Origin of the sequence: Klebsiella sp. EMBS2024, assembly GCF_036233805.1 — a bacterium.
GTDB lineage: Bacteria > Pseudomonadota > Gammaproteobacteria > Enterobacterales > Enterobacteriaceae > Klebsiella > Klebsiella pneumoniae.
On the sequence record NZ_JAZARW010000001.1, the window covers coordinates 2,047,770 to 2,089,172 of the forward strand.

Annotated in this window: 36 protein-coding genes; 19 read left to right on the plus strand and 17 right to left on the minus strand. The window is 59.6% G+C overall.

Annotated elements, in window-relative coordinates; genetic code table 11:
• The 3 genes from VZP09_RS09305 to VZP09_RS09315 all read left to right on the plus strand — a co-directional run.
• Window positions 1-747 (plus strand): ABC transporter ATP-binding protein (locus tag VZP09_RS09305; protein WP_328795071.1); only part of this gene is annotated, 747 nt, incomplete at its 5' end.
• Window positions 747-1,733 carry a putative FMN-dependent luciferase-like monooxygenase gene (locus tag VZP09_RS09310; protein WP_004176005.1) on the plus strand — a complete coding sequence of 329 codons (987 nt, stop codon included), beginning with the start codon at window positions 747-749 and terminating at the stop codon, window positions 1,731-1,733. The genes VZP09_RS09305 and VZP09_RS09310, both read left to right, overlap by 1 nt.
• Before the next feature lie 9 nt (window positions 1,734-1,742).
• Entirely contained in the window at window positions 1,743-2,834 is a 1,092-nt protein-coding gene (locus VZP09_RS09315; protein WP_015874843.1) for an alkylhydroperoxidase domain protein, read from the plus strand.
• A gap of 6 nt (window positions 2,835-2,840) precedes the next feature.
• Here VZP09_RS09315 and araJ read toward each other — a convergent pair whose 3' ends face one another.
• Entirely contained in the window at window positions 2,841-3,995 is a 1,155-nt protein-coding gene (araJ, locus tag VZP09_RS09320; protein ID WP_002906449.1) for an MFS transporter AraJ, read from the minus strand.
• 264 nt (window positions 3,996-4,259) lie between these two features.
• On the opposite strand from araJ, the gene VZP09_RS09325 reads away from it, so the two are divergent.
• The 4 genes from VZP09_RS09325 to VZP09_RS09340 all read left to right on the plus strand — a co-directional run bounded on the left by VZP09_RS09325 (window position 4,260) and on the right by VZP09_RS09340 (window position 6,273).
• A complete protein-coding gene (locus VZP09_RS09325; RefSeq protein ID WP_004176000.1) occupies window positions 4,260-4,700 on the plus strand; it encodes a VOC family protein in 441 nt (146 codons plus the stop codon).
• A 67-nt stretch (window positions 4,701-4,767) separates the two neighbouring features.
• On the plus strand, window positions 4,768-5,586 hold the full coding sequence (gene ppk2, locus VZP09_RS09330; RefSeq protein ID WP_004180084.1) for a polyphosphate kinase 2: 819 nt from the start codon (window positions 4,768-4,770) through the stop codon (window positions 5,584-5,586).
• A gap of 178 nt (window positions 5,587-5,764) precedes the next feature.
• Window positions 5,765-5,950 carry a hypothetical protein gene (locus VZP09_RS09335; RefSeq protein ID WP_004175994.1) on the plus strand — a complete coding sequence of 62 codons (186 nt, stop codon included), beginning with the start codon at window positions 5,765-5,767 and terminating at the stop codon, window positions 5,948-5,950.
• The gene (locus VZP09_RS09340) at window positions 5,947-6,273 is read left to right on the plus strand and encodes a CcdB family protein (RefSeq protein ID WP_015958479.1); all 327 of its coding nucleotides are present in this window, start codon (window positions 5,947-5,949) and stop codon (window positions 6,271-6,273) included. Before VZP09_RS09335 ends, VZP09_RS09340 begins: the two co-directional genes overlap by 4 nt.
• A gap of 52 nt (window positions 6,274-6,325) precedes the next feature.
• Here VZP09_RS09340 and fdnI read toward each other — a convergent pair whose 3' ends face one another.
• The 3 genes from fdnI to fdnG are packed head-to-tail and all read right to left on the minus strand — an operon-like array spanning window position 6,326 to window position 10,918.
• A complete protein-coding gene (gene fdnI, locus VZP09_RS09345; protein WP_032411560.1) occupies window positions 6,326-6,982 on the minus strand; it encodes a formate dehydrogenase-N subunit gamma in 657 nt (218 codons plus the stop codon).
• Window positions 6,975-7,859, minus strand: a complete 885-nt coding sequence (gene fdxH, locus VZP09_RS09350; protein ID WP_004143747.1) for a formate dehydrogenase subunit beta — start codon at window positions 7,857-7,859, stop codon at window positions 6,975-6,977. Before fdxH ends, fdnI begins: the two co-directional genes overlap by 8 nt.
• Window positions 7,860-7,870: 11 nt before the next feature.
• On the minus strand, window positions 7,871-10,918 hold the full coding sequence (gene fdnG, locus VZP09_RS09355) for a formate dehydrogenase-N subunit alpha (protein ID WP_014907530.1): 3,048 nt from the start codon (window positions 10,916-10,918) through the stop codon (window positions 7,871-7,873).
• A gap of 225 nt (window positions 10,919-11,143) precedes the next feature.
• On the opposite strand from fdnG, the gene yddG reads away from it, so the two are divergent.
• Window positions 11,144-12,022 (plus strand): aromatic amino acid DMT transporter YddG, encoded by an 879-nt coding sequence (gene yddG / locus VZP09_RS09360; RefSeq protein ID WP_117027193.1) that lies wholly within the window; start codon window positions 11,144-11,146, stop codon window positions 12,020-12,022.
• Here the strand turns inward: yddG and VZP09_RS09365 are convergent.
• The 7 genes from VZP09_RS09365 to VZP09_RS09395 form a co-directional block, all read right to left on the minus strand.
• Window positions 12,019-12,792: a 1,6-dihydroxycyclohexa-2,4-diene-1-carboxylate dehydrogenase gene (locus VZP09_RS09365; RefSeq protein ID WP_328795075.1), complete on the minus strand. Its 774-nt coding sequence runs from the start codon at window positions 12,790-12,792 to the stop codon at window positions 12,019-12,021. The genes yddG and VZP09_RS09365 overlap by 4 nt on opposite strands.
• A gap of 9 nt (window positions 12,793-12,801) precedes the next feature.
• Window positions 12,802-13,818 carry a benzoate 1,2-dioxygenase electron transfer component BenC gene (benC, locus tag VZP09_RS09370; RefSeq protein ID WP_004148513.1) on the minus strand — a complete coding sequence of 339 codons (1,017 nt, stop codon included), beginning with the start codon at window positions 13,816-13,818 and terminating at the stop codon, window positions 12,802-12,804.
• A 9-nt stretch (window positions 13,819-13,827) separates the two neighbouring features.
• Window positions 13,828-14,313, minus strand: coding sequence for a benzoate 1,2-dioxygenase small subunit (gene benB / locus VZP09_RS09375; RefSeq protein ID WP_004200052.1), 486 nt, complete (start codon window positions 14,311-14,313; stop codon window positions 13,828-13,830).
• A complete protein-coding gene (locus VZP09_RS09380) occupies window positions 14,313-15,695 on the minus strand; it encodes a Rieske 2Fe-2S domain-containing protein (protein ID WP_040188598.1) in 1,383 nt (460 codons plus the stop codon). Before VZP09_RS09380 ends, benB begins: the two co-directional genes overlap by 1 nt.
• 109 nt (window positions 15,696-15,804) lie before the next feature.
• The gene (catA, locus tag VZP09_RS09385) at window positions 15,805-16,731 is read right to left on the minus strand and encodes a catechol 1,2-dioxygenase (RefSeq protein WP_004175986.1); all 927 of its coding nucleotides are present in this window, start codon (window positions 16,729-16,731) and stop codon (window positions 15,805-15,807) included.
• A gap of 66 nt (window positions 16,732-16,797) precedes the next feature.
• Entirely contained in the window at window positions 16,798-17,088 is a 291-nt protein-coding gene (gene catC, locus VZP09_RS09390) for a muconolactone Delta-isomerase (RefSeq protein WP_004180100.1), read from the minus strand.
• A 19-nt stretch (window positions 17,089-17,107) separates the two neighbouring features.
• Window positions 17,108-18,271 (minus strand): muconate cycloisomerase family protein, encoded by a 1,164-nt coding sequence (locus VZP09_RS09395; protein WP_328795480.1) that lies wholly within the window; start codon window positions 18,269-18,271, stop codon window positions 17,108-17,110.
• A gap of 115 nt (window positions 18,272-18,386) precedes the next feature.
• Between VZP09_RS09395 and VZP09_RS09400 the strand changes: the two genes are divergently transcribed.
• Window positions 18,387-19,277 carry an IclR family transcriptional regulator domain-containing protein gene (locus VZP09_RS09400; protein ID WP_009485870.1) on the plus strand — a complete coding sequence of 297 codons (891 nt, stop codon included), beginning with the start codon at window positions 18,387-18,389 and terminating at the stop codon, window positions 19,275-19,277.
• Here the strand turns inward: VZP09_RS09400 and kmrA are convergent.
• Complete coding sequence (gene kmrA, locus VZP09_RS09405) at window positions 19,272-20,771, minus strand: efflux MFS transporter KmrA (protein WP_004184186.1); 1,500 nt, start codon at window positions 20,769-20,771, stop codon at window positions 19,272-19,274. The two genes, VZP09_RS09400 and kmrA, sit on opposite strands and share 6 nt — an antisense overlap.
• A gap of 123 nt (window positions 20,772-20,894) precedes the next feature.
• On the opposite strand from kmrA, the gene VZP09_RS09410 reads away from it, so the two are divergent.
• The 6 genes from VZP09_RS09410 (at window position 20,895) to narI (ending at window position 29,795) form a co-directional block, all read left to right on the plus strand.
• Window positions 20,895-21,470 (plus strand): TetR family transcriptional regulator, encoded by a 576-nt coding sequence (locus VZP09_RS09410; protein ID WP_094316002.1) that lies wholly within the window; start codon window positions 20,895-20,897, stop codon window positions 21,468-21,470.
• A 174-nt stretch (window positions 21,471-21,644) separates the two neighbouring features.
• The gene (locus VZP09_RS09415; protein ID WP_094316003.1) at window positions 21,645-23,027 is read left to right on the plus strand and encodes a NarK family nitrate/nitrite MFS transporter; all 1,383 of its coding nucleotides are present in this window, start codon (window positions 21,645-21,647) and stop codon (window positions 23,025-23,027) included.
• A 114-nt stretch (window positions 23,028-23,141) separates the two neighbouring features.
• Window positions 23,142-26,882, plus strand: a complete 3,741-nt coding sequence (locus VZP09_RS09420) for a nitrate reductase subunit alpha (protein ID WP_328795076.1) — start codon at window positions 23,142-23,144, stop codon at window positions 26,880-26,882.
• Window positions 26,879-28,423 carry a nitrate reductase subunit beta gene (gene narH, locus VZP09_RS09425; RefSeq protein ID WP_009484268.1) on the plus strand — a complete coding sequence of 515 codons (1,545 nt, stop codon included), beginning with the start codon at window positions 26,879-26,881 and terminating at the stop codon, window positions 28,421-28,423. The genes VZP09_RS09420 and narH overlap by 4 nt, the downstream gene beginning before the upstream one ends.
• The gene (gene narW / locus VZP09_RS09430; RefSeq protein WP_032415016.1) at window positions 28,423-29,118 is read left to right on the plus strand and encodes a nitrate reductase molybdenum cofactor assembly chaperone; all 696 of its coding nucleotides are present in this window, start codon (window positions 28,423-28,425) and stop codon (window positions 29,116-29,118) included. Before narH ends, narW begins: the two co-directional genes overlap by 1 nt.
• Window positions 29,115-29,795 carry a respiratory nitrate reductase subunit gamma gene (narI, locus tag VZP09_RS09435; protein WP_004175972.1) on the plus strand — a complete coding sequence of 227 codons (681 nt, stop codon included), beginning with the start codon at window positions 29,115-29,117 and terminating at the stop codon, window positions 29,793-29,795. Before narW ends, narI begins: the two co-directional genes overlap by 4 nt.
• Before the next feature lie 428 nt (window positions 29,796-30,223).
• Here narI and nhoA read toward each other — a convergent pair whose 3' ends face one another.
• The 4 genes from nhoA to VZP09_RS09455 all read right to left on the minus strand — a co-directional run bounded on the left by nhoA (window position 30,224) and on the right by VZP09_RS09455 (window position 34,528).
• Window positions 30,224-31,069 (minus strand): N-hydroxyarylamine O-acetyltransferase, encoded by an 846-nt coding sequence (gene nhoA, locus VZP09_RS09440; protein WP_020804706.1) that lies wholly within the window; start codon window positions 31,067-31,069, stop codon window positions 30,224-30,226.
• 76 nt (window positions 31,070-31,145) lie between these two features.
• Entirely contained in the window at window positions 31,146-32,801 is a 1,656-nt protein-coding gene (locus VZP09_RS09445; protein WP_328795078.1) for an ABC transporter permease, read from the minus strand.
• A gap of 57 nt (window positions 32,802-32,858) precedes the next feature.
• Complete coding sequence (locus VZP09_RS09450; protein ID WP_004189830.1) at window positions 32,859-33,827, minus strand: ABC transporter substrate-binding protein; 969 nt, start codon at window positions 33,825-33,827, stop codon at window positions 32,859-32,861.
• The gene (locus VZP09_RS09455; RefSeq protein WP_004189827.1) at window positions 33,824-34,528 is read right to left on the minus strand and encodes an ABC transporter ATP-binding protein; all 705 of its coding nucleotides are present in this window, start codon (window positions 34,526-34,528) and stop codon (window positions 33,824-33,826) included. The genes VZP09_RS09450 and VZP09_RS09455 overlap by 4 nt, the downstream gene beginning before the upstream one ends.
• Window positions 34,529-34,739: 211 nt before the next feature.
• Between VZP09_RS09455 and VZP09_RS09460 the strand changes: the two genes are divergently transcribed.
• The gene (locus tag VZP09_RS09460) at window positions 34,740-35,321 is read left to right on the plus strand and encodes a flavin reductase family protein (RefSeq protein ID WP_004151228.1); all 582 of its coding nucleotides are present in this window, start codon (window positions 34,740-34,742) and stop codon (window positions 35,319-35,321) included.
• A 54-nt stretch (window positions 35,322-35,375) separates the two neighbouring features.
• On the opposite strand, the gene VZP09_RS09465 is transcribed toward VZP09_RS09460, so the two are convergent.
• Window positions 35,376-36,200 carry a helix-turn-helix domain-containing protein gene (locus tag VZP09_RS09465; RefSeq protein ID WP_004180112.1) on the minus strand — a complete coding sequence of 275 codons (825 nt, stop codon included), beginning with the start codon at window positions 36,198-36,200 and terminating at the stop codon, window positions 35,376-35,378.
• Window positions 36,201-36,404: 204 nt separating this feature from the next.
• On the opposite strand from VZP09_RS09465, the gene VZP09_RS09470 reads away from it, so the two are divergent.
• From VZP09_RS09470 to VZP09_RS09480, 3 genes are read left to right on the plus strand one after another with little or no spacing between them, the layout of a single operon-like run.
• Window positions 36,405-37,973, plus strand: a complete 1,569-nt coding sequence (locus tag VZP09_RS09470) for an alpha-L-rhamnosidase-related protein (protein ID WP_016831510.1) — start codon at window positions 36,405-36,407, stop codon at window positions 37,971-37,973.
• A 23-nt stretch (window positions 37,974-37,996) separates the two neighbouring features.
• On the plus strand, window positions 37,997-39,379 hold the full coding sequence (locus tag VZP09_RS09475) for an MFS transporter (RefSeq protein WP_004151222.1): 1,383 nt from the start codon (window positions 37,997-37,999) through the stop codon (window positions 39,377-39,379).
• 43 nt (window positions 39,380-39,422) lie between these two features.
• Window positions 39,423-41,039 (plus strand): carbohydrate porin, encoded by a 1,617-nt coding sequence (locus tag VZP09_RS09480; RefSeq protein ID WP_328795079.1) that lies wholly within the window; start codon window positions 39,423-39,425, stop codon window positions 41,037-41,039.
• Window positions 41,040-41,403 lie beyond the last annotated feature (364 nt).

Sequence of the window (41,403 nt, forward strand, 5' to 3'; positions counted from 1 at the left end):
CAGGCGCTGCAGGCGCTCGACAGCGTCAGCTTTGAGGTCAGACGCGGCAGCACCCATGCGCTGGTGGGCGAATCCGGCTCCGGGAAAACCACCCTGGCGCGGATCCTGCTGGGCTTTGAGCGCGCCGACGCCGGACAGGTCACCATCGACGGTATCGACGCCGGGCATCTCAGCCGCGAGGCACAGCGTCAGCTGCGGCGCAAGATCCAGTTTGTCTACCAGAACCCCTTCGCTTCGCTCGACCCGCGCCAGACGCTGTTTGCGATTATCGAAGAGCCGTTAAAAAACTTTGAGCGCCTCAGCGCGGCGACGCGTCGCCAGCGTGTGGAGAGCGTTGCCGCCCGGGTGGCCCTGGCCCCCGAGCTGCTGTCGCGTACGCCGCGGGAGCTTTCCGGCGGCCAGCGCCAGCGGGTGGCGATTGCCCGGGCGCTGATCCTCGAGCCGGCGATACTGGTCCTTGACGAAGCGACTTCGGCGCTCGACGTCACCGTTCAGGCGCAGATCCTCGCCCTGCTGCAGCAGCTACAGCAGCAGCTGGGACTGAGCTACCTGTTCATTACCCACGATCTGGCGACGGTCAGGCGGATCGCCGACAGCGTCACGGTGCTGCGCGCCGGCCAGGTGGTGGAGCATGGCGACGTAAACCGCCTGTTCGCCGCCCCGCAGCAGGCCTACACCCGCGAACTGATCGCCGCCATTCCCCAGGTTTCCTCCCGCTTAGCACAGGCCCACACGGAGAACGCATAATGCCAAAACGCCTCGGTTTTTTTACCCGTCTGCTCGATCAGGGCTCCGCGCAAACGCGCTACCGGCTGGCGGCCGAACAGATCCGCCACGCGGAGCGTTTGGGCTTCGACAGCGCATGGATTGCCCAGCACCATTTTCATGAACAGGAAGGCGGCCTGCCTTCGCCGCTGGTGTTTCTCGCCCACGTCGCGGCGCAGACCGACCGGATCCGCCTCGGTACGGCGATTATCACCTTGCCGATGGAAAATCCGCTGCGCGTCGCCGAAGACGCGGCGGTACTGGATTTACTCACCGACGGACGTCTGGAGGTGGGTTTTGGCTCCGGCGGCACGCCAACCTCGTTTCTGCCCTTCGGCCTGACCAGCGAGCAGCGCGGGGCGGCGTTTGCCGACCATCTGCACCTGATCCATAGCGCCTGGCGCGGCGACACGCTGAGCCACCCGGACAACCGTCTCTATCCGCCGGCGCCGCAGTTGGCGGAGCGTATCTGGATCGCCACCTTCTCTGCGGAGGGCGCCATCCGCGCCGGTCAGGCGGGACACGGGCTGATGCTGTCCCGCACCCAGCCACGGCCACCCGGCGAGCCACGTCTGCCGCTGGACGCCATTCAGAACCCGATCATTGACGCCTACCTGGCGGCGCTGCCGGACGGCGTTGCGCCGCGGATCCTCGCCTCGCGCACCGCCTTCGTCGCCGACAGTCACGCCCACGCCCTGCAGGTCGCCGAGCCCGGTCTGCGCAAGCAGGCAACTCAGCACCGGGCGGCGGGTCATACGATAGAAGGTGACAGTGTCACCGACTATCTGCAACAGCTTGATGCCCACGTTGGCGATCCTGAGCATGTTATTGCCTCCCTGGCGCAGGACAGCGTGCTGGCCCGCGCCACCGATATTTCGTTTCAGGTGCACTCGGTCGAGCCTTCGCACCGGGATACGCTGCGTTCCATTGAGCTGATCGCTCAGCATATTGCCCCCCACATCAGATAAGGAGTCCCCATGACGCTGAGTCAGGATATTCTGGCCGAACTGGCGGAGATCGCCCCCGGTTCCCCGCTCGATCAGGCGCGCGCCGTCCGCGATGCCGCCACCCGTCACGCCCAGGGAAGTTATGAAGTGCTGTTCCGCCAGCAGGACGCTGACTTTCCTCTTGATGAACGCTTCGCGGTGGCCGCGAAGGTGGCAAAACTGCACCAGGCGGACGCGCTTGCGGCGCACTATGCCGGTTTCGGCCTCGCCGATCCGACCACCGATCGTCTGGTCCCGGCGCTGGCCTTTGCCCGCCTGCTCACCTTCACCCCCGTTGAAGCCACTCCCGGCGCGCTGCACACCTTAACCAGCGCGGGCTGGAGCCTGCGGGGCATCGTCACCCTGGCGCAGCTGGTAGCCTTTGTCAGCTTCCAGAGCCGACTGCTGCTGGGCCTGCGGGCGCTCAACCATAAGCCCATCGTCAGCGCAGATACGCCGCTGGTCGCCGGATACTGGCATACCACCCCGTACGCGCAGAGCGGCAAAGCGGCCCCGGTTCGCTTCACCCGCGACGAGCTGCACTGGGAACCCTGGCTGGCCGATAAACCGCTGGCGGAATTCAACGCTGAAGAACAGGCGATTCTGGCCAAATATGGCCATAGCGACTCCCCCTACTTTCGCCTGCTGGCGCGCAACCAGCCGGTGCTGGAGCAGCGGACCCTGACCGATAGGGGCATTTTCTATACCGCGGGAGGATTGCCGCGCGCCGAACGCGAGCTGGCCGCCACGGTCGCCAGTAAAATCAACGGCTGTATTTACTGCGCCTCGGTGCATGCCCGCAAAGCGGCGCAGCTGGCGAAGGACGAGACCGCCGTCGACACGCTGCTGGCGGTGACGCCGGGAGAGGATCTACGCGACGGGCAATCGCCGCGCTGGCAGGCGGAAATCGACGCCGCCGCCGCGCTATCGGTGACGCCACCCGCGTTAAACGCCGATCATCTGGCGGCGCTTGATGAGCAGGGCTTAGATACTCTGGCCCAGCTGGATCTGCTGCAGTCCGCGGCCTTTTTCGCCTGGGCCAACCGCCTGATGCTTACCCTGGGCGAACCCTGGCGTGAGTAGGCGTCGTTAGTAAGCTTGTCGCCGCTGATGGCAGCCATAGATGAGCAAGGCGCTCATCGCCAGAAACGACAGCGCGGCGGCGGGGAGCGCCACGCTGTTCCAGCCAAAGCCCTGGGCGATCATCATTCCGCCGCAGAAGGCGCCGATGGCGCTGCCGAGGTTAAAGGCGATCTGTCCCCCGGCCGCCCCCAGCATCTCGCCGCCTTTGGCGTTCTGCAGCAGCAGGATCTGCAGCGGCGCCGACAGAGCAAACAGCCCGGCGCAGCAGAGAAATGCCAGCGCCAGCGAAGCGACTTTCTGTTCACCGAAGGCAAAGATCAGCAGCAGCGTCACGGCTATGACCCCGTCGGTCATGGCCGCAATGCGCAGCGGGCTGTAGCGCCCGGAAATTTTGCCGCTGAACAGATTGCCGACCACCATTCCCAGCCCCGCCAGCATCATAATCAGCATCATCTTGCTTTCAGCAAAGCCGGATACATTGAGCATAAAGGGCTTGATATAGCTGAACCAGGCAAACACGCCGGCGTTACCGAACATGGTGGCGGCGAAAATCAGCCACGGCGCCGGGGAGGCAAGAAAACGGAACTGCTCGCGCAGCCGCGTGCTGGCCCGGTCATAAAGCGTGGGCACCCAGCAGAAGATCGCCAGAAATACCGCCACGTTAAATACCGCGATAAGCGCAAAGGTATAGCGCCAGCTGAAGTGATGCCCAAGCCAGGTGCCACCCGGGACGCCCACCAGGTTAGCGATCGTCATGCCGCCAATCATCCCCGCCACCGCGGCGGTCACCTTCCCCGGCGGCGCGATTTTCGACAGGATAATCGCGCCGACGCCAAAAAACGCCCCGTGGGGAAACCCGGAAACCAGCCGGCCAAGCGCCAGCATGGCGTAGCTACTGGAGAAGGTAAACAGGGTATTGCCGAGAATACACAGGCCAGCCAGGAACAGCATCACCGATTTCAGGGAAAACCGGCTGGAGAGCAGCGCCATGATCGGCGCGCCGATCACCACGCCGAAGGCATACCAGGCAATCATATTGCCGGCGGCGGGAATGGATATTCCGACATCGTGCGCCATATCCGGCAGCACGCCCATAATGCCAAACTCCGCCATGCCAAGTCCAAAGGTGCCCAGCGCCAGTGAAAAAATCGTTTTTTTCATACATCTTATAGGGATATTGAGAGCCGGCCGGCATTATTTACTATCCCGCCCCGACACACCAGCTAAAAACGCCCGACGGCAGTTTCCTCCATACAACAGCCTGATTCGTTCATGTTCCCCAGCCGCGTGGCATACCGGCGGCGTGGTTTCGTAGAAACAATCCCCTATCAAAATCAGTGAGCTCAAAGAGATAAACACCTCATTGATCTCAAGTTAACTTGAGGTTGTAAAGTCAAATCATCGTTCACCTTGGGAGAATTATCCATGCATAGTGTTGATGTCGGTTTTACTCATGTCGCCTTTACCGTCCGCTGTCTGGCCAGCAGCATCGATTTTTATACCCGCTATACCGCGATGACCGTCATTCATCAGCGCGAGCCCGACCTCCCCTCGGCGCGGAAAGTGGCATGGCTCAGCGACCGCACCCGGCCTTTCGCCCTGGTGCTGGTGCAAAGTGACGATCCGGCCGATACGCCGCTGGGACCGTTCGGCCATCTCGGCGTCGCCTGCGCCACCCAGGCCGAGATCGATGAGAAAGTGGCCCTCGCACGGCGGGAAGGTGTTTTACGCCGGGAGCCGGAGCAGCTGGGCGATCCGGTGGGCTATTTCGCTTTCTTTGCCGACCCGGACGGTAACACCCTGGAGCTGTCGTGGGGGCAGCGGGTGGGACTGGAAGTCATCCTGGCGGGAAAACCCGGCGAATAATTTTCCACCGCCTCGCCGGGGGAGGATTACACTTCAAAGGGATACCTCGGCAACACGGAGCATGGCGATGGGCAACAAGAAAAGCGGTAATCCGGTCGACACGGCGGCAAAAATCGCGCCGCTCGACAACAAAGCGTACGAGAAAGCGCTGCGCAAACTCCACGTTGAGCTGGTGAAACTGCAGCGCTGGGTGGTACACAAAGGACTGAAAGTGTGCATTGTCTTTGAAGGCCGGGACGGCGCCGGGAAAGGCGGCACCATTAAGGCCATCACCGAGCGCGTCAGCCCGCGTATCTTCCGAGTCGTCGCCTTACCCTCGCCCACCGAGCGCGAAAAAAGCCAGCTTTACTTTCAGCGCTATATCAAGCATCTCCCGGCGGCCGGCGAAATCGTGATTTTCGATCGCAGCTGGTATAACCGCGCCGGCGTCGAACGGGTGATGGGCTTTTGTACGCCGGAGGAGGTGCAGAAGTTCCTCGACGGCGCGCCGATGGTGGAGCGCGGCATGGTCGAATCGGGCATTATTCTGCTCAAGTACTGGCTGGAGGTCTCTCCGCAGGAGCAGGAGCGCCGTCTGCGGGATCGCATCGACGACGGGCGTAAAATCTGGAAGCTCTCGCCGATGGACATTAAGTCTTTCAACCGCTGGGATGAATATACCGCTGCCCGCGACGCCATGTTCGCCGCCACCGATACCGCCTGGGCGCCGTGGTTCGTCGCCCGCTCAGAGGATAAAAAGCGCGTGCGTCTGAATATCATCACCCATCTGCTGTCGCAGATCCCCTATGAAGCTTTACCGGTGGAGCCTGTGACGCTGCCGAAGCGCAAAATTGGCAAAATGAAACAGACTAATTTTCCTTTCCGCTTCATTCCAGAGAAGTTTTGATTATTTCCCGTCGCNCTGGTTAATGCCAGCGCCAGGTTTATTACTATAACCATGAATATTTCAGGCTGTTACTTCCCTCTGGAAGCTGTCTCGCAAAATAAATATTAAACTTACTGCTGGTATTTATTTTTTAGTGGGTAAAGTAAATAATCACAGAACCAACCGCAAGGAGCCTATGATCAAAAGTAATACGCTACGTAAAAGACCCACTGACGTACCCGTCCAGAAGGCGTCAGAACAGCCAGGTAAGGATTTACGAGAAGCAGATAAACAGCGACAGCACAAGGAATTCATTGCCGCAATGAATGAATTTATTGCAAAAGGAGGCACTCTTACTGATGATGAATTTTTCAGGGTGCTATGATGCTTGAACAATTCAATGTTTATCGAAATTGTTCTGCTCAGACAAATAAAACCCTGCCATATTATATGATCGTGCAGAATGATTATTATACAGACCTGGCCACGAGAGTCATTATTCCTTTAATGCGACCACAACAGTTACCACGCTGGCATCAGCATGTCGTACCAAGGATAAATATAGAATTTGACAGCTTTTTACTTTGTACGCCAATGAGCAGTAACTTAAATAATAAACGGATCCCGCCACAGGATTTCGTCTGCAATCTGAGTCATGCGCGCCAGGGCGTTATCGATTCAATCGATACTCTTATCACGAACTGCTGACTGCCGGGAATCCGCTCCGACATCCTCGGAGCGGGTTTCNNNCCGTAAAGGCTTACTTCATTCCCTCACGGCTCTCTTTTTGCGCTTCCAGGCGTTCGACATCGCGATACCAGCGCGGGTGGTGTTTCTTCGCCCAGCGGCGGCTCACCTTGCCTTCAATCATTCCCTTAATCGACCCCTTTACCCAGAACGCCATATACATATGGATAAGGATGGCGTGGATCAGAATGATGGCCGATGTTGCGTGAATCAGCAGGCTATAGCGAATCACCTGCATCGGGAAATACGGCGCGAAATAGGGCCGCCAGATAATCACCCCGGTCACCAGCAGCACGAAAATCATACTCATGATGGTCCAGAACATCATCTTCTGCCCGGCGTTATACTTACCGACGCGCGCCACCTTATGCTCGTTGCCTTTCAGCACCTCGACGATGCCTTTCAGCCACGGAATATCCTGTTTATCAGGGATGTTGTGGTGGACAAAGCGCACGAACATAAACATCAGCGCGACAAAAATCAGCACCCCAAAGAACGGGTGCAGAATACGCCCCATCTGCGGCGTGCCGAAGGTTTCCGTTAGCCACTGTAGCGTCGGAAAGAAGAACGATATTCCCGACAGCGCCACGAGGAAGAAACAGATAACCACCGTCCAGTGACAGGCGCGATCGATAAACGTTGTGCGCACAATCATCTTCGATTTACTCATCATGCTTCTCCTCGTCGTCGTCAACTTCCTTGTTCGGCCCGATACCGATGTAGTGGTAAATCAGCCCGGCGAAGGTGGCGATAAAGCCCGCCGCCGCCAGCGGTTTCAGCGCCCCCTTCCACAGACTGATACTGGTATCGATCTGCGGTTCCTTCGGCAGCTTGTGATACAGCTCCGGCTGGTCGGCATGATGCAGGACGTACATCACGTGGGTGCCGCCGACGCCCGGCGGGTTGTAAATCCCGGCGTTGGCATAACCGCGTTTTTTAAGCTTAGCCACCCGCTCCTCGGCCACCTCCAGCATCTCTTTCTTCGTACCGAAGTGGATCGCGCCGGTAGGACAGGTTTTCACGCAGGCCGGCTCCTGGCCGACGCTGACCCGATCCACGCACAGGGTGCATTTATAGACCCGGTTATCCTCTTTATTGAGGCGCGGGACGTTAAACGGACACCCCGCAATGCAGTAGCCGCAGCCGATGCAGTTTTCCTGCTGGAAATCGACGATGCCGTTGGCGTACTGAATAATCGCCCCGGCGGATGGGCAGGCTTTCAGGCAGCCCGGCTCTGCGCAGTGCATACAGCCATCCTTGCGGATAAGCCACTCCAGTTTGCCGTTCTGTTCGGTCTCGCTAAAACGCATTACCGTCCAGGATTTGGCGCTGAGATCCGCCGGGTTGTCGTACACCCCGACGCAGTGCCCCACGTCATCGCGGATGTCATTCCACTCGGAACAGGCAACCTGGCAGGCTTTACAGCCCACGCAGGAGGAGACATCGATAAGCTTGGCGACTTCCGCTTTATAGTCCCGCGCGCGCGGCGCGGGGGTGATCGGGTTGGTCGCGGAGCGTTTAATAATGTCTTGGGTTTCCATCGCCATTGAATCGCTCCTTACGCTTTCTCGATGTTGACCAGGAACGCCTTGTATTCCGGCGTTTGCGAGTTGGAATCGCCAACGTTAGGCGTCAGGGTGTTGGCGATGTAGCCTTTGCGGGCCACGCCTTCAAAACCCCAGTGCAGCGGGATCCCGACGGTCTCCACCTGCTGGCCGTTGACGTTCAGCGTGCGCAGTCGGCGAGTCACCACGGCAACCGCGCGAATGAAGCCGCGCTTGCTGCTGACTTTCACCCAATCGCCGTTAGCGATACCTTTGCTTTTCGCCAGCCCTTCGCTGATTTCGACAAACTGTTCCGGCTGCGCGATGGAATTGAGCAACGCATGCTTGGTCCAGGTGTGGAAATGCTCGGTCAGACGATAGGTGGTCCCGACATACGGGAATTTATCCTTCTTACCTAAGCGAATGGCGTCCTCTTCATACAACCGCACCACCGGGCTGGAGACCACCTTCGGGTGCAGCGGGTTAGTGCCAAGCGGGGTTTCCATCGGCTCGTAGTGCTCCGGGAACGGCCCTTCCGCCAGTTTATCGAGCGCAAACAGGCGACCCAGCCCCTCCTGCTGCATGATAAACGGCCCGGTTTTGCTCCCTGGCGGCGCGGTATTGAAGTCCGGAATATCATTCCCGACCCACTTGCTGCCGTTCCACTGGATCAGCATCCGCTTCGCATCCCAGGGCTTGCCGTTGATATCGGCCGAAGCGCGGTTGTACAGCACCCGACGATTGAGCGGCCACGCCCAGGCCCATCCCAGCGTATTGCCCAGGCCCGAAGGATCGGCGTTATCACGATTCGCCATCTGGTTACCCTGCTCGGTCCAGCTGCCGGTATAGATCCAGCAAGACGACGCGGTGCTGCCGTCATCGCGCAGCAGCGCGAAGCTATTGAGCAGTTGGCCTTTTTTCGCCAGCAAAGTGCCATTTTGATCGTAGAGATCCGCCAGCGCGTAGCCGTTGTTCTCTTTTGCCACCTCTTCCGATTCCGGATGGTCCGGCTGCTTGTAGCGCCAGCTCATCTTCAGCAGGGGTTCCGCGCCCTTCCCGCCTTCGGTGCGGTACAGTTCGCGCAGGCGATGGTAAATCCCGGCAAGGATTTCGCCATCATTGCGCGCTTCACCTGGGGCATCCTGACCTTTCCAGTGCCACTGCAGCCAGCGGCCGGAGTTGGCGATCGAACCGTCCTCTTCGGCAAAGCAGGTCGACGGCAGACGGAAGACTTCGGTCTGAATCGCCGACGGGTCGACATCATTAGACTCGCCGTGGTTCTGCCAGAAGGTCGAGGTTTCGGTCACCAGCGGGTCGATAACCACCATATATTTCAGCTTGCTGAGGCTGCGAACCACTTTGTTTTTGTCCGGGAAGGAGGCAACCGGGTTAAAGCCCTGGCAGATATAGCCGGTGACGTTGCCGTTATCCATCATATTGAAGTATTTGATAACGTCGTAAGCCTGGTCCCACTTCGGTAACCACTCAAAGCCCCAGTCGTTCTCTTTTTGCGCCGCCTCGCCGTAGAAGGATTTCATCAGGCTAACGAAGAATTTCGGGTAGTTGCTCCAGTAGTTCACCTGCTCGGGCAGGGTCGCCTTCGGCGTGTTGGCGCTGAGGTAGCTTTGCAGATCGGTCTGTTTGTCCGATGGCAGCGTCAAATAGCCCGGCAGACTGGTCGACAGCAGGCCCAAATCGGTCAGCCCCTGAATATTTGAGTGGCCGCGCAGGGCGTTGACGCCGCCGCCGGCCATCCCCATATTGCCGAGCAGCAGCTGGATCATTGCCATGGTGCGGATGTTCTGCGCGCCGACGGTGTGCTGCGTCCAGCCCAGGGCATACAGGAAGGTGGTGGTGCGGTCCGCGGCGCTGGTTGAGGCCAGCACGTCGCACACTTTAAGGAAGTCCGCTTTCGGCGTACCGCAGATATTCTCCACCACTTCCGGCGTGTAGCGGGAAACGTGCTGCTTCAGCAGATTCCACACGCAGCGCGGGTGGGTGAGCGTTTCATCGCGTTTGGCGTAGCCGTTTTCATCGAACTGGTAGTTCCAGGACGATTTATCGTACTGGCGTTTTTCCGCATCGTAGCCGCTGAACAGCCCCTCTTCGAAGGCAAAATCATCCCGCACCAGCAGGCTGGCATTGGTGTAATGCTTAACGTACTCGGCATTGATCTTATTGTTTTCGATCAGGTACAGCAGCACGCCCGACAGGAAGGTAATGTCGGTACCGGAACGAATCGGCGCATAGATATCGGCCACCGACGCGGTACGCGTAAAGCGCGGGTCGACGACGATCAGCGTGGCGTCGTTATTGTTTTTCGCCTCCATCGCCCAGCGGAAACCCACCGGATGGGCTTCGGCGGCGTTACCGCCCATCACCACCACGACGTTGGCGTTTTTGATATCCACCCAGTGGTTGGTCATCGCACCGCGACCAAATGTTGGAGCAAGACTTGCTACCGTTGGTCCGTGTCAGACGCGCGCCTGGTTGTCTACCGCCAGCATACCCAGCGATCGCACAAATTTTTGCGTTAGCATGCCGGTCTCATTGCTTGCCGCCGAGGCGCACAGCATGCCGGTGGAAAGCCAGCGGTTAACCGTCACGCCCTGTTCGTTCTTTTCAATAAAGTTGGCGTCGCGGTCGGCTTTCATCAGTCGGGCGATGCGGTTAAAGGCTTCATCCCAGGAGATGCGCTGCCATTTATCCGAGCCCGGGGCGCGGTATTGCGGATAACGCAGACGGTTTTCGCTGTGGACATAGTCCAGCAGGCCTGCCCCTTTCGGGCACAGCGCGCCGCGGCTCACCGGATGGTCCGGGTCCCCTTCGATATGGTAGATCGCTTCTTTGGCGTTTTTCGCACCGTCGCCGAGGCTATACATTAATAGCCCGCAGCCCACGGAGCAGTAAGTGCAGGTGTTGCGGATCTCTTTCGCACGCAGCAATTTGAAATTGCGTGCCTGAGCCAGCGCCATTTTAGGGGCAAAGCCCAGGGCGGCGGCGGTAGTTCCGGCCATACCGCCTGCGCAGATCTTAAAGAACTTTCTGCGGCTGACGTCCATTGCATTCCTCCATGCAGGATGTTGATTCATCGCGCGGAGGAAACTAACAGCAAAATCCCGGGAAAATTTGCGTCAAATCAAGGAGGAAAACCTTCGCCCCCTTAATCGCCAGCCCTGGCCATTTTCGCTAATCCCTAAGGGTTAGCAACGGCGGAAAATTTCGCCCCTCACCGATAAAAAGATGATATATATGCCGGCTGCATTTGCGTAACCATCAGGAAAAGCATGGAGAAAAAGAGAGCCACGACGATCGGCTTCGCCGCCATTATCTTATGGAGCACGATGGTCGGATTGATTCGCGGCGTCAGCGAAGGACTGGGAGCGGTCGGCGGCGCGGCGATGATTTACAGCCTTAGCGGCCTGCTGCTGATCTTTACCGTCGGCTTTCCCAACCTGCGCCAGATCCCGCGTCGCTATCTGCTGGCCGGCAGCGTGCTGTTTGTCAGCTATGAAATCTGCCTCGCGCTGTCGCTGGGCTATGCCGCCAGCCGCCAGCAGGCCATTGAGGTGGGGATGGTCAATTACCTGTGGCCCAGCCTGACGATTTTATTCGCCATTCTCTTTAATGGCCAGAAAAGCAGCTGGCTGGTGATCCCCGGCCTGATTCTCGCCCTGCTGGGCGTTGGCTGGGTGTTGGGCGGTGAGCATGGGCTACAGCCCGATGAGATTATCAGTAACGTCATTTCCAGCCCGCTTAGCTATCTGCTGGCCTTTGTCGGGGCGTTCATCTGGGCCGCCTACTGCACGGTGACGGCCAAATATGCCCGCGGTAAAAACGCCATTACGCTGTTCGTCCTGTTAACCGCCCTGACGCTATGGCTGAAATTTCTCGCCAGCGACCAGCCGCCGATGCTGTTTAGCTGGCCGGTGGTCATTAAGCTGATGACGGTCTCCGTGGCGCTGGGGCTGGCCTACGCGGCGTGGAACGTTGGCATCCTGCACGGCAACGTCAGCCTGCTGGCGGCGGCCTCCTACTTCACGCCGGTGCTCTCCTCTGCGCTGGCGGCGATCCTGCTGAGTGCGACCCTGTCGTGGTCCTTCTGGCAGGGGGCCGGGATGGTATGTCTCGGCTCCCTGCTCTGCTGGTACACCACCCGCCGTTAGCCGAGATNGCCTCCGGCTACCGGCAGCGTCACGCCGGTGATNTAGCTGGCCTCATCGCTGGCGAGAAACAGGATCGCATTCGCCTGTTCCGCCAGCGTGCCGTACCGGTGCAGCAGACTGCTCGCCACCGTCTGATCGACGACCTGCTGATACCACGCCTTTTCCTGCTCGCTCGGCTGCTCTTCGTTACGCGGCGTCAGGCGCGGCGGCGCCTCGGTCCCGCCCGGGGCCACGGCGTTAATCCGAATACCGCTGCCGCTGTACTCCATGGCAATCGAGCGGGTCAGCGCGTTAACGCCGCCTTTCGCCGCCGAGTACGGCACCCGATTCACTCCCGCCGTCGCCACCGACGAAATGTTGACGATGCTGCCTTTGCCCTGCTTCAGCATCCATGGCAGCGCCGCGCGGCAGCCCCACAGCGTGGGGAACAGCGAGCGGCGGATCTCTTTCTCAATCTGCTCCGGCTGATATTCGGCAAAGGGGCGCGCCCAGATGGTGCCCCCAACGTTGTTGATCAGCACGTCGATACGGCCAAAATGAGCGACCCCGGCGGCAAACGCCTGCTCGGTACTTTCCCACGCTTCCAGATCCGCCTCCAGCGCCAGCACCAGACAGCCGGATTGCGCCAGCGTCGCCGCCAGCTCATGGACGTATGACGAGCGATCGATGAGCAGCAGGGCCGCGCCTTCTGCAGCCGCCTGCTCCGCCGTCTGGCGACCAATGCCCTGCGCCGCGCCGGTGATGACGACGACTTTATCGGTAAAACGCATTTTGCCTCCTTATGCCGCCGCGCTCTGGCTGGCGATAAATTTCTCATACCAAAACCCCGCCGGGGTGATCCCGCGGTCGCGCAACGCCGTGGCAACCGCGTTAACCATCGGCGGCGGGCCGCAGAGATAGATGTCCACGTCGCCGTTGTTCAGCATCGCGTCGTCGAGATGGTCGGTGACAAAGCCGCGCTGCGGGCAAGTGCTGTTTTCATCGGCCACCACCGGTAGCCAACGATACCCCGTCAGCTGTTGAGTAAAGGTATCCAGCGCGTCGGTTTTCACCAGATCGCAGTCACGAGTAACACCGTACAGCAGCATCACCGGACGCTGGCTGCCCTGTGTCTGCAGGGTATGGAGCATGGAGAGCAGCGGCGCCAGGCCGGTACCGCCCGCTAGCATCAGCAGCGGACGTTCGCCGTGGCGCAGATAGAAGCTGCCCATCGGGCCGCTGAGGGTAAGACGATCGCCGGGCCGCGCCCGCTGGGTTAACCACTGGCTCATCATCCCGCCAGGCACGTTACGGATCAGAAAACGCCCTTCGAGGGAACCCGGTTGCGAGCTAAATGAGTAGGCGCGGACATGAGGCGTACCCGGCACCTGAATGTTGACGTACTGCCCCGGCAGGAAGGCCAGCGGCTCATCGAGGGCGACCACCAGTTCGATGGCGGTATCGGACAGTAAATTCACCTGCCGCACCTGCGCCCCGAGCGTCGCCAGGGCCGTTTTGCACTGGGCAGCGGCCACCGGCACATCGATCACGCAGTCGCTGGTCGGGACCATCTGACAGGTCAGCACCTGACGGGCCTGCGCTTCGTCGTCGCTTAACGCCTCGTCGAGATAATCTTCGCCCAGGTCGTACTCACCGCTGGCGCAGTGGCATTTGCAGGTACCGCAAACGCCGTCCGAGCAATCCATCGGCAGATTCACCTTCTGGCGATAGGCGGCATCCAGGACTTTCTCTCCGGCATTGCACTGAATAAAACGGGTTACGCCGTCCTCAAAATTAAGAGCAATATTGAAGGTCATAAGCGCCTCTTAAATGTGGTAAACGTCAATCACCTGACGGATATAGTCGTTATTCAGGCGCACAGTTTTACGGACGATCTGCGGCCTGCCGTCCTGCTCAATTAGCGTGCAGCAGGTAGAGCCAAAATAGGCATCCGTGTGCTGATAGCGATGGCTCCAGGTGACCCAGCTGTAACGCACCTCCAGACCCTCGTCGCTTTCGCCCATCAGCTCAACGTTGCTGATGATATGGGTGGTCCGCGGCTCTGGCGTGCTGGCCCCGGAGCGCTCGGTTTTAATGCGGTAGACGCGATCCTCCAGCCCTTCGCGGTTGGGGTAGTAGATAAGCGAAATCTCTTTTTGCGGGTCGCGGGTCAGCTGGTCATCGTCGCCCCACGCCGGCATCCAGTAGACCACCTGCGGGCTGTAGCAGCTGAGCCATTCGTCCCACTGACGATCGTCCAGCAGACGGGCTTCGTAGTAGAGAAACTGGCGAACCTGTTCGAGGTTAAGCATCAGGCCACCTCCACGCGCTGGGTAATGGACTGGTCGTAACGCTGTTGTTCCTGTTCAATGGCCGCCAGCATCAGCGTCTGCCAGTGGTGGTGATGGGCGATGTACAGCGCTTCGTCCTCCGATTTCACCCCGCTTAACCGCGGCGAAAAGCCGGCATGTTGCGCATGCTCATCCGCGCCATCGACCCAGCGCAGCGCGCCGCGGCTGAGGTCGCTCCATGGCAGATTTTCGCCGAGATAGCCGCGCTGACAGGCGCTGAACTCTTCGAGGTCGTCCGGCGTCCCCATCCCACTGACGTTAAAGAAATCCTCGTACTGGCGGATTCGCAGCGCTCTGGCCTGGTCGGATTCCCCTTTCGGCGCAAAGCACCAGATGGTGACTTCGGTTTTATCCACCGCAATGGGGCGGATTACGCGGATTTGCGTCGAGAACTGATCCATCAGGTAGACATTGGGGTACAGGCACAGGTTGCGGGTTTCGTTGACCATCTGGTCGGCACGGCGTTCGCCAAATTCCGCCTGCAGCCGTTCGCGGTGGGCATAGACCGGGCGCACTTCCGGGTTGAGCGCCCGGGTCCACAACAGCATATGGCCGTTATCAAATCCATAGCCGCCGCCGAGGCTTTTTGACCAACCGTTGGCATCCACCGCGTGCGTCCCTTCCGCTTCATAGTTGCGGCGTGACATGGTTGAGGCGTAGTTCCAGTGGACCACGCTGACGTGATAGCCATCGGCGCCGTTTTCCGCGCCCAGTTTCCAGTTGCCCTCATATACATAGCTCGACGAACCCTTAAGTACCTCGAGCCCCTCCGGCGCCTGGTCGACGATCAGGTCGATAATCTTGCAGGTTTCCCCGAGATAGGCCTCCAGCGGCTGCACGTCGGCATTGAGGCTACCGAATAAGAAACCGCGATAGGACTGAAAACGCGGCAACTTTTGCAGGTCGTGGGAGCCGTCTTGTTTAAAGCTCGGCGGATAGCCGCCAGTGCTCTCATCTTTGGCTTTTAATAATTTGCCGTTATTGCTGAAGGTCCAGCCGTGAAACGGACAGGTAAACGAATTTTTATTCCCGGTTTTGCGTCGACATAACATGGCGCCGCGGTGGGCGCAGCTGTTAATTAGCGCGTGCAGCTCATTCTTTTTATCGCGGGTAATAATAACCGGCTGCCGTCCCAGCGTCAGGGTATAATAATCACCCGGCTGGGGAATTTGACTTTCATGAGCGAGAAATACCCAGTTACCTTCGAAAATATGCTTCATTTCAAATTCAAACAGCTGCGGGTCGGTAAATATAGAGCGATGGCAGCGGTAAATATGATTTTCACGGTCGACAACTAAGGCATTATTGATTTTGTCTTTGAGCGTCGAGAGCGTTTTTTGCATGAGTCGGTCCCTCCTGCAGGATTCAGGATGAAAGAAACAGGGTGAATTCTTCGTTTTCGAGTGCAATATCTGGCCCGGGCAGTAGCGTGCCCGGGGCCGATAATGCCGCTTACTCTTTGGCGCGCACGCGGATCCCGCGCTGCTCTTCGTCGGCGCTCAGCGCTTTACACAGGGTGAAATCAAAACAAACCTCGGTGTGCTCTCCCTCAAGATTGCGCTGCGCGATGATCTCGCGGTCGGTCACTTTTACCGGATCGGCAATCAGGCCGTCGCGGGTGGCAAAGGCAAAATCGTCCCACAGGTATTTATCGCCATTGAGGTTAATCTGGCTGGTCAGATGTTTATGACCCGGCGCGGAGACGAAAAAGTGAATGTGCGCCGGACGGTTGCCGTGGCGACCCAGTCTGTCCAGCAGTTTCTGGGTTGGGCCATCCGGCGGGCAGCCGTAGCCGGAGGGCATGATGCTGCGCACGCTGTAGCGGCCATCGGCGCCGGTGCGGATCCGCCGGCGCAGGTTGTACTCACTCTGGCCTGGGTCGAAGAAGGAATAATTTCCGAGGGTGTTGGCGTGCCAGATATCAACAATAGCGTTGGCCACTGGCCGACCTTCGGTGTCTTTGACTTCACCGTGCAGCCACATCACTTCTCCGGCGTCGGCGCCGTCATCCATGCGGGCGTGACCCTCGGCCAGCGGCGCATTAGCCACGTACAGCGGCCCTTCGATGGTGCGCGGGGTGCCGGTTTCCCGATGCGCTGCCGCGTCGATGGCGTCCTGGCGCAGATCGAGGAAATGCTCCAGTCCCAGACCCGCCGCCAGCAGCGCCGCCTCCTGACGCCCGCCCAGCTCGTGCAAATAGTTTACCGCGTGCCAGAACTCTTCTTCCGTAACGTTATAGTCGTCGATGAGCGTGCAGATATTTTCCAGCAGACGATGAATAATCGCCTTAAAACGTTCATCGCCGCCGGCAACATCTAATCCGGCACTGTCGCGTAATAATTTCTGAATAGCTGGTTGTTGTACGAATACATTACTCATACTGGTTCTCTCTTATATTTTGCAGGGTATACGCCGGTAATACCGGCGTGAGGTCAGATATTATTATTAGCGATCGTCATCGCGAATTGATGACGGATGACGACAGAGGGCTTCCACTTTTATCGCCATAAAGGGATATAGCGGCAATCCCATTAATATTTGATGCAATTCTTCGGCATCTTGAACATCGAAAATACTGACGTTGGCATAAAGGCCGGCAACGCGCCAGATATGTCGCCATTTGCCTTCCCGCTGTAATTGTTGCGAATAGGCTTTTTCGCGTTTTTTTATTTCCTCCGCCTCGTTGGCGGGAAAGCCAGGCGGAATATTGACGGTCATCTCCACTTTAAATAACATTTTTTTCTCCTGTTCCCCGCTACGGCTGGCGGGTATAAAAATGCAGTTTGTCTTCATCCAGCTCGACGCCAAGGCCCGGCGTTTGCGGCAGGGCCACCTGACCGTCGGCAAAGGTGAGCGGCACGCTGACAATATCGTCTTTCANCAACAGCGGGCCGAACATCTCGGTACCCCACTGCAGCGGCAGCGTCGACCAGGCGTGCAGAGAAGCCACGGTCCCTACGGTGCCTTCCAGCATGGTGCCGCCGTACAGGCCAATCCCTGCCGCCTGCGCGACGCGGGCCAGCGCCAGCACGCTGTTCGGCCCTCCGGCTTTGGCGATTTTCAGCGCGTAAGCGCCGGTAAAGCCCTGCTGCGCCAGCTGATAACCATCGTAAGCGGTCGCGACCGCTTCATCCGCGAGGATCGCGGTTTCAATTTGCTGGCTTAGCCGCACCAGGGCGGCATTATCATGGGCGCTGACCGGCTGTTCGATAAGATCGACGCCCATCGCCGCCAGTTCGCGGCAGCCTTTCGCGCCGGTGGCAGCGTCCCAGGCCTGATTGACGTCGACACGGATGCTGGCGCGGTCGCCTAACGCTTCAACGATGGCGCGGGTATGACGCAGGTCGGTGGCGAGTTCACGCGCGCCGATCTTCAGTTTGAACGCCCGGTGGCGGCCTTCGGCCAACAGTTTTTCTCCTTCAGCGATATCTTTCGCGGTATCGCCGCTGGCTAAGGTCCACAGCACCGGCAACGCCGTTTGCAGCGCGCCGCCGAGCAGGGCTGATACCGGCAGACCTAAGGCTTTGCCCTGGGCGTCGAGCAGCGCAGTTTCGATGGCGGACTTCGCAAAGGTGTTGCCTTTAATGGCGCCGTTCATACGGGCGGTCAGCGCATTCAGGTTATCGGCCGACTGCCCTTTCAACAGCGGCGTCAGATAATGGGTGATCGCCGACGAGATGGCCTCGGGGCTCTCAACGCCATAGCTCAAGCCGCCGATGGTGGTGGCTTCGCCGATGCCGCAGATGCCGTCGGAACGGGTAAGGCGCACAATCACCAGCGACTGGCAGCCCATGGTGGTCATCGACAATTTATGCGGCCGGATGGTCGGGACATCCACAATCCAGCTCTCGATTTGCTCTACGGTGGCAGTCATTTTCTGTTCCTGATGAGATATATAACTTTTTGTACCCACATCCATAACGGGGGTCTGTGCCATTGACAATAGGGTTCAGCCTGGCGGATGGTCAACGGCGATAATCGAAATGTTGTGCGATTATCGACGCGTTTGTTAAAAGACGGTTATTAATGTGATCATGGTGGTAAAACCGGCACAATTCAGCGCGCCCCATTTTGCGCAAGGTATAGTGATCTGCCGTGAGCTTTACGCTGCAACGGAGAAGGATGCGATGAGCGACAATATCCCCAATACGCTGAGCGCCAGGCAGGCCGAGCACGACCCTAACTTTATGCTGTCTCTGGCCCGCGGGCTTGAGGTCCTTAACGCCTTCACCCCCCAGCGCCAGCGGCTGACCATTTCCCAGCTCAGCCAGAAAACGCAAATCTCGCGCGCGGCGGTACGCCGCTGTTTGTATACCCTCGCCGCGCTGGGCATGGTGCACAGTCCGGATGGCCGTAGCTATGAACTGCTCCCCCGGGTGCTGGCCGTCGGCCACGCCTATCTGGCAGGCACGCCGCTGGCCAAGGTGGCGCAGACGGCGCTGGATAATCTTGGCAAAGCGCTCGGCGAATCCTGTTCGGCGGCCACGCTCGACGGGGATAACGTGCTCTATATTGCCCGCGCGGCGGTCAATAATTTACTGAGCATCGATCTGGGGCGCGGCAGCCGCCTGCCGGCGTGGGCCACGTCGATGGGGCGGGTGTTGCTGAGCGCGCTGCCGGAGGAACAGCTGGAAGTGACGTTGTCACGAGTTACGCTTATTCGCTACACTCCGCATACCCTGTGCGATTTGTCCGGTTTACGTGCAGAGATCGCCCGGGTGCGCATGCAGGGCTATGCCCTCGCCGACCGGCAGATCGAGGTAGGCTTGTGCTCGCTGGCGGTACCCGTGCTGTCGCGTCACGGTCAGGTGGTGGCCGCCCTGAATGTCGGGGTACCTGCCGCGACGGTCAGCGCCGCGGCGTTAAAAGAGAAGGCTCTCGCCCCGCTACGGCGCGCGGCGATGGATCTGTCGCTGCAGCTATAGCGCCGACTGCGGTTTCGCCACGGTGGCGAGGCTGCGCCAGATCCCGGCGGCCAGCAGCAGAAGCAATACACCCGCCGTCGCCAGCACCAGGCTATGAGCCTGAATAAAAGCCGTCTTCGCCGCCGCCATCAGCGCCTGCGCCACCCCGGCGGGCAGCGCCTGGGACAGACTCACCGCCTCGCCAATCGATGACGCCGCCTGCTGCGCCATGGTGCCACTCAGGCCAGACGGCAGCGCAATAGAGGCGCTGTAGCTGCGGGTCAGGATCAGGCCGAACAGCGCTATGCCGAGACCGGCGCCCAGCTCATAGGCCATGGTTTCAATCGCCCCCGCGGCCGCCGCTTTCTCCTTCGGCGCTGCCGCCATAATCGCGGAACTGGAGGCCAGCAGCGCGCTGGCCACGCTAAAGCCCAGCAGCGTCATCAGCCCCCANGCCAGCCACTGCTGGGTACTGAAATCGGTCAACGCCAGGCCGAGAAAGCTGAAGGCGCTGAGCAGCATCCCGCCGGTCGCCACCTCGCGCAGCCCAAGCCGCGACACCAGCAGGCCGGCAATCGGGCCGCTGAAGCCGCTGGCCACCATTACCGGCAGCATAAATATCCCCGCCTCGAACGGCGTTTTCTGGTGCACAAACTGCAGCTCCTGGGCCATCAGCAGCTCAAAACCGACCAGGGTAATCAGGGCCGTCATCGCCATCATCACCCCGCTTAAGATTATGCGATGGGTGAACAGGCGCATATCCACCATCGGGCGGGCCGCCGACAGCTGCTTGCGGATAAACCAGGTTAACATCGCCGCCCCGCCGAGCGCCACCAGCGCGGTGAGCCACAGCGCCAGCTGGCCCTTCAGCGCCGATTTCGCGCTAAACACCAGCATCAGGATCGCGGCAATCAAAACGAGCGCCTGCAGTAGATTGAGCGGCTGTTCGCGGCGCGCGGGCTGGCGCGGCACCACTTTCGCGTTAATCGCGATAACCACCAGCACGATCGGCACATTGATCAGGAACACCGACCCCCAGTAGAAATGCTCCAGCAGGATACCGCCCACCAGCGGGCCGAAGGCCGCGCCGCCGGAGCCGACCGCTGCCCACAGCCCCAGCGCCATATTGCGCTGGCTGGCCTCGGCAAAGGTGCTGCGGATCCCGGCCAGCGTCGCCGGGACGATCATCGCCGCTCCCACCGCCAGCAAAGCGCGTGAGGCAATCAGCGTCATGGCCGTCGGCGACAGCGCGGCGCACAGCGAGGCGATGCCAAAAATGGCGCTGCCGAGCAGCAGCAGGCGCTTAAAGCCGATCTTATCGCCAAGGGCGCCCATCGGCAGCACCATCCCGGCCATCACTAATGAGTAGATATCAATAATCCACAACAGCTCATTGCCGCTGCTACCCAGCGCCACGCTGAGGGTCGGCGCGGCCACATGCAACACCGTAGCGTCAATCGCCACCGGAATATAAACCAGCAAAATCGCCATCAGCGTCATCCATTGCCGTGACATAGCTTGTACCTCAATCAATATTGAATATTGGACACACGTCCAGGATGGCGATCCTGCCGGATTGTTGAACACATGTCCAACTTTTTGTTACACTCGGCCAAAGCCAGATGACAGCGGGGTTCTATGCACTATTTACAACGTGATGCGCGACGGGAAGGGATTATGCAGGCCGCCATGCGCCTGGCGCTGCGCGGCGGCGTTGCCGCCATGACCGTGCGGCAGATCGCCCGCGAAGCCCAGGTGGCCGCCGGGCAGCTGCACCACCACTTCACCTCCATCGGCGAGCTGAAAGCGCAGGTTTTCATCCGCCTGATCCGCGAGATGCTCGACATGCCGCTGGTGGCTGAGGACGCCAGCTGGCGCGAGCGCTTGTTCTCGATGATCGGCAGCGAGGATGGCCGACTGGAACCCTATATCCGCCTGTGGCGCGAAGGCCAGGTGCTGGCCGACAGCGATCCGGACATCAAAGCGGCCTACCTGCTGACCATGAATATGTGGCATGCCGAGACCGTCGCCATCATCGAGCAGGGCCTCGCCAGCGGCGAATTTCGGTCGGCTGAGCCTGCGGCGGATATCGCCTGGCGCTTTATCGCCCTGGTGTGCGGCCTCGACGGGATTTATGCGCTGGACGCGCAGGCCCTGGATGAGGCGGCGTTTAGCCGCTATGTAAATAAGATGATTACGCTGGAGTTGTTTTAGGCATATTTACATTTAGTAACAATTAATTCCGCTACGCTTACCACGTGCTCTCTGTCAGCACGTTTTTTTTATCTACGCTTCATAGATAACGCAAATTAAGCGTTATTCACTATCCCCTTGTATTCAGCTGTTGACCTTATTTATTTACTCCTTTCCGGGCAAGTAGAGGGCAATATGTCGGTGCAGAATGATAAAGATAATCATTACCTTTTGAACAACTGGCGGCCTGAAAACAAGGCGTTCTGGGAAAATAAAGGCCAAGCCATTGCGCGAAGAAATCTATGGATATCAGTGGCCTGCCTGCTGCTTGCTTTCTGCGTATGGATGTTATTCAGCGCCGTAGCGGTGAATCTCAATAAGGTCGGTTTTCATTTCACCACCGACCAGCTTTTTTTATTAACCGCCCTGCCTTCACTTTCCGGCGCGATATTACGGGTCCCCTACTCCTTTATGGTACCCCTTTTTGGCGGGCGCTACTGGACCGTATTAAGTACCGTTATCCTGATCGTGCCTTGTATTTGGTTAGGGGTGGCAATCCAGAATATTACTACTCCGTTCTGGGTATTTATTATTATTGCGCTGCTGTGCGGTTTTGCCGGAGCGAATTTTGCTTCCAGCATGGGAAATATCAGTTTCTTTTTCCCCAAAGCGAAACAGGGCAGCGCGCTGGGAGTCAACGGCGGCCTTGGCAATCTGGGCGTAAGCGTGATGCAGATGGTCGCCCCGGCGGTCATCTTCCTGCCGCTCTTCACCTTTCTCGGCGTCCATGGCGTCACCCAGCCCGATGGTTCGACAATCTCCCTGAGTAATGCGGCGCTCGTCTGGGTACCGCTGCTGCTGCTCGCCACCGTCGCGGCATGGTTCGGCATGAACGATATCGCCGGTTCAAAGGCCTCGATTCGCGATCAGCTTCCCGTGCTCAAGCGACCGCATATGTGGCTGTTAAGCCTGCTCTATCTGGCGACGTTTGGCTCGTTCATCGGCTTTTCCGCCGGCTTTGCCATGCTGGCGAAAACCCAGTTTCCCGCGGTCGATATCCTCAAGCTCGCCTTCTTTGGACCGTTCATCGGCGCGCTGGCGCGCTCGTTCGGCGGGATCATCTCCGACCGTCTCGGCGGCGTGCGGGTGACGCTGGTTAACTTCGTCCTGATGGCGCTGTTTACCGGCCTGCTGTTTCTGACACTGCCAGGCAGCGGCTCCGGCAGCTTTCTCGCTTTCTACGTGGTGTTTATGGGGCTCTTTTTAACCGCCGGTCTGGGAAGCGGCTCCACCTTCCAGATGATCGCCGTCATCTTCCGCCAGCTCACCATCGACAGCGTAAAACAGCGCGGCGGCAGCGATGAAGAAGCGCAGCACGAGGCGGTGACCGATACCGCTGCCGCGCTGGGCTTTATCTCGGCGATCGGCGCCATCGGCGGCTTCTTTATTCCGAAAGCCTTCGGCACCTCGCTGGCGATGACCGGCTCACCGGTTGGCGCGATGAAAGTCTTTTTTGTCTTCTATGTGGTTTGCGTGCTGGTGACCTGGCTGGTCTACGGCCGCCGTAAACCCGCTTAACCATAACGATTTATCTGCCGGATAGCGGCTTACGCCTTATCCGGCCTTACGAGTTCGTTCGCTCATCCGGCCGGGTGGCACGATGCCGGACATTATCGGAGCAGGAGAAATGTCATGAGTAAACTTCTGGATCGCTTTCGCTACTTTAAGCAGAAGGGCGAGACCTTTGCCAACGGCCACGGCCAGGTCTACAACAACAACCGTGACTGGGAAGATAGCTACCGTCAACGCTGGCAGTTCGACAAAATTGTCCGCTCCACGCACGGTGTGAACTGCACCGGCTCCTGCAGCTGGAAAATTTACGTCAAAAACGGCCTCGTTACCTGGGAAACCCAGCAGACCGATTATCCGCGCACCCGGCCGGATCTGCCAAATCACGAACCGCGCGGCTGCCCGCGCGGCGCCAGCTACTCCTGGTATCTCTACAGCGCCAACCGCCTGAAGTACCCGCTGGCGCGTAAACGACTGATTGAGCTGTGGCGCGAAGCCCTGGCGCAGCATCCCGACCCGGTGCTGGCATGGGATAGCATCATGCAGGATCCGGCAAAAACCCGCAGCTATAAAGCGGCGCGCGGCAAAGGCGGTTTTGTCCGCTCCAGCTGGAAAGAGCTGAACCAGCTCATCGCCGCCGCCAACGTCTGGACCATCAAACACTATGGCCCGGACCGCGTCGCCGGCTTCTCGCCGATCCCGGCGATGTCGATGGTCTCCTACGCCGCGGGCACTCGCTATTTATCGTTGATTGGCGGCACCTGCCTGAGCTTTTATGACTGGTACTGCGATCTGCCCCCCGCCTCGCCGATGACCTGGGGCGAACAGACCGACGTGCCGGAATCCGCCGACTGGTACAACTCCAGCTACATTATTGCCTGGGGCTCCAACGTGCCGCAGACCCGAACCCCGGACGCCCACTTCTTTACCGAAGTGCGCTACAAGGGCACCAAAACTATCGCCATCACGCCGGACTATTCGGAAGTCGCTAAGCTCTGCGACCAGTGGCTGGCGCCGAAGCAAGGCACCGACAGCGCGCTGGCGATGGCCATGGGCCATGTGATCCTCAAAGCCTTCCACCTCGATAACCCGAGCGATTACTTTCTCAACTACTGCCGGACCTACACCGACATGCCGATGCTGGTGATACTCGAGCCGCGCGACGACGGCAGCTATACGCCGGGCCGTATGCTGCGTGCTTCCGACCTGCTTGACGGTCTCGGAGAAAGTAATAACCCGGAATGGAAAACCGTGGCTTATAACAGCGACGGCGAACTGGTGGCGCCGAACGGCTCCATCGGCTTTCGCTGGGGCGAAAAAGGCAAATGGAATCTCGAACAACGGGCAGACGGCAAAGATGTCGAGCTTAAGCTGTCGCTGCTGGATATTCGCGACAGCGTGGTGTCGGTGGGCTTCCCCTACTTTGGCGGCAACGAAAACCCGCATTTTCGCAGCGTAGCGCAGTCACCGGTGACCCTTCACCCGCTACCGGCTAAACAGCTGACGCTGGCCAGTGGCGAAAGCGGCCTGGTGGTCAGCGTCTATNACCTGATTCTGGCCAACTACGGTCTGGATCGCGGGCTTGACGATGTCAATGCGGCGAAGGATTTCGCCGAGGTCAAAGCCTATACCCCGGCATGGGCGGAGCAGATCACCGGCGTACCGCGTCAACATATCGAACAAATCGCCCGCGAGTTTGCCGATACGGCGCATAAGACCCACGGCCGCTCAATGATTATCCTCGGCGCCGGGGTGAACCACTGGTACCACATGGATATGAACTACCGCGGGATGATTAATCTGCTGGTATTTTGCGGCTGCGTCGGCCAGAGCGGCGGCGGCTGGTCGCACTATGTCGGTCAGGAGAAACTGCGCCCGCAGACCGGCTGGCTGCCGCTGGCGTTCGCCCTGGACTGGAGTCGTCCGCCGCGGCAGATGAACAGTACCTCTTATTTCTACAACCACGCCAGCCAGTGGCGCTACGAAAAACTGACCGCGCAGGAGCTGCTGTCGCCGCTGGCCGACGCCAGCAAATTTAGCGGCAGCCTTATCGACTTCAACGTCCGTGCGGAACGGATGGGCTGGTTACCCTCTGCGCCCCAGCTCAACGTCAACCCGCTGACCATTAAGCAGCAGGCCGAGGCCGCCGGGCTCTCCCCCGCGGAGTTCACCGTCCAGTCGTTAAAATCAGGCGATATTCGCTTTGCCGCCGAGCAGCCGGATAGCGGCAAAAACCATCCGCGCAACCTGTTTATCTGGCGCTCAAACCTGCTGGGATCGTCCGGTAAGGGGCATGAGTACATGTTGAAATACCTGCTCGGGACCGACAGCGGTATTCAGGGTGATGAACTGGGCGCCAGCGATGAGGTAAAACCTGAGGAAGTCGAGTGGCAGACCGCGGCGATTGAGGGCAAACTCGACCTGCTGGTGACGCTGGATTTCCGCATGTCCAGTACCTGTCTCTTCTCCGATATTGTCCTGCCGACCGCCACCTGGTATGAAAAAGACGATATGAACACCTCGGACATGCACCCGTTTATCCACCCGCTCTCCGCCGCCGTCGACCCGGCCTGGGAGGCGAAAAGCGACTGGGAGATCTACAAGGATATCGCTAAATCCTTCTCGCAGGTCTGCGTCGGCCATCTTGGCAAAGAGACCGATGTGGTGCTGGTCCCGCTGCAGCATGATTCCCCCGGCGAACTGTCGCAGCCGTTCGAGGTGCTTGACTGGCGCAAGGGCGAATGCGATCTGATCCCCGGGAAAACCGCACCGTCGATTGCCCTGGTGGAACGCGACTATCCTGCCACCTGGGAACGCTTCACCTCTCTCGGCCCGCTGCTCGATAAGCTTGGCAACGGCGGGAAAGGCATTTCGTGGAATACGCAAAGCGAAGTCGATTTCCTCGGCAAGCTTAACTACGTCAAGCCCGACGGTCCGGCCAAAGGCCGGCCGCGGATCGACAGCGCCATTGACGCCTCCGAAGTTATTCTTAGCCTCGCCCCGGAAACCAACGGCCAGGTGGCGGTGAAAGCCTGGCAGGCGCTGGGAGAGTTTACCGGCCGCGATCATACCCATCTGGCGCTCAATAAAGAGGATGAGAAGATCCGCTTTCGCGATATTCAGGCGCAGCCGCGCAAAATTATCTCCAGCCCGACGTGGTCCGGACTGGAAAGCGAGCACGTCTCCTACAATGCCGGTTATACCAACGTGCATGAGCTGATCCCATGGCGCACCCTCTCCGGCCGCCAGCAGTTGTATCAGGACCATCCGTGGATGCGCGCCTTCGGCGAAAGCCTGGTAGCCTATCGCCCGCCCATTGATACCCGCAGCGTCAGCCAGATGAAGGCCGTGCCGCCAAACGGCTTTCCGGAAAAAGCGCTGAATTTCCTGACGCCGCACCAGAAGTGGGGGATCCACTCCACCTATAGCGAAAACCTGCTGATGCTGACGCTGTCGCGCGGCGGGCCGATCGTCTGGCTTAGCGAAACCGACGCGAAAGAGCTGGGCATTGAAGATAACGACTGGATTGAAGCGTTCAACGCCAACGGGGCTCTCACCGCGCGGGCGGTGGTGAGCCAGCGGGTGCCGCCGGGGATGACCATGATGTACCACGCTCAGGAACGGATTATGAATATCCCGGGTTCGGAAGTGACCGGTCGTCGCGGCGGCATTCATAACTCGGTAACCCGCGTCTGTCCGAAGCCAACGCACATGATTGGCGGCTACGCCCAGCTGGCCTATGGCTTTAACTATTACGGCACCGTCGGATCGAACCGCGACGAGTTCATCATGATCCGCAAAATGAAGAATATTGCCTGGCTGGATGACGAAGGTCGCGATCAGGTACAGGAGGCGAAAAAATGAAAATCCGTTCTCAGGTTGGAATGGTGCTGAATCTGGACAAATGCATCGGCTGTCACACCTGCTCGGTCACCTGTAAAAACGTCTGGAGCAGCCGCGAAGGCATGGAGTACGCGTGGTTCAATAACGTGGAGACCAAACCGGGCATTGGCTACCCCAAAAACTGGGAGGACCAGGATCAGTGGCAAGGCGGCTGGATCCGCGGCATTAGCGGTAAGCTGACGCCCCGCCTCGGCAATCGGGTCAGCGTGTTATCGAAGATTTTCGCCAACCCGGTGCTGCCGGCGATCGACGATTACTACGAACCCTTTACCTACGACTACCAGCACCTGCACAACGCGCCGGAGGGCAAATATCTGCCGACCGCCCGCCCGCGCTCGCTGATCAGCGGCGAGCGTATGGATAAGATTAGCTGGGGCCCGAACTGGGAGGAGCTGCTCGGCGGCGAATTCGAGAAACGCGCCCGCGACCGTAACTTCGAAGCCATGCAAAAAGAGATGTACGGCCAGTTCGAAAATACCTTCATGATGTATCTTCCGCGCCTGTGCGAGCACTGCCTCAACCCGAGCTGCGTGGCCACCTGCCCGAGCGGCGCCATCTACAAGCGTGAGGAAGATGGCATCGTACTGATCGATCAGGACAAATGCCGCGGCTGGCGGATGTGCATCAGCGGCTGTCCGTACAAAAAAATCTACTTTAACTGGAAGAGCGGTAAGTCGGAAAAATGCATCTTCTGCTATCCGCGCATTGAGTCCGGGCAGCCAACGGTCTGCTCAGAAACCTGCGTCGGGCGCATCCGCTATCTTGGCGTACTGCTGTATGACGCCGACCGCATTGAAGAGGCGGCCAGTACCGAACATGAAACCGACCTCTATGAGCGCCAGTGCGAGGTGTTCCTTAATCCAAACGATCCGGCGGTCATCGAGGAAGCGCTAAAGCAAGGCATCCCGCACAACGTCATTGAGGCGGCGCAGAAATCGCCGGTCTATAAGCTGGCGATGGACTGGAAGCTGGCTCTGCCGCTGCATCCGGAGTATCGCACCCTGCCGATGGTCTGGTACGTGCCGCCCCTGTCGCCGATCCAGTCGGTTGCCGACGCCGGCGGCTTACCGAGCAACGGCAACATCCTGCCGGCGGTTGAGAGTCTGCGCATCCCGGTGCAATACCTGGCGAATCTGCTGAGCGCCGGCGATACCGGACCGGTCTTGCGCGCGCTGAAACGGATGATGGCGATGCGCCACTACAAGCGCTCGCAAACCGTCGAGGGCGTCACCGATACCCGGGCCATTGAAGAGGTGGGCCTCAGCGTTGAGCAGGTCGAAGAGATGTATCGCTATCTGGCGATCGCCAACTACGAAGACCGCTTCGTGATCCCCACCAGCCATCGCGAACTGGCGGAGGATGCCTTTCCGGAACGTAACGGCTGCGGCTTTACCTTCGGCGATGGCTGCCACGGATCAGATACGAAATTCAACCTGTTTAACAGCCGGCGGATCGACGCCATCGACGTCAGCGGCGTGCGTAAGCATGGGGAGGGCGAGTGATGCGGATCCTGAAAGTGATCGGTCTGCTGCTGGAGTACCCCGACGAGTTACTGTGGGAGAACCGCGACGACGCCCTGGCGCTGGTCAGGGCCGATGTCCCTTCCCTGACGCCGTTTGTCATTGAGCTGTTGACGGCTCCGCTGTTGGATCGCCAGGCCGAATGGTGCGAGGTGTTCGAGCGCGGGCGCGCCACCTCGCTGCTGCTGTTTGAACATGTGCATGCCGAATCCCGCGACCGCGGCCAGGCGATGGTCGACCTGATGAATCAGTATCAGCAGGCGGGTCTGCAGATCGATTGTCGCGAGCTGCCCGACCATCTGCCGCTGTATCTGGAGTATCTCAGTATTCTACCTCCCGCGGAGGCTCGGGAGGGGCTGCAGAATATCGCGCCGATTCTGGCGCTGATCGGCGGCCGTCTTAAGCAGCGAGCCTGCCCGTACTACCAGCTGTTTGACGCCTTGCTGGCGCTGGCTAAAAGCCCGCTCACCAGTGACAGTGTCACAAAACAGGTGGCGGGAGAAAAGCGCGACGATACCCGTCAGGCGCTGGACGCCGTGTGGGAAGAAGAGCAGGTGAAGTTTATCGAAGATAATGCGACCGCTTGCGATAGCTCGTCGATGCAAGCTTATCAACGACGCTTTAGTCAGGATGTGGCGCCGCAGTACGTTGACATCCGCGCCGGAGGCCCGAAATGATCCAGTATCTGAACGTCTTCTTTTACGATATCTACCCTTACCTGTGCGGCACCGTCTTTCTGGTGGGCAGCTGGCTGCGCTACGATTACGGACAGTATACCTGGCGCGCCTCATCCAGCCAGATGCTGGATAAGCGCGGGATGGTGCTATGGTCGAACTTATTTCATATCGGCATTCTCGGCATCTTCTTTGGCCATCTCTTTGGCATGCTGACCCCACACTGGGTCTACTCGTGGTTCCTGCCGATGTCCCAGAAGCAGCTGATGGCCATGATCCTTGGCGGCATCTGCGGCGTGCTGACCCTGGTAGGCGGTATCGGCCTGCTGATGCGCCGCCTGACCAACCCGCGAATTCGCGCCACCTCCACGACCGCGGATATTTTGATCCTGTGCATTCTGCTGATTCAGTGCGCGCTGGGGCTGACAACCATCCCCTTCTCCGCCCAGCATCCGGACGGCAGCGAAATGCTCAAGCTGGTGGACTGGGCGCAGGCGGTGGTCACCTTCCACGGCGGCGCCTCGGCGCATCTGGACGGTGTCGCATGGATTTACCGCGTCCACCTGGTGCTCGGAATGACCATCTTTCTGATCTTCCCCTTCACCCGCCTGGTTCACGTCTGGAGCGCGCCGGTGGAGTATTTCACCCGGCGTTACCAGGTGGTACGCTCCCGGCGCTGAGCGCTGGCGACGTTTACCATTCATCCTTACCGGTAGCCCGGACGAGGCCTTCGCGCCAAGTTCGGGTATTTATCGTACCTGACTCCAGGCTTTATGCCGGATGGCGGCTNCGCCTTACCCGGCCTACAGGGTCCTCTCACAGGCTCATACCTCGCAGGCCCGCGCANGCGCAGCGCCGCCGGGCNAGATATCAGGCACGNTACCNGTNATNTNGCCGGGNGGCGGCTACGCCTTNCCCGGCCTACAGGNTCCNCTCACAGGCTCANACCNCGCAGGCCCGCGCAAGCGNAGCGNNNGCCGGGNNAGATNTCAGGCACGGTACCTGTATCGCCGGGTGGCGGCTNCGCCTTGCCCGGCCTACAGGGTCCTCTCACAGGCTTATACCTCGCAGGCCCGCGCAGGCGCAGCGCCGCCGGGCATGGGGAGATTTACTTCCCGGCTTCCGGATGGGTAGCGAACGCCGCCATCACCGCCGCCAGCGCCGCTTCGCTGAAGCCATGTTTAGGATCGTCCACCACCAGGCCGAAGCGGGTCTGCAGCCCTTCATACAGCGCGGAGACATCGGCAAAATCGATCTTCTCCACCACATGGTTATTCTCCCAGTGGGTAAAGTGGAAGTTGGTGAGGGTCATTTTGCCGCCGTCCGGCAGATGACGACACATCAGCAGATGGTGACGGAAGTGGGACTGCGGCCAGTGCGCCGACCAGAAGTTGCCCATCACATAATCAGATGCATACTGGCGGCCTAAATCGAAATGGTACATCGACTGCCAGTGTTCGTGATGGTTGAACTGCAGCGTCCACTCATCCCCTTCATGCACCAGACGATAGCTGCCGTGCGGCGTTTGCTGTGGGATATCGGCCAGCAGTTTGATCGGCGCGGTCAGCGTCTGGCCGCCGAAGCCGACGTCGGCGATCCAGCGCTCCCCCGCCACCTCCACCAGCAACAGACGGTGAGTACGCGGCGGCATCTGCGGCGGGTTGGCCAGCACCACGCGGCCCAGCAGGCTGCGGACGTTAAAGCCTATCTCGCGCAGCGCGCGCTCCAGCAGGCCATTCTGTTCAAAACAATACCCCCCGCGGCGGGCGGCGATCAGCTTCTCTTCCAGCGCCCCATCGTCAAGGTGGATTTCACGCGGCAGCAGGACGTCGAGGTTTTCAAAGGGGATGGCGCTGTTATGCTGCAGATGCAGTTCCCGCAGGGTATCAATGGAAACATCAGGCTCACCCGTCCAGCTCAGACGGGAAAAATAGGCGCGTAAAAAGGGACTCATCAGGGCCTCCAGCTGTAGGTGTCCGACATTTATAGCCTATTTTTCCGCGCCGACCGTCTTTTTTGTGCGCTTAGCGTTAACCGCGCGTGCGGCGCTGCATCAGCGCCAGCGCCGTCAGCATCAGGACCAGACCGGTCAACAACGTCAGGCTGGCCATCGCCATGCCCTGACCGACGGAACCCTGTTCGAACTGGCGCCAGATAAACACCGCCACGGTTTGCGTACCGGCCGGAGAGAGCAGCAGCGAGGTCACCAGCTCCCGGGAGGCCACCGCGAACACCATCAGCATCGCCGCCAGCAGCGCCGGAAAGACCAGCGGCAGGACAATCAACCGCAGCGCCTGCAGTGGCGACGCCCCGTGCACCCTGGCGGCGGGCTCAAGGTTCGGGCCCAGCTGGCGCAGCGCGCTGCCGACATAGCGCACCGGCCAGGGCAACAGCAGGCAGCAATAGGAGAGCAGCAGCNTCCACAGCGTGTTATAGGGCGAGCGCGGCCAGAAGGGCTGATTCCACAGCAGGATCAAACCGACCCCCACCACCACGCCCGGCAGCGCCGCCGGCATCAGCGACAGCGCGTCCACCATCCCGCGCCCTTTAATCTTCTGCACCATCACCAGCCAGGCGGCCAGCAGGCCCAGCGCGCCGACGATTAGCGCCGAACCCAGGGCCAGCGACAGGCTGGTGCCGAGGGCCGACAGGGCATCTCCCTGCTGGTCAAACAGCGCCGCGAAATGACGCAGTGTGACATTCTCAACACTCACGCCACCGGAGAGCGTGCCCATCACGCTGGTGAGCATCATCGAGACGGCGGGGACGCCGACCGCCAGGCCGCCGACGGCCGCCATCGCCAGCACGGCGGGCAGCATCATCCAGCCCAGCGATGCCCCGTGGTTCTCCCCCGGCTTACCGGTGACGCTGGTGACCTCTTTCTCCCCCACCAGCCGCCTTTGCAGCCACCAGGCGAACAACGCTACCGCCATCAGCAGCAGCGACAATAGCGCGGCGCCAGGGAGATCCACCGGCCAGTCGGCCAGCTTTTTCTCAATACCGACCGTCAGCATCACCACTCCCGCCCGGCTGCCCAGCGCCGCCGGTACGCCAAACTCCTCGATGGCGAGGGTAAACGCCAGCAGCATCCCCGCCGCCAGCGCCGGAGAGAGCATCGGTAGCGTCACGTGCCAGAAGGCGCGCCAGGCGCTGGCGCCATGGACGCGGGCGACCACCGCCAGCCGGGTCCCGCTCGCCAGCAGGCTGCGGGAGACGGCAAAGTAGACCACCGGAAATATATTAAAGGTCATCACCAGCACGATCCCGCTGCGGCTGAACAGCAGATCGTTCAGCTGCCAGCCGGTCAGCTGCTGCAGATAGCCCTGGCTTTGCAGGGCCAGCATCCAGGAGAGCGCCGAGATATAGGGCGGCGTCAGAAAGGGGATCAAAAACAGGAGATCCCACAGCCGGGGCAGCGGCAGCGAAAACATACCGCGCAGGATGCCGAGCGGCAGGCCAATCATTACGCTGACCAGCGCCACGCCGGCGGCGATCCACAGCGTACCGCCGAGCATCGCCGGCAGCTGAGGATCGGCCAGCAGCGCCGGGATGCCGCCAAAGGCGTCCCCGAGCGAACCGGCGCTAAAATGGGGAAAAATCGCCTGCAGCAGAATAAACACTAACGGTAACGCGACCAGCATCACCAGGGCGGCAAGGGTCGCGCCGGAAAGGAATGTTTGTTTCACAACCGGTTCCTGAAGCTGAGGGTCCTCCGGCGGCCAGCGCCGGAGAAACGGGATCAATTACTGCGCGTACAGCTGACTGAAGCGGGCGAGCACGGCGCCCCGCTCGCTGCTGCCCTCGCTGGTGGTGGGTAGCACCTTCAGCGCGTCCAGTAGCGGACGTTTAGCCGCCACGTCGCGGCGGGCGGGCATCAGCCAGGCGTCGGCGACCTTCGCCTGACCTTCCGGCGACAGCACGTAATCGATAAAGGCTTTGGCCTCGCCGGGATGCTGGCTGGTTTTGAGGATCATCATCGGGCGCGGGGCAATCACCGTTCCGCTGGCCGGGAAGATCACCTTCAGCGACTCGCCCTGCTGAATATTGCCGTAGGAGACATAATCCACCGCGCCAAACACCGCCGCTTTCGCTCCCTGCATCACCGGCGTCACCGCCTGGGCGTTGGGTCCGCTGACTACCATGCCGTTCTTTTTCAGATCGTCAAACAGTTGCCAGGCCTGGTCGCCCATGCTGTTTTGCAGCCCGATCAGCAAATCCAGCGACGCGCCGGAGAGCGCCGGGTCGGGGGTTGTCACCTTGTCTTTAAACGCCGGCTGGGTGAGATCCCGCCACTCTTTCGGTTCCGGGGTGCCGCTTTTACTGTTCCAGACAATACCCAGGGCGGAGACGCCCTGGGCGATATAGTCCGCCGATTTCAGGTTCGCCGGTACCTGGTCGGCGTTGGCGCTCGCAAAAGGCAACAACCAGCCCCGCTGGTGCAGATCTTCGGCGGTATCCCACGAGGCGGAGATCAGCACATCCGCCTGCGGGTTGGCCTGCTCGGCCTCCAGTCGGGCCATCACTTTGCCGGTGGTGGCCTGAAAAACGGTCACCTTCACCCCGGTCTGTTGTTCAAAACCGCTGGCCAGGCTTTTCGCCAGCGAGCCGGGTCCGGCGGTGTAAACGGTCAGCGCATGGGCGCTGGAGAGCATCATGGCGGAGAGAGCCATCGCGAGTACCACTCCTTTCTTAACGGTCATAACGGTGTTCATGCAACTTCCCCTGAGGTTGGCGTAACGGCGCGGACAGCGGCCACGCGGCCCGCGGATAAATAAACAATCTGGTCGGCTAACAGCTCGGCTTCACGTCGGTCATGGGTGACATACAGGGCGGTGATGCCGAGCTGTCGCAGCAGGCGGCTCATTTCGCCACACAGCGATTCGCGTAGTTCGCTGTCCAGGTTGGAGAGCGGTTCATCAAACAGCAGCACCCGCGGCGCGGCGACGATCGCCCGCGCCAGCGCCACCCGCTGCTGCTGACCGCCGGAGAGGCCTGAAGGCTTACGTTCGGCAAAGCCATTGAGGCCTACCCGCGCCAGCGCCTCGCTGACCCGGCGCTCGCGTTCGCTGCGGGAGACGCCGCGCATGCGCAGCGGAAAGGCGACGTTCTGCGCCACGCTCATATGCGGCCAGAGGGCATAATCCTGAAAAACCATGCCGATATCGCGCTGCTCCGGGGGCAATCCCCATCCTGCGCGGGCGACCAGCCTGTCGCCAAAGCGGATTTCGCCGCTGGCCGGCACGCTCAGCCCGGCCAGCAGACGCAGCAGCGTGCTTTTGCCGCAGCCGGAAGGGCCCAGTAGCGCCACGATGCGGCCGGGTTCGATATGCAACGTGAAGCGGTCAAGAATGGGGGTCTCTGCGAAGGCGAAAGAGACCTCCTGCAGGGTGATAGGGGTCAGCGTGCGCATCATCGCCCTCCCTTTCGGGACAGCGAGACCAGCCCGGCGGTCGACATCCGACGGGGCACGCTCACCTGGGATAGCATCAGGGGAGCCAACATATTGTGATCCTCTTTGGGACTTAGTGCTGGCGACTATAGTCAGACGAGATGACGTATTGATTACATTTTCATTGCGGCTTAACGTGTTACCTGCCAACCGACCCATTATTCAAGGAACGCCTATGAGCCGCTTTCGCCACGTTGAACTGCAGTACGCCAGCCGCCTGCTCAACCACGGCCCAACCATTTTGATCACCAGCTACGATGCCCCGTCCGACCGGCGCAACGTAATGGCCGCCGCCTGGTCAATGCCGGTGGAATTCGCCCCGCCGCGGGTGGCTATCGTGGTGGATAAAAGCACCTGGACGCGGGAGATCATCGAGCGCAATGGCACCTTCGGCATTGTGGTTCCCGGCGTCGCAGCCGCCAGCTGGACCTACGCCGTCGGCAGCGTCAGCGGCCGCGATGAGGACAAATTCAATGCCTGGGGGATCCCGGTAGTAACCGGTCCGGAGCTGGGGCTGCCGCTGATCGAGGAGAAATGTCTGGCATGGATGGAGTGCCGGTTGCTGCCGGCGACGGCGGCCCAGACCCAGTACGATACCCTGTTCGGGGAGGTGGTCTCTGCCGCCGCCGATGAGCGCGCGTTCGTCACCGGACGCTGGCAATTCGACGACGATAAGCTTAATACCCTGCATCATCTTGGCACCGGCAATTTTGTCGCCAGCGGCCGTCATGTGCGGGCAAACTCCCTCGACGAATAAGCATGACTTGCCGCGGGCGGCCGGTTTTTCCCCTGCCCGGCCTGCGGCCCCCTTTTAACCCGGTGGGCGGCGGCGATCGGCGCTGGGGGTCAGGCCAAACACTTTTTTATACAGGGTGGTAAAGTGGTTGCTGTTGGCGAAGCCGCACAGATAAGCCACTTCGGTAATGGTCATCTCCGTTTCGCGTAATTTGACCCGCGCGGAGACCAGCCGCAGACGTTTCAGATAATTATCCGGGGTTAATCCGGTGGCCTCTTTAATATGGCGAAACGCGGTGCGGGTGGTGAGATGAAATTGCTCCGCCAGCTGCTGCCAGTTATGTTCTTCGAAACAGTGCTCCTGAAGCCAGGTGAGTAATTTATGCAGTTTATAGCGAGTGCTGCTATATTCGGCTTCCGACTCGGCTGTGAGAATGGTGGTCACCAGCTGGAAAAAGAGAGACTCCCGTAGCGGGGTATTATCCGCCGCCCTCAGCGCCGGGGAAAATATCTTTTCCACTAGTTCCCGGCAATAGCTGCGAGTCTCCGGCGCCAGCCAGCCATAGCAGGCGGCGCGCTGCGCGGATAATTGCTGCAGCAATCCCTCCATCTGCTGTAAATAGCCAAAGGCCACCGCCGGATTAATTAAGACATTAATCAGCTTCAGCGTCCCCAGCTCATCATAATAATGCACATCGCCAGGCTGGACGTAAAATACGTCTCCCTGTTGGATATACAGCGGGCGACCATTAATAACGTGTAACCCATGCCCCTCCTCGACGATCACCAGTTCGGCAAATTCATGGCCATGTTCTTGGCTATTATCCTCCGGGTCACTGGCGTACATGCCGAGCTTATCCTGGGGATGGGTGAAATAATACTCAACGGTCAGTGTCATCATTACAGCAAATCCTGAACAACCTATGGCGCAGGGGCACGATAATCTATTCCGGCCCTCGGCACGCGCCCGATGTGCGGATTTGTGATCGCCAGCGCCCCCACCTCATTATTCCTGCCATTTTCACTGACGGTTTGGCATTGCCAGAGTGGTAGCCGCGCCGGACGACGGCCTATGCTGCGCCTAACCTAACGGAGAGGACGCAGTATGTCACAAGCAATTCAATACAATTCCAGCGTGGCGATGATCCGTCACCCGCGCTTTTTACAGCGTGCGGCCGACCTGACGCCCGCGCTGCAACGCCTGCGCCAGACGCCGCAGGCCATCGTCGAGGCCGTCGCTGAACCAGGAGCGCTGAACGGCTGGCGGGGGAATACCGTCTGCACGCCGGAGCAGTTTTATCAGCAACCGCTCAACGTCGGCGACAGCATCATTATTGATTTTGGCAGCCATTTTGTTGGCTACCTGCAGTTCAGCTGCCGCAGCGTCGGCAGCCCGCCCGATGCCCCGGCCCATCTGCACTTCACCTTCGGCGAGACGCTGAGCGAAGTCTGTGAGCCGTTCAGCGAATACCAGGGATGGCTGAGCAGCAGCTGGTTGCAGCAGCAGGATCTGTGGCTTGACGTCCTGCCCGCCCGGGTCGCTCTGCCACGTCGCTATTGCCTGCGCTACCTGAAGGTGGAGGTCAAAGCGCTGTCGCGCAAGTTTCGTCTGCAGTTCGATGAGATCGCTCTGGAAACCGTCACCTCTGCCGGCAGCCCGCACCCGGCGGTCATCGCCGATCCGCAGTTGAAAGCCATTGATGACGTTGCCGTTCGTACCCTGAAAAACTGCATGCAGGAGGTGTTTGAAGATGGGCCGAAACGCGACCGTCGGCTGTGGCTGGGCGACCTGCGCCTGCAGGCGCAGGTGAATGACGTGACCTTCGGCCACCACGATCTGGTCCGCCGCTGCCTGTATCTCTTTGCCGGCCATACCCGGGAAGATGGCATGGTTTCCGCCAATGTCTTTGTTCAGCCAGAGGTACGCGCCGATGACACCTTTCTATTTGATTACTCATTGTTTTTTGTCGACGTGCTTTATAACTACCTGCAAAGCACCGGCGACACGGAAACCGTCGGTGAGCTGTGGCCCACGGCGCGGCGGCAAATCGAGCTGGCGCTGACCCGCTGCGATTCTCAGGGGCTGGTGCGCGACAGCGATGACTGGTGGGTATTTATCGACTGGCAGGCGGAGCTGAATAAACAGGCCTCGGCGCAGGGGGTGCTCATCTACTGTCTGCAGCGCGCCCTCTGGCTGGCGCAGCGTTTTGAACCGCAGCGGGTACCCGACTACACTGCCACGCTCTGGCAGCTGAAGGAGGCCGCCCTCCACCACCTGTGGGACAACGAGCGGCAGGTGTTTATCAGCGGCGCCGTGCGTCAGGTCTCATGGGCGTCGCAGATCTGGCTGGTGCTGGCGGAAGTTGGCACCGCCGGGCAGCGTCAGGGGCTGATGCGCCGCCTGCAGCAGCAGCCGCCCGCCATTGCCATGAACACCCCGTACCTGCGTCATCATCACATTGTTGCCCTGCTACAGTCCGGCCTGCGCGAGGAGGCGGTGGCGGAGATCAAAGCCTACTGGGGGGCGATGGTCGCCTACGGCGCCGACACCTTCTGGGAAATTTTCGACCCCCAACATCCTGACTTTTCCCCGTATGGCAGTAAGCTTATCAACAGTTACTGCCATGCGTGGAGCTGTACCCCGGCCTGGTTTATTCGCCAGTACGGACTTTAATAACAACGATAAGCGAGTGATTTATGGCAGAAACAACGTTTACCCTGTGGCGGCAGCGCCTTGGCTATGGCATTGCCGATCTCTCCTGCAACCTTGTGTGGCAGATGATCTCTCTGTATCTGATGTTCTTTTACACCGACGTCATGGGTCTCCCGGCCTATTATGTCGGCCTGATGTTCCTGGTCACCCGGCTGGTAGACGGCGTGGCCGACGTGCTGATGGGGCTGGTGATCGACAATACCACCACCCGCTGGGGGCGCTGCCGTCCCTGGCTGCTGATCGGCGCCCTGCCTTTTGGCCTGCTGTGTATTCTGGCCTTTTATGTGCCGGATTTCGGCACCACCGGCAAACTGCTGTACGCCTTTGTCACCTATCTGTGTCTGTCGTTCCTCTACACCCTGGTGAATATTCCGTTCTGCGCCATGCTGCCGTTTTTAACCAGTGATTCCGCAGAACGCACCACGCTGTCGGCGGTGCGCATTTTGCTGGGCTCCCTTGGCGCCACCATCGTCGCCGTGGCTACGCTGCCGCTGGTCGGCATGCTAGGCAAAGGCAACCAGCAGCAGGGATTCCTCTATACCGCGGTGATTTTTGGCGTACTGGCGGCCTTTTTCCTGCTGGTGAGCTTTCGCAACGTCGAAGAAAAGATCACCCTTACCGGGGAGCGCATGACCCTAAAACGCGCCTGGATTAGTCTGCGCGCCAATCGTCCGTGGTGGGTCTTCGCCAGCAATATCTTTCTGATGTGGGGTGCCTTTTTCTTTCAGACCGGGGCCCTGGTGTACTTCTTCCATTATTACGTCGGGAATACCGAGCTGACGGCGGTTATCGCCGGGATCTCCACCTTCGTTCCCCTGCTCGGCACCCTCACCGTCCCGCTGCTGGCCCGACGCATGAAAAAACGTCATGTCTATCTGGTGGCCAGCGCGGTCAATCTGCTCGGGATGGGGATTATGATGGTGTCTGGCGCCCACGTTCTGGGACTGATCGTCGGGGCCGTGATCCTCTCCCTCGGCGCCGGCCAACGCACGGCTATCTATTTCTCGATGCAGGCCGACCCGGTGGATTACGGCGTGTGGAAAACCGGGATTAATACCGCAGGGATCCTGACCTCGATAAACGGTTTTCTCGGCAAGGTGGCGATGGCTGGTGCCGGGGCTATCACCGGCGTGCTGCTCTCCTCCAGCGGCTATATCGCCAACCACACGCAGAGCGACAGCGCCCTGTTGGCCATCAAGGCCTGCTATCTATACATTCCGGCGCTATTGATCCTCGCCTCGATGCTGTGGATGGGCCGCTTCTACCGCCTCGACGATCAGTATGAGCAGATTCGTGCCGACCTTGATGCCGGACGCGGCGCCTCGCCAGCCCCGGCCCCGACCGCCGGAGAATCCCCCGCCATGTAAGGCGCCCCCGCTGATTTAACCTCTGGATAAATTAAGGATTTTTATGCGTATCTCTGTGATTAGCGCAGCGGTTTGCTGCGCCCTTTTTCCGCTCATTAGCGTCAGCGCCGCCGGCTTGAGCGTGGTGCAACGGCTGGCGCAGCTGGAAGCGCGCCTCAATCTCGCTGAACAGCAGGCCAGCGAGGCCAGCCGCCGCGCGCAGCGGGCAGAACAGCAAACTGCCGCCGCCGAGCAGCGCGCCGCGGCGGCGGAGCAGCAGGTGCAGGCGCTCAGCCAGCAGACCACGGCTCGCGAACAAAAACAGCAGGCCACTAATCAGCAACTGAGCGAGCAGCTGGCGAAGCGCGCCCCGGACGATGGGTTTACCTTTAACGCCTACGCCCGTTCCGGGATGTTAGTCAACAGCCATGGTAAAGGCGCCCGCGGCGGGCCGGGCGTCTCCCCGGCCAGTTCGCTCAACGGCGATGCCCATGTCGGTCGTCTCGGTAACGAAAAAGATAATTACGCTGAGCTGAGCTTTGGCAAAAAGCTCACCTTCAACGATGGCTCATGGGCGCGCTTTAAGACCATGCTCGCCGACGNGGCCACCAACCCGGATCCGTGGGTTCAGGATAACGACAGCCACCATCTGAACATTCGTCAGCTGTACGTCGAGATGGGTAACTTTGCCGAATTCACCGGTCCGTTAAAACGCGCCTCAATTTGGGCCGGCAAGCGCTTCGATCGGGATAACTTCGATATCCACTTTACCGATAGCGACATCATGTTCCTCGGCGGTACCGGCGGCGGGATCAATGATGTCGACTGGGGAAGCGGCCTGCGCGGCGACTATTCGGTGTATGCACGTAACTTCGGCGACCTTGGCAGCGATAATTACGCGGATAATGACATCCAGAATCTGCTGTTCACCGCCAACCATTTTTACGGCAACTGGCAACTGATGACCACGGTGATGACCGCCCAGGGCAACGATGACCTGAAAGATAATACCTCGACCACCGGGAGCTATGCCCTGCGCAGCGATAACACCGCCAAAAACGGCTACTACGCGATGCTGGCCCTCCACGATAAACAGCAGTTCTACGGCCTGGCTCCAGGGGTGTCGGAAAGCGCCCTGCAATACGGCGTCGGGCTGGGCGCCGAAGCGCGTCAGCCGGGGAGCGATGGCGATCTGACCGAGAACGCGGCCTCCCTGCGCTTTGCGTCGTATGGCATCCTGCCGTTGGGGAAAAACTGGCAGCTGGCGCCGTCGGTGATAGCCCAGCATAGCGAAGACCGCTATCGCGACGGCGACCGCTACGACTGGGCGACGTTTAACCTGCGGGTATCACAGGGGATCTCCGCTCACTTCGCCCTGCTGTATGAGGCCTCGTGGCAGTATATGGATCTCAATCCGAACGGGCGCAGCTATCGCTATAATGACAACGTTTATCAGTATCAGGCGGTGCGCGGTGATTTCTACAAGCTGACCTTCGCCCCCACCTTTAAAGTGGGCGATGTGCTGGATATCAAGGCGCGGCCGGAAATCCGCTTCTTTGCCACCTGGATGAACTGGGATAAAGCGCTGGATCGCTACGCGATAAATGACGATTTCGGCAGCAAAGGCTTTACCGCCGGTGGGACATGGAACTTCGGCGTGCAGACGGAGATTTGGTTTTAATCAAACGGCCCGTCCGGCTCAAATGCCAGGACGGGTTGATTTAAATACACGCTGTTACTTTGTCACTATGCCAGTGCTGTATGAANTAATATAAACTCATAAAATAAAAACCATAACAGGCTAAAAAGATAAAGGTTNTTTTTATAATTCCAACAANTGACTTTCGTTTTTTCTCAACGATGAGAAGATCGTGAAACCTTTCTTGCTGTTGCTCTGGTGTTAAATTATCAACTATTTTATTTTTTATATCATCGTGAATCTTTTTAAACGTTCGCTTTTCACCTGGAAAGCTACCGTGTAGAAGATACAAAAAAAATAAAGAAAAGCATAACGAACGCTAATATCCGAATACTGGGCTCAGTTA

What these genes read in the sequence shown, in the direction of transcription:
- VZP09_RS09340 (WP_015958479.1), top strand. Translation starts at nt 5,947, where the DNA reads ATGATGCTTGAACAATTCAATGTTTATCGAAATTGTTCTGCTCAGACA.
- VZP09_RS09315 (WP_015874843.1), top strand. Translation starts at nt 1,743, where the DNA reads ATGACGCTGAGTCAGGATATTCTGGCCGAACTGGCGGAGATCGCCCCC.
- fdnI (WP_032411560.1), bottom strand. Translation starts at nt 6,982, where the DNA reads ATGAGTAAATCGAAGATGATTGTGCGCACAACGTTTATCGATCGCGCC.
- VZP09_RS09450 (WP_004189830.1), bottom strand. Translation starts at nt 33,827, where the DNA reads ATGAACACCGTTATGACCGTTAAGAAAGGAGTGGTACTCGCGATGGCT.
- VZP09_RS09415 (WP_094316003.1), top strand. Translation starts at nt 21,645, where the DNA reads ATGTCGGTGCAGAATGATAAAGATAATCATTACCTTTTGAACAACTGG.
- VZP09_RS09465 (WP_004180112.1), bottom strand. Translation starts at nt 36,200, where the DNA reads ATGATGACACTGACCGTTGAGTATTATTTCACCCATCCCCAGGATAAG.
- VZP09_RS09470 (WP_016831510.1), top strand. Translation starts at nt 36,405, where the DNA reads ATGTCACAAGCAATTCAATACAATTCCAGCGTGGCGATGATCCGTCAC.
- narH (WP_009484268.1), top strand. Translation starts at nt 26,879, where the DNA reads ATGAAAATCCGTTCTCAGGTTGGAATGGTGCTGAATCTGGACAAATGC.
- VZP09_RS09310 (WP_004176005.1), top strand. Translation starts at nt 747, where the DNA reads ATGCCAAAACGCCTCGGTTTTTTTACCCGTCTGCTCGATCAGGGCTCC.
- yddG (WP_117027193.1), top strand. Translation starts at nt 11,144, where the DNA reads ATGGAGAAAAAGAGAGCCACGACGATCGGCTTCGCCGCCATTATCTTA.
- narW (WP_032415016.1), top strand. Translation starts at nt 28,423, where the DNA reads ATGCGGATCCTGAAAGTGATCGGTCTGCTGCTGGAGTACCCCGACGAG.
- ppk2 (WP_004180084.1), top strand. Translation starts at nt 4,768, where the DNA reads ATGGGCAACAAGAAAAGCGGTAATCCGGTCGACACGGCGGCAAAAATC.
- VZP09_RS09380 (WP_040188598.1), bottom strand. Translation starts at nt 15,695, where the DNA reads ATGCAAAAAACGCTCTCGACGCTCAAAGACAAAATCAATAATGCCTTA.
- VZP09_RS09455 (WP_004189827.1), bottom strand. Translation starts at nt 34,528, where the DNA reads ATGATGCGCACGCTGACCCCTATCACCCTGCAGGAGGTCTCTTTCGCC.
- benB (WP_004200052.1), bottom strand. Translation starts at nt 14,313, where the DNA reads ATGCTTAACCTCGAACAGGTTCGCCAGTTTCTCTACTACGAAGCCCGT.
- catC (WP_004180100.1), bottom strand. Translation starts at nt 17,088, where the DNA reads ATGTTATTTAAAGTGGAGATGACCGTCAATATTCCGCCTGGCTTTCCC.
- fdxH (WP_004143747.1), bottom strand. Translation starts at nt 7,859, where the DNA reads ATGGCGATGGAAACCCAAGACATTATTAAACGCTCCGCGACCAACCCG.
- araJ (WP_002906449.1), bottom strand. Translation starts at nt 3,995, where the DNA reads ATGAAAAAAACGATTTTTTCACTGGCGCTGGGCACCTTTGGACTTGGC.
- benC (WP_004148513.1), bottom strand. Translation starts at nt 13,818, where the DNA reads ATGACCTTCAATATTGCTCTTAATTTTGAGGACGGCGTAACCCGTTTT.
- catA (WP_004175986.1), bottom strand. Translation starts at nt 16,731, where the DNA reads ATGAGTAATGTATTCGTACAACAACCAGCTATTCAGAAATTATTACGC.
- VZP09_RS09475 (WP_004151222.1), top strand. Translation starts at nt 37,997, where the DNA reads ATGGCAGAAACAACGTTTACCCTGTGGCGGCAGCGCCTTGGCTATGGC.
- VZP09_RS09400 (WP_009485870.1), top strand. Translation starts at nt 18,387, where the DNA reads ATGGTGGTAAAACCGGCACAATTCAGCGCGCCCCATTTTGCGCAAGGT.
- VZP09_RS09410 (WP_094316002.1), top strand. Translation starts at nt 20,895, where the DNA reads ATGCACTATTTACAACGTGATGCGCGACGGGAAGGGATTATGCAGGCC.
- VZP09_RS09325 (WP_004176000.1), top strand. Translation starts at nt 4,260, where the DNA reads ATGCATAGTGTTGATGTCGGTTTTACTCATGTCGCCTTTACCGTCCGC.
- nhoA (WP_020804706.1), bottom strand. Translation starts at nt 31,069, where the DNA reads ATGAGTCCCTTTTTACGCGCCTATTTTTCCCGTCTGAGCTGGACGGGT.
- VZP09_RS09460 (WP_004151228.1), top strand. Translation starts at nt 34,740, where the DNA reads ATGAGCCGCTTTCGCCACGTTGAACTGCAGTACGCCAGCCGCCTGCTC.
- narI (WP_004175972.1), top strand. Translation starts at nt 29,115, where the DNA reads ATGATCCAGTATCTGAACGTCTTCTTTTACGATATCTACCCTTACCTG.